Origin of the sequence: Glaciibacter superstes DSM 21135, assembly GCF_000421145.1 — a bacterium.
Taxonomy (GTDB): domain Bacteria; phylum Actinomycetota; class Actinomycetes; order Actinomycetales; family Microbacteriaceae; genus Cryobacterium; species Cryobacterium superstes.
In genome coordinates this window covers 344452-402122 of sequence record NZ_ATWH01000001.1, presented here as the reverse complement: position 1 = coordinate 402122, position 57671 = coordinate 344452, and the positions used below count along the sequence as shown (strand labels likewise).

Sequence of the window (57671 nt, the reverse complement as noted above, 5' to 3'; positions counted from 1 at the left end):
GAGTGACGTTGCAGAGCGCTGATCTGCTGCGAGACCGATGACGGTGTGACGTGCATTGCCGCCGCGACGGCGGCAATGCTGCCCCGGTCGCCTAACTCTCTCAACGCGCGAAGCTGACCTAGTTCCATAAGTTCAAACTAATCCATTCATCACAAAACTCCTGTCTTGTCTTACGCGAAGTTGAACCGGACGATGGAGGAGTGACTGTTCTTCTGACCCGGTTCCGTGTCGACCTGCTCCTGCTTCTGGTTGCCGCCTCGTGGGGATCGACGTACCTCGTGGCCAAAGAACTGGTCTCTCCGAGTTCCGTGGTGGCGCTCCTGGCGCTACGCATGCTGCTCGCCGCGGCCATCATGGCGACAATCGTGGCCGCTCGGCGGAACCGTGTGACCGCTGCGGAGCTGCGCGTGGGGGTGATCCTCGGGATATTGCTGGCCGCCGTGTTTGCCTTCGAAACCTTCGGGATAGCCCACACCTCGGCCACGAACGCCGGACTCATCATCAGCCTGACGATCGTGTTCACCCCAATTCTCGATTCCGCGGTGTCAGGTCGGCGGCTGCCCGGCAGGTTCTTCCTCGCCGCCATGATTGCCGTCACCGGGGTCGCACTTCTCGCCGGCAACGGCGCACTCCGTCCACCGACTCTCGGCGACCTGCTCATCCTCGTTGCGGCAATCGTTCGCGCCGTCCACGTCACCTCGATGCACAAGCTCACTACCGACAGACCGATGGACTCGCTTCACCTCACGACGGTGCAACTGGCCACCTGCGCGACACTCTTCTCGGCGACGTCCCTGTTCTACGGCGACTCGATGCCGCACTTCCTTGCGCAGCTCGACCCCGCACGTGGAATGCTCTTCCTCTACCTCGTACTCGCCTGCACAGTCTTCGCCTTCTTTGTACAAACCTGGGCGGTCCGGCGCACATCGCCATCCAGAGTCAGCCTCCTCCTCGGAACCGAGCCCATCTGGGCCGCAATCATCGGAATCGCGATCGCCCACGACAGCGTGGCCCTTGCCGGATACTGCGGTATCGCCCTCATCCTCGCCGGAACAGCGTGGGGCCGCTCCGTCGAGCAAAACCACCGCCTCGCCGCCCACCCACAGCTCAAAGTGATTCCCATAGAACAGAAGTAGCTCGAGAAAGGAACGACCGCGGGCTCGTACATGTTGCGTCACATGGGAACGGCTACCGAGATTGGCTATCGCTCAGGTCAAAACCCATTTGAACTCGGCGGCCGTACTTGAGTCCCCGCTGCTGCTCGGCGTTCAACAGATCTCGGAGGAAGTCGGTGTCGGGAGCACACTCGACAAAACCACAACTTGCATAAAAGGGAGCGTTCCACGGAACGTCCGCGTAGGTTCGGAGCGTGATGCGGTTGCATCCTCGTCGCCCCGACTCGCCCTTGACCGCTTCCACGAGTCCACGTCCATGTCCACGGCGCGTCATTGACGGACTCACAGACAGCTGCTCTAAATGATCGCCACCAGGGATTCCGAGGACGTGGGCGAACCCGACGGGCTCCGAACCTGGCTTGTCACTCGCTACGAGGATGAAGCCAGGCTGTTGCGATCGCTCGATACCAGGAGGCGCCGGCCTCCATCCGGATATCGAAAAGATGGAGGCGAAGAGCTCGTCCGCTTCATCCTCGATCTCCTGGAGCAGGACCAGATCCTCGTCCGTCGCGCGACGGACGGATGTTTTCACCATGACTCCGAGGATAGTTTGCCTCAGCGCCCCGTTAACCGGACCTCAACCGGGCAGATGATTGACGAGGATGGGGCCGTTCTTCCGGCTAGATCTCATGGTCGGCTTCCCGGTCGGCGACGCGGGAATCGGTCAGCTTGAGCGCGACCCGCCAGTTCCGAGCTCCTTGGGCGAGCGGCCGCGCGTGTGCCCGCATGCCAAGAAGCGCACGCTACTGATTTAGTAGTGATATGACCTCACGACTTGGCTCCGTAATCTGGCCTGTGGTGCACGACGAACGTCGGGCGCTGATTCAGGACCTGGAGTTGTTGCAACCGCAGCAGTGGCTGACGCGCTCACTTTGTCCCGATTGGGACGTTCACGAGGTCCTGGCCCACCTTGTCGATACCGCGAAGTCGACACGGCTGGGTTTCGTCCGCAGCATGGTCGCTGCGGGCTTCGACTTCGACCGGGACAACGCCGCAGGGGTCGCACGGGAGCGCGCGGAAGATCCCCATCACACTCTGGCTGAGTTTCGCGCCGTGCTCACGCGGACGACCAGCCCGCCGGCGCCTCTCGCTACTCGGCTGGTGGAAGCGTTCGTCCATGGAGAGGATATTCGCCGTCCTGTCGGGATAAGCCGCGACTACCCGGCCGGTCACATAGCCACAGCACTGCGGTACCAGCTGAAGACGACTGTCAAGATGGGTGGTGGTAAGGAACGCGCTGAGGGGTGGAGACTGGTTGCCTCCGACCTGGCCTTCGAGCACGGTACGGGCCAAGAGGTCTGCGGCTCCGCCATCGTCCTGCTACTCGCCGTGTCAGGACGGCCCGTGGCTGCGCACGAACTCACTGGCTCGGGGGCCGCTGCCTTCGCGCAGCATTCTCACTTGTGACAGGAGAACCAACCCAGACCGAATAGGACCGACACGAGGAAGTGGTCCCCCGAAACCAGCGCCGCCCGCTAGGCGGAGTTGCGGATGACGAGCGACGTGGGCAGCCGGGTGACCCGCTCCGTCGGCTTTCCGGCGATGAGGCCCACTAGCAGTTCCGCCATCTTGCTGCCCATCTCCACGACCGGGTGGTGCACAGTCGTGAGAGCGGGCGCGACGGTTGCGCCGAAGTAGTCGTCGTCGAACCCGACGACGGCCACATCGTGGGGTATCCGCAGCCCATGCTCGTTCAGCACGGAATATGCCCCGGCGGCCATCTGGTCGTTCGCCGCGAACAGACCGTCTATCGGCACTCCCCGCTCCAGCAGGCGTCGCATGGCCGCGCCACCGGATGCCGGTGTGAAGTCCCCGATCTCAACGAGTGAATCGCCCTGGCCGGCTCGCCGCAGCGCGCGGCGCCAGCCGGTCAGTCGGTCGATCCCCGGCGGCATATCCTGCGGGCCCGCGATGGTGGCGATATTTCGACGACCACCGGCGATCAGCCGCTCTGTGGCGCCTTCCGCACCGGCTTCGTTGTCGACGTCGACGTAGTAGCTGTCGCCGCCGGTCAACGGGCGCCCGGCGAAGACGATCGGCAGCGATTCGCTCAATCGGCTCCACGAGTGGTCACTGCTGTGGTGCGAGACCACCAGAGCGCCGTCGACATTGCCGCCGAGCAGGTAGCGCCTCGTCTTCTCCGGCTTCGACTCCGACGAGATGATCATGTTCAGGGTGTAGTCGGTGTCGGCGAGATACATGGCGATGCCCTGAACCACGGATGCGAAGAACGGGTCGGCGAAGACCTTCGAGGTCGATTCGGGCACCACCAGTGCTACCGACTGCGTTCGGCGGCTGGCCAGCGACCTGGCCGCGCGATTCGGCACGTAGTTGAGGGTGGTGATCGCCTCATTCACGGCCTTGGCGACATCCGGCTTCACCTTCGGCGAATCGTTGACCACTCGCGAGACCGTCGCCCTCGACACACCGGCCAGCGCGGCCACCATCTCGAGGGTCGGCACCGAGCGTGCCTGGACTGCGTCTGTCTTCACGATTCTCCGGTGCTGAGTGGGGTGATTCGCCCCGATGCGTTCAGTGTAAGCGCGTTCACACCGCTGACGGAACAGCCTCCCGCGCTGCAGCAGCGGCGATCAACTCGGCGTAGGCGAGCCCGCTGTCCTTCACCGTCCGCTCGAGGGTGTCATAGTCCACTCGCACGATCCCGAACCGCTTGCCGTACCCCCACGACCACTCGAAGTTGTCGAGCAGCGACCAGACGAAGTACCCGCGAACGTCTGCGCCCTCGTCGATGGCACGGCCGACGGCCGCGATGTGATTCTGGATGTACGCGGCGCGTTCGGCATCGTGCACGTGCCCGTCTGCGCTGACCGTGTCGACGTATGCGGCACCGTTCTCGGTGACATAGAGCGGCGGCAGCGTCGGGTATTCCCTGCCGAGACGAACGAGCAGCTTTCGGAGGCCGTCGGGGTTGACCTCCCAGTTCATCGCGGTACGCGGCAGTCCGCGGCTCGGGAAGGTGAGGTCTTCAGAGCCGACCCACGGCGAGACGGTCGGCCGTTCAGCACCACCGGAGTGCCCGTCGCTGCTCTCCGGTGCCGGATGCCCGCTGATGAGGTCGTCGTGGTAATGGTTCACCCCGAGGAAGTCGATCGGCGTGCTGATCACCTCGAGGTCACCCGGTTGGATCACGTCGGCGAGCCCGAACGGCTCGAGATCGCGAAGCGAATCCTCCGGGTAGGCGCCGAGAACGATCGGCTCGAGGAAGATGCGGTTCTGCAACGAATCGAAACGGCGGGCGGCTTCGAGATCGACCGGGTCGTTCGCATCGCGGGGAATGGAGTTGCTGAGGTTCAGCGTGATGCCGAGATTCTGGGCTCCCCGGCTTCGCAACTCGCCCACGGCGAGACCGTGCGCGAGGTGCTGGTGGTGAACGGCCGCGATCGCCGCGCGGGGTTCCTGCCTGCCCGGCGCGTGTGCGCCGGAAGCGTAGCCGAGCAGGGAGGAACAGAAGGGCTCATTGAAGGTCGTCCAGTGCTGCACCCGGTCGCCCAGCGCGTCATAGACATCCGTCGCGTATTCGACAAAGCGATACGCGGTGTCGCGGTTGGCCCAGCCGCCCTTCTCTTCGAGCGCTTGCGGCAGGTCCCAGTGATACAGGGTCAGCCAGGGCAGGATACCGGCGCCAAGCAGTTCGTCGACCAGGCGGGAGTAGAAGTCGAGGCCGACCGGGTTCGCGGCGCGGTCGCCGGGGCGAACCCTGGCCCAGCTCGTGGAGAACCGGTAGGAGCCGAGGCCGAGCTCCTTCATCAGGCGCACGTCCGCCGGCATCCGGTGGTAGTGGTCGACGGCGACCTCGAGGTCATCGCCGTTGTTGATCGCGCCCGGCACCCGTGCGAATGCATCCCAGACGGAGTCTTCCTTGCCGCCCTCGTGCCCTGCGCCCTCGACCTGTGCGGCGGCGGTCGCCGAGCCCCAGATGAAGCCGGCCGGCCAGGCGGCCTGTGCACCGTTCGCGATGCCGCTGTTGTTCTCTGGCATTAGCCCTTCACTGCTCCTTGCATGATTCCTGAGATGAGTTGTTTGCCCGCGACCACGAAGAGTATGAGCAGGGGGATCGTTGAGAGGATCGCGCCCGTGAGCACCACTGAGTAATCAACGTACCGCGCAGACTGAAGTTGTGACAGAGCGGTCTGCAGCGTCGGGTTCGACGAGTTCAGCACAAGGAGTGGCCAGAGGAAGTCCGTCCACGCCATCATGAATGTGAAGAGTCCCAAAATGGCCATTGCGGGCCTGGCGGCCGGCAGGGCGACATGGAAGAAGGTCCTGATCATGCTGGCCCCGTCCATCCGGGCAGCCTCGATGAGCTCATCGGGGATGACATCGACCAGGTACTGGCGCATGAAGAACACGCCGAACGCCGTGACCAGGGTCGGCACGATGACGGCCCCGATTTCGCCCGTCCAGCCCCACTGGCGCATGAGCATGAACAGCGGGATGATGCCGAGCTGGGTCGGAATCGCCATGGTGCCGATCACGAAGACCATGAGGATGTTGTTCCCCTTGAAGCGCAGCTTCGCGAAGGCGTAGCCGGCGAGGGTGGAGAAGAAGACGACGGATACCGTGATCACCGACGAGATCACAACGCTGTTTCCGAGGGCGAGCCAGAACGGGATGCTGTCCAGGACTTCACCGACGTTGATCCAGAATCGCCCGCCGGGCAACAGGGGTGGCCAGGTTTCGCCGCGCGCGGAGTTCTCGCTCGACCCCATCACGACCGACCACCAGAGCGGGTAAGCGGAGGAGAGGAGGAGGGCGATCAGCAGGCCATAGACCAGGAATCCCGGCCGCCCATCGATGCCCATCGGCTTGCGGCGTCGCAGCTTCAGGCGCGGGTCCAGAGCAGGGGAGCCGGCGGAGGCCGAGCCTGGGTTCGGGCGGGTTGCAGTCGTTGCGGTCATCGTCCCGTCTCCTCGTCTGTGATGGAACGCGAGTTTGTCGGGGCGGAATCGCCGGGAAGTGAGCTGGCATCGATAGAGCTGGCGTTGATTGCACCGACAGCGAGCGAATCAATCTCGAGCGAGCCCGGTGCCGCAGCATCCGTTTGCTGGCCGTTGAAGGCGTGCAGCCGGCGAAGTTGACGCGTGGTGCGCCGGGCACTGACGCGGGCTTCGGCGGAGGCGATCCGATTCGAGATGAAGAAGTTCACGATGGCGATAGCGACGATGATCAGGAACAGCAACCAGGCGATCGCAGACGCTTCGCCGAAGTCCTGCCGGAAGAATGCCATCTCCCACAGGTAGAGGACGGTGGTCTGGAACTGACGGGCCGAACCGCCGGCGGTGACCGGGTCGAACAGGCGCGGTTCGGTGAAGATCTGCAGCCCGCCGATGGTAGCGGTGATGATGACGAAGATCATGGTCGGGCGGATGCTCGGAATGGTCATCGTGAAGAAGCGGCGTATGGCGCCGGCTCCATCGAGGGCCGCGGACTCGTGGATGTCACGGGGGACCGCCTGCATTGCGGCGAGGAGGATGAGGGCGTTGTATCCGGTCCAGCGCCAGTTGACCATGGTGGCGATGGCGATGTGACTGGGCAGGGTCTCTGTCTTCCACATCACGGGGTCGAGCCCGATTGCCCCGAGGATGTTGTTGATCAGGCCGTACTGCTCGTTGAACATGTTCGTGAAGATCAAGGAGACGGCGACGGGCGTGACGATATAGGGGAGCAGGATGCTCATGCGCCAGAATGTCTTGCCGCGAATGTTCTGGTCGAGGATCGCCGCGATGGCGACCGCGGCCACCAGCTGCGGAACGCTCGAGAGAATGAAGATCGAGAAGGTGTTGAACAGCGAGTTCCAGAAGAAGCGGTCGCCGAGCACCGCGATGAAGTTGCCCGGGCCGACGAAGTCGCCCTGACCCTTCAGCAGGTGCCAGTCGAACAAGGAAACGATGAACGTGTAGATCAGCGGGAAGAGCCCGATCAGCGCGAACAGCACGAAGAACGGCGCGATGTAGAGGTACGGCGACGCCTTCACGTCGAGACGGCTGAGCCGTTGACGGAACATCGACCGTTGGCGCCTGGCCGGCGGCTGCATCGGCCGCGTCGCAGGTGGATCGCTCAGCTCAGGCGGGCTGGTGAGGACTGACATGGGAATTCCTTCTTGTGCGATGTCTTCCGGGTGCGCTGGGGGGTCCGGGCCGAAAGGTCCGGACCCCGCGTTACGCGGTCGCCGATCGATGGCGGCTCTTAGCCGAGGAGCTCGCCGATCAGCTTCTGCGCTTCGTCCCAGCCTGTCTGGGCGTTCAGCTCGCCGGCTTCGATGCGGTCGAGAACGGCCTGGAAGACGTTCTCCTGGATCACCGAGTCATCCGGTCCCTTGAACTGGGCGACGACACCTTCCGCGCGGGAGGCGAGGATGGCACCGGTCGGTGCGCCGTTGAAGAGTTCATTCGGAGTGGCTTCCGCTGCCAGTGTTTCCTGGGCCTCGATGGTGCTCGGGAAGTTGCCCGCTGCCGCCGACTGCTTCACCTGCTGCTCAGGAGCGGTCAGCCAGGTGGCCAGTGCTGCGGCCTCTTCAGGGTGCTTCGAGGTGGTCGGAACGGAGAGGAACGCGCCGCCCCAGTTCGATGCGCCGCCGGGGAAGACGTCAGCGAAGTCCCAGCCGGTGCTGGCGTCGCCGCCGCCCGATTCGAGCGAACCCTTGATCGTGCCGAGCATCCAGCCAGGGCAGACGAAGGTGGCGAAGCTGCCGTCGACGAATGCCTTGCCGCCGCCCCAGTCCCACCTGGCCTGCTTGGCCGAGAGACCGTCGGAGATTCCCTGGTTGATCAGGGCCCAGCGCTCTTCGAGCTCGGGGTTTCCTTCGACATTGAGTTCACCGTCAGCGGTGTAGTAGCCCTCGTCGAGCTGGTTGACCATGGAGTTCCAGACGAAGCTGGACTGGTCGAACCAGGCCTTGCCCGTCGCGTCCTTGTACTGGTTGCCGAGCTCGAAGTAGGTCTCCCAAGTGGCGTCGTCTCCGCCGAAGAGTTCGGCGACGGCGTCGCGGTCACTGGGCAGGCCGGCGGCCTCGAATAGCTTTCCGTTGTAGCAGAGGCCCTGCGGGCCGATGTCGGTGCCGTAGCCGATGACGCGGCCCTCGGCATCCGTTCCCTGCTCGTACTTCCACGGAACCCAGTTGTCTTTGACGTCTGCCGCGCCGTATTCGTTCAGGTCGACGAACTGGTCTGAGACCTCCATGATCGCGCCGAGCCAGCCTTCCTCTATGGCGACGACGTCGCTCAGGCCGTCTCCTGCGGCGAGCTTGGTGAAGACATCGGTACGGGCGTTTCCACCCGTGTCGATGTTGGTGGCCTTGATCGTGATGCCGGGGTTGGCTTCCTCGTACTCGGCGTACAAGTCGTCGTAGCCGAAGGTGCCGAACGTGGTCACGGTCAGTTCGGTCGGGTTGTCTGCGCTGGCCGCTTCACCGCTGGTTGCGGAACAGCCGGAGACGATCGTGGCGAACGCTGCGGCGCCGGCGATGGTCGTAACGGTAACGGTGCGTCGTGAGAGTTTCACTGTCACTCCTTTGTGTGCGTGCTGATGGGATGGTGTGGGTGGCGGTACTGCGTCCGTGAGAGCGCTCTCTACTTCGGGTGAGAGCGCTCTCAACAGTGCCAGGCCTCAGGCTAGGTGACGATCCCGCTGCTGTCAAGAGAGCGCTCTCAAGAAAGCGTTTGCAGGCGGGTGATCGCCGATATGCGGGGCTCTCGCTGGGCAATCAGGCGATGACGGATGCGCGCGGCTAAGCTCGAAACCGTGCCAGCTGCATCTTCGCGTGCCCCGATATCCCGCGCCGTTCGGCGACGTCGCACGCTGGTGATCGCGGGTGCCGTTGCCGCGCTCGCCGTGGTCTCGCTCGTCGCCGGCGTCGTTTCCGCCCAGCCCTCGGCATCCGTTGGCCAAGCGACAACGACACAAACGGCGACACTGGCACCGGAACCGACCGCCACGCCGCGGCCCTCCCCGAGTGCCTCGCCTGAGCCGGTCGTGGTGCCGACGTTCGACATGGCAGCGCGCTCCATCGACGACCCGGCGAGCATCTGGGTGGTCTCGAACAAGCAGCGTCCGCTGAACCCGGTCGATTACGAGCCGGCCGACCTGGTGGAGGTGCCGGTCGCGCACACCTGGTCTCCGCTGCTGCGCCAGGAGGCGTCGGACGCGGTGGTCGCGATGTTCGACGCCGCGGCGACCGAGGCCGGGTTGAATCTCGCATCGAATAGCGCTTACCGCAGCTACAGTACCCAGGTCGAGGTGTACGACCAGGACGTGGCGGCCAATGGCCAGGCGTTCGCCGACACCAGCACCGCCCGGCCGGGACACAGCGAACACCAGACCGGGCTCGCCATCGACATCGGCGCTGAGTCGGGTTCGTGCTCGCTCGGTGCCTGCTTCGGTGAGACGGCGGAGGGGCAGTGGCTTGTAGCGAATGCGTGGCGGTTCGGTTATCTACTGCGCTACCCGGCCGACAAGACTGAGATCACAGGGTTCTCCTATGAGCCGTGGCACTTCCGGTACATCGGCGTTGATCTCGCGACCGAGATGCACAACACCGGCGTGACAACGCTTGAGGAGTTCTTCGGCCTGCCCGCCGCGCCCGACTACTCCTGATTGCTTACCCGCGTGCGGACTGTTGTATTCGCGGCACGCGCGGGGTCGAAAGCGCTCGCGTGCGCGACTATCGGCACTAGCGACGCGAGTGCGCGCTCACTTACGATTGGCACATCCTCACCAACAACAACTCCCTCCCCGAGCCCGAGCCCGCACCCGGCCGCGCTACCACGCGCACGCGTCTCACCCGGCGCACCGGCTGGGTGCCGCTCGTACTGCTGATCGTGAACCAGCTGCTCGCCGGCGTTGGCGTGGCATCCGGTGTCGCCGTCGGCGGGCTCCTCGCTGAGCGACTCACCGGCACGGTCGCCATGGCCGGCTTCGCGCAGACCTCGGCTGTACTCGGTGCCGGGTTGGTCGCCATTCCGCTCGCACGCCTGGCAACCCGGGTCGGGCGCCACTGGGCCCTGGCGGCCGGCTACGCGCTGGCGCTGGCTGGAACACTGCTCATCTTCGTCGCGTCTGCGACCGGTATCATCGCCATCCTGTTCATCGGGCTGGGGGCGTTCGGAGCCGCCAGTGCAGCAGGTCTGCAGTCTCGATTCGCTGCCACCGAAGTCGCCTCGAAGGGCTACGAAGCCCGTTCCATGTCTGTGGTGCTGTGGGCGACGACGCTCGGCTCGGTCGCGGGCCCGAACCTGTCGCAGGTGGGCAGTGACCTGGGGGAAAGCCTCGGGATCGAGCCACTCGCGGGCCCGTTCATCTTCTCCGGTGTTGCCTTCGCGCTCGCTTCACTGCTGGCAGCGGCTTTGCTGCGCACCCCACCGGCCGGCCAGCTCGCCGGCGATACCGAACCCGTCGCATCCGTCGGCCTCGGCCAGGCCCTGCGGATCGCGCTCGGACAGCCGCGTGCGGTTTTCGCAATGGTGGCCATCATCTGCTCGCAGACGGTGATGGTGGGGGTGATGGTGATGACGCCTGTGCACATGTTCCACCACGGGCTCTCGCTCACCCTGGTCGGCCTCGTGATCAGTGTGCACATCCTCGGCATGTACGGAGCGAGCCCGGTGATGGGCTGGCTCGCCGACCGCATCGGCGCCGGGCGCGTCATCGCCGTCGGCGTCGGCATCCTCGGGCTGGCCGTCGCCATCGGTGCAATGCTGGCGCCGGACGACATGATCGGCATCCCGCTGGCCCTCGGCCTGCTCGGCCTCGGCTGGTCGGCCGGCATGATCGGTGGTTCGACACTGCTCACGCGCACGGTCGAACAGCGCGTGCGGGTGCCGTTGCAGGGGGCGACTGATGCCGCGATGAACCTCGGTGCCGCCGCCTCCGCTGCGGCGTCTGGCCTGGTGCTCGGCTGGGGCGGGTTCGCCGCGGTGAACGGCGTTGCTGCTCTGGTTCTCGTGCCGGTGGTGGTGCTCGGGCTGCGCGCCTGGACGGTCTCCCGCAGGGCGCGCCGCGTGAGTGACACCGCCGACACCTCCGTCTGACACCGAACCGTGAGCCGAACACCTTCCCTCGCGATTAGAGGTGCTTAAGTCACGGCTCGGCGGGGAGGATGGAGCCGTTCGGTCAGGCTCGAGACTGGCGGCTCGTCGTCCCCCGCTCTGCCGATGGACGCTCGCCGCCACGCGCCATTAACGCGCCAAAGCGCCATGCGCGCGTGGTGCATTCGCGCGTAAGTGGCGCGCGTTGGGATGAACGCTCGCACAGCGCCTGAACACGCACCGGAATCATGCGCATGCATGAGTTTCGGATGCTCTGCACAGTGCATACCCATAGTGGCGTGTTTCCCTATACGGTCCCTTCCCCCGAACCGAGAAACGATTTTGTGCGCCCTGAGATAACCCGAGACACCCGTACCCAGCTACCCAGCACCCAACCATCACGCGGCACCCCCAACCGCTCGAGTAACCGAAGTAAAGCGCGACACCGCGCCGAAAAGCCCGGTCTGCCCCGCTACCTTGCGATCGGCGGCACCACCCTGCTCACCTGCGGCATCATCGCAGCGTCGCTCGGATTCGCGAACGGCGGCGCGGGTGCCGGAGCCGCCGCGCCGTCGCCGACGTCTACCCCACTCGCAGCCCTGGTCGCGCCTCCGCAGCCCGAACCCGTCGTGCGCGGCAGCATCATCGCCACTGACGGCGTGACCGCCGGTGCCCCAGAAGGCCTCGTCGCCGGAGGAACCGTCGTCACGGTGCACGGCGACCACCTTGGCTCGGTCGCCAGCGCGAACTTCGGTGGGAACGCCGGCCAGGTCGTCGCGGTAACGGATGACGCCGTCACCATCTCGACACCGCCAGCGACCAACCTGTCAGAAGGCACGGTTCCCGTGGAGCTGTTCGACGTGGCGGGCGTTCCCGTTCCCGTGACCGCAGCCGATGCCGCGGTTGCGGCGCCCGCACCTGCCGACACTGCTCCCACGACGCCTGCTCCCGCCACGCCTGCCCCCGCGGAGACCGCGGCGCCCGCGGCCGGAGAGACCACCGAGATCGTGCCGAAAGACGCCAAGGCGACCGAGAAGAGCACCGACACCAAGGCTGCTGACAAGAAAGCCACCGACGTCAAAGCTGCCGAAAAGAAGGCTGCCGACATGAAGGCCGCCGTCAAGAAAGCTGCCGACGCCGCGGCATCCGTCACGGCTTCTGCTCTCCCGCTGAGCTTCAGCTACGTGCCTGACCCGCATGTCTCCGCGCAGATCGACTACGCGATGAAGTACTGGAACGATTACAACACCGGCACCTACGGGGTCATCGCCGGCAACGACTGCGTCAACTTCACCAGCCAGTCGCTCATCGAGCGTGGCTGGGCCATGGATTCCGAATGGTCGTTCGACCCGGCGACCAAGGTGACCAGCTCCGCCTGGAACAGCTCCACCGCCTTCGCTGCGTACATGGACGCCCACCCGGAGCGTGGCACGGCGCTCACCGACGACCAGCGCGCCGAGGTGAAGGTGGGAGACGTTGTGCAGTTCGACTGGGACAACTCCGGCGACCGCGATCACACCGCCATTGTGAGCAAGGTCGTCAAATCCGAGGAGGGCGGCGTTGAGATCTATTACGCCGGCCACACCAATGACACGGACTACAAGTCGGTCGACGAGTCGGTCTCCAACACGGGTGGCAGTGTCTCCTACTGGAGCATCGCCTAGTGACTGGTCGCCGTCGCATTCAGCGACGGTTCCCAGCCGACTCCGAGGGGTCTTGACGGAACACCTGATGGTCTGAACACCCGAGCGAAACACCCGAGCGAAACACCCGAGTGAAACGAGGAGTAGTGGCATTTACCCGTGGGCAGCGGATCGGCACGCTCGTGGTGGCGGCCGGGGTCGTCGTCGCCGGTGCCATAGCGCTCAGCGTGGTGTTGCTCGGTGACGGCGCAGTACTCGGTGAGAAGGATGCCGGAGCCGACCGGTCAGCTTCATCGCCCACGACGACGGCCGAGAAGGAGCCAGCGACTGAGCCGCAGATCGACATCGCCCAAAAGCGGTCGGATGATCCCGCGGCCCTGGCCCAGCTCGACTATGTGCTCGCCCACTGGAGCGACTACAACCTCGGAGCGTATGGCGTCATCGACGACAACGACTGCGTCAATTTCGCAAGCCAGTCACTTATCCAGCGCGGCTGGGCGATGGATGAAGACTGGTGGAGCGAGGGCGCCGGCGACGAGTTTGATTTCACGGATGCCTGGGTCAGCTCGACCGCGTTCCGCGACTACCTGGAAGAGTCGGGCAGGGCCACCGCCCTCGCCGACACGCAGCGCGCCGAGGTGAAACTCGGCGACATCGTGCAGTTCGACTGGGACAACTCCGGCGACCGCGACCACACCGCCGTCGTCACCGGCATCAGCGGCTCTGGCGACGACATCCAGATCTTCTACGGCGGTCACACGGACGACACCGACTACCGGTCGGTGGACTGGGCGATCACCGAGAACCACCGTGGGGCATCCGTCTTCTACTGGAGTGTTCCGTAGGAACTCGACTCATGTCCCTCGATTCGGTTAACCGAGCCAGATCGGCTGAATTCGGCCCACAAAGACCCAATCGGAGCGAATAACCGAATCAGGGGACAGAAGGCAGGGGACAGAGGGTCCGGTGGCAGAAGCTCAGGCGATCGCGGCGTCGACGATGGCCTTGGCCTCTGCCTGCACCAGGGCGAGGTGCTCTTCGCCCTTGAACGACTCCGCGTAGATCTTGTAGACGTCTTCGGTGCCGCTCGGTCGCGCGGCGAACCAGGCGTTGTCGGTGACGACCTTCACCCCGCCGATGGGCGCATCGTTGCCGGGCGCACGGCTGAGTTTCGCCGTGATCTTCTCGCCGGCCAGTTCGGTCGCGCTGATCGCGTCGCCGTCGAGCTTGCCGAGCGCCGCCTTCTGTTCCGGCGTGGCAGGCGCGTCGATGCGCGCGTACGATGGCGCACCGAAGTGCTCGGCGAGCTCTGTGTACCGCTGGCTTGGCGTCTTGCCGGTCACGGCGAGTATTTCGGCGGCCAGCAGCGCCAGCAGGATGCCGTCTTTGTCTGTCGTCCACACTGTGCCGTCGAAGCGCACGAAGCTCGCCCCGGCGCTCTCCTCGCCCCCGAACGCGACCGAACCGTCGATGAGGCCGGGCACGAACCACTTGAATCCGACCGGCACCTCCCACAGCTCCCGGCCGAGAAAACCGGCGACCCGGTCGATCATCGTCGACGAGACGAGCGTCTTGCCGACCGCGGCATCCGTTCGCCAGCCTTCGCGGTGACTGTAGAGATAGTCGATCGCCACGGCGAGAAAGTGGTTGGGGTTCATCAGCCCGGCGTCTGGGGTGACGATGCCGTGCCGGTCGGCGTCGGCGTCGTTGCCGGTGAGAATGTCGAAGTCGTCTTTGTGGGCGAGAACGGATGCCATGGCAGACGGGCTGGACGGGTCCATTCTGATCTTCCCGTCCCAGTCGAGCGTCATGAAGCGCCACGTCGGGTCGACGTCGGGGTTCACCACGGTCAGGTCGAGCTCGTAGCGGTCGCGGATCGCGCCCCAGTAGCCGACGCTCGCTCCGCCGAGCGGGTCTGCCCCGATGCGGATGCCGCTGGACTTGATCGCCTTCAGGTCGATGATGTTCTCGAGGTCGTCGACGTACTGTCCGCGGAAGTCATAGGTCTCGACGGCGCTCGGCTCGCTCATTTTCACGTCGTGCATCTCGCCAGCGATGATCTCATTGGCGCGCGCGGCGATCCACGACGTGGCGTCGCTGTCGGCCGGGCCACCGTGCGGCGGGTTGTACTTGAAGCCGCCGTCTGACGGCGGGTTGTGGCTCGGCGTCACGACGATGCCGTCGGCCTGGTCGTCGTACCCGGCCCGGTTGTAGGCCAGGATCGCGTGCGAGAGGGCGGGGGTCGGCACGAAGTCTTCGAACTCGTCGACCAGCACGCGCACGCTGTTGCCGACCAGCACGGCAAGGGCGGTGGTGAACGCCGGGGCGCTGAGCGCGTGGGTGTCTGCTCCGATGAACAGCGGCCCGGTGATTCCCTGTGCCGCGCGGTACTCGACGATTGCCTGCGTTGTCGCCGCGATGTGGTGCTCGTTGAAGGCGGTGTTCAGGGAGCTTCCTCGGTGTCCAGACGTACCGAAGGCCACGCGCTGGGCGGGCACCGCGGCATCCGGTTTCAACTCGTAATACGCGGCGATGAGGGCGTGCACATCGATGAGATCTGATTCCTGGGCTGGGGTTCCCGCGCGCTCGTTCATGACCCCAGTCTGGCACCGACAGCTGACGCTGAGATAGACCTCTCGCACTAGGCTGGCAGCCATGCCAGAAACGTCGCCGCACTCCGCTGGAATCAACGATGGAACCGACACCTACAGCTACCTCGGGCCCGCCGGTACGTTCACCGAGGCGGCCCTCGCGCAGGTGCCGGAGGCGCAGGGCAGAGCGTGGCGGGCGGTCAACAATGTCGGCGAGGCGCTGGCGGATGTCGCCGATGGTCGTAGTGTCGCCGCCATGATCGCGATCGAGAACTCGGTCGATGGCGGTGTCTCCGCCACCCAGGACGCGCTCGCCAGCGTGCCTGGCCTCCGCATCATCGGTGAATATCTGGTTCCCGTGAATTTTGTGCTGGTCGCGAGGCGCGGCACGACGCTCGACGACGTGCGCACCATCAATGCCCACCCTGTGGCCTACGCCCAGTGCCACCTGTGGCTGGAAAGCGCGCTGCCCGATCACGGCCACATTCCAGCGACCAGTAACGTGACTGCAGCATCGACCCTGCTCGAGAACGCGGCGGCGGACGCTGCGATCGCCCCGCCGGGCATCGAGAGTCGACTCGACCTCGTCGTGCTCGCGGAAGATATCGGTGACAACCCCAACGCCGTCACGCGTTTTGTGCTGGTCGCGCGCACCACATCGATTCCAGCCCCGACCGGTGCCGACAAGACGAGCCTCGTCGTCGAGCTGCCGGAGGACCGCGCCGGTGCGCTGCTCGACATGCTTGAGCAGTTCGCCACCCGTGGGGTGAATCTGAGCCTGATCCAGTCGCGGCCGATCGGCGATGCACTCGGCCGCTACCGGTTCGTGATCGACGCCGACGGGCACGTGTTAGACGAGCGCATGGCCGACGCGCTCCTCGGGCTTCGCCGGTTCAGTCCGAAGGTGCAGTTCCTCGGCTCGTATCCGCGGGCAGACAAGCAGCCGATCGAGTTCACCTCGCGCTACGACGACGAGATCTTCATCGAGGCGCGCGACTGGCTGCGCGGAATCCTCGGCGGGGAACCGGAAGCATGACCTGCCCTGGAGGTGCTGACCGATGACGGATGCCGGTGGCACCGATCCGAAGGCAGGCACAGATGGTGATGAGCCGACCTTCGACCCGCGTCACAACCCGGTCTTCCAGCGCGGCTACGACCCGGCGTCATCCGCTGGTCCGGCCCGTCGTGCCCGCCGTGCCCGCCGTGCCGAGCGTTCTCACCCCGCAGACCCGGTCAGCCCACCATCATCAAGATCATCGTCGAACCGTGAAGTAAGCACGCTCCCAAGCGATGGGAACGTGCTCAGCTCACGGCTCGGCCACGAATCCGGGCGGGATCCGGGGCAGGGTGAAGCGCAGGCGACGGATGCTGCGGGGCACGCCCCGCAGACCCCCCGCGTCGACGACGCATCGGCGACTGAGACGCGGCGCAACCCGTTCATCGTCGGCCTCTGGATTTTCGCTGTGGTGTCCTTGGTCGGCGGAGTCATCCTGCAGTGGCAGGCGAGCGTCAGCAGCTACAACCGCAGCTTCAACGCCGACGAAATCCCGATCGAGGTGATTATCCAGCAACTGGTCTGGACGATCACGCCGACGATGATCTCGGTCGGTGCGATGACGCTGGTCGGCCTGGTGTTCTGGCACGCGGTGACCTGGCGCGCTGCCCGCCCGGTGGCCGCCGATCCCAGGACGGAAAACTGGCCGGAGCCGAACCAGAATGAGTGATCGGCGAAACGTCGCTCTGATCGCGCTCTGGATTCTCGCCACCGTCGGCCTGGGTATCGGGGTCGCGGGTCAGATAGTCGTCACCCTGATGCGACTGTCGCCGAGCGGCATGTACAGCGTGTTCGGAGGCGCCGCCCTCGACTACCAGCTTCTCGACCAGGTCATCGGAATCGCGGGATACGTCCTGCCTGCGCTGGTGCGGGCCGGCCTGCTCTCCGTCGTCGCCCTGTTGTTCTTCTCGGCGCTCCAGTGGCGCCGCCGCACGGCCCAACGCGCAATCGCCGAGCCGTGAGCGTGGCCAACTCAGGAGATTTCGCAAATCGTGCGCGCGCAACCGCGGACCAGTGCGATGGTCAACGGATCCGACGCACTATCTCCTGAGTTGCCCACACCCGTCACTCGCGGTCAGCGGTCAGACGGCACCGGATGCGGCGGCGAGCGCAGGACCGGCGGCCGGCCCGACCCCCGGCCCACCCGTCGGCACCCTCACGATCAGCGACTGAGGGTCTGCCCGCAGGAACAACGAACGCACCACTCCGAATTCGTCGCCGTCGAGTTCGAACGCCTGAGGCATGTCGAGGGCGATCCGGATATCGGCGGCGCGCAGCGTCGTCATCGTGCGTTCGTTCATGTCTTCGTTGAGCCGGATGATCCGCCGCCCGACCGACGAGCGCCGCAGCACCCCGTTCTCCCAGGTCACCCGCCGCCAGATCTTCAGCCAGCCGAGCACGCCCTTCGGCTGCAGCACGGCGATGTCGAGGATCCCGTCGTCGATCTCCGCATCCGGCAGGAACTGCATATTGCCCGGCAACAGCCCGCAGTTGGCGATCAGGATGGTGCTGACGTGAGCGTGCCGTTCAGCCCGCGCCGCCAGGCTGTAACGGATGCGGAATGGCTCAGACTTCGGAATCACCCGCACTCCGGCGTCGACATAGGCCAGCCAGCCCACCTGTCGTTTCAGGTCGGAGCGGGTGGCGGCGAGCATCTGGGCGTCGAGCCCGAGTCCCGCCATCACCAGGAAGACGTAATCGCTGGTGGCGCCATCGAGCCCGGTGACTGAGGCTACCCCCACGTCGATGGCCCGTTCGTCGCCGCTGAAGGCGATCCTCGCCGATTCTTCGAGGCTGCCGAGCGGCAACTGCATGTTGCGGGCGAGCAGGTTGCCTGTGCCGAGCGGCACGATCGCCAGCGGCACCTCAGAGTCGCGCAGGGCTTCGGCGACGGCCCGCACTGTTCCGTCACCACCGGCAGCGAGCACAACGGATGCGCCCTGCCGCAGAGCCCGCCTGGTCGCGTTCTGACCGGCATCCGTTTCACTGGTCGCAAACCAGAGCGTCTCTGCCCAACCGGCGCGCGAGGCCGCGGCGTTGACACTTTTGCGGAGCTTCTTCAGCGGGGTCTTGATGGGGTTGTAGACGACGGCGGCGTACCGGTCGGCGAAGGAAGTCGGCTCGGTTGGCACGAGGCCAACGTTAGCAAGTCGCCGTTCGCAAGTCGCCCAGCGTGGCGCTTGTAGACTGGCGTGCGTGATTGATCCGGTGCTGCTGCGAGAGAACCCTGACCTCCTTAAGCGTTCGCAGGAGGCGCGCGGTGCCTCCGCAGAGGTTGTCGATTCCGCGCTCGCGGCAGACACCGAACGGCGCACCACGATCTCCGCCTTCGAGGCACTGCGGGCCGAGCAGAACCAGTTCAGCAAGAAGGTCGCGTCGGCTCCCACAGAGGAGAAGAAGCAGCTTGTCGCCGAGGCGCAGGCTCTCGCCGCGAGGGTGAAGGCGGCCAGCGCACTCGCCACAGAGGCGGAAGAACGCTTCACCACGGTCGTGCGCACGATCGCCAACCCGATCCTCGACGGAGTGCCGGCTGGCGGCGAAGACAAGTTCGTCACGCTGCGCACACACGGCGAAACCCCGACGTTCGACTTCGAGGCGCGCGACCACCTCGAGCTCGGCGAGCTGCTGGGCGCGATCGACATGGCTCGCGGTGCCAAGGTCTCCGGCACCCGCTTCTACTTTCTGAAAGGCATCGGGGCGCGCCTCGAGATCGCCCTGATGAACATGGCGCTCGACCGGGCGATCGCGGCGGGATTCACTCCGATGATCACGCCGACCCTGGTGCGCCCGGAGATCATGGATGGCACCGGCTTCCTCGGCGAGCACGCAGACGAGATCTACTACCTTCCCGCAGACGACCTCTACCTCACCGGCACCAGCGAGGTGGCACTCGCCGGGTATCACTCCGACGAGATCCTCGACCTCTCGGCCGAGCCGCTGCGTTACGCCGGCTGGTCGACCTGCTATCGCCGCGAGGCCGGGTCTGGCGGCAAAGACACCCGCGGCATCATCAGGGTGCACCAGTTCAACAAGCTCGAGATGTTCACCTACGTGCTGCCGACGGATGCCGAGGCAGAGCACGACAGGCTGGTCGCGATGCAGGAAGACATGCTGCAGTCGCTCGGCCTCAGTTACCGGGTGATCGACGTTGCAGCGGGGGACCTCGGGTCGAGTGCGGCGCGCAAGTTCGACATCGAGGCGTGGGTTCCCACTCAGGATGCTTACCGTGAGCTCACCAGCACGAGCAATTGCACGACGTACCAGGCCAGGCGCCTCGGCATCCGTTACCGCACCGAATCGGGTAAGACCGCGCCGGTCGCCACCCTGAACGGCACGCTCGCGACCACGCGCTGGATCGCCGCGCTGCTGGAGACACACCAGAATGCCGATGGTTCTGTCACCGTGCCGGAGGCGCTGCGGCCCTATCTCGGCGGCCTCGAACTTCTCGAGCCGATTCAGTGAGCGACACAGCCGCTGCCTCGTCGGTCATGACTGTCGACCCCTGGCTGATCGCTCTCGACATCGACGGCACCACCATGCACGAAGACGGGTCGATCAGCGACGCTGTAAAGGCAGAGGTGCATCGCCTCGTTGCCGAAGGACACGAGGTCATGCTCGCCACCGGTCGTTCGGCCGCGGCGACGCTGCCGGTGATCGAACGCCTGGAAATTGAGCCGCGCTTCATCGTTTGTTCGAATGGGGCCATCACCCTGCATCGTGATCCGGAAGCACCGACCGGTTACCGCCGTGAGTGGGTGGAGTCCTTCGATCCGACCGAGGTGCTGACGTCGATCCGTTCGCACCTTGCCAACGCGCGTTATGCGGTCGAAGACGAGACCGGTTTCTACCGCTATACAGAGCCGTTCCCCGACGCGACGATCGGCCTGGACAGCGAGCACGTTCCGTTCGATGAATTGATGCGGCATCCGGCGACCAGGGTCGTGGTGATCTCTCCGGACCATGACATGGAGGACTTCCTGAAGGTCGTCGACCGGATGGGCCTGCATCGTGTCAGCTACGCGATCGGCTGGACGGCGTGGCTCGACATCGCGCCGGACGGCGTGAACAAGGCAACCGCCCTGGAGCGGGTGCGCAGCGAACTCGGCACGCCGCGGGAGCGGGTGATGGCGGTCGGTGACGGGCGTAACGACGTCGACATGCTCGCCTGGGCCGCAGAGCACGGTCGCGGGGTGGCGATGGGGTATTCACCGGATGACGTGGTCGCCGTCGCCAATGAGACCACCGGTTCGGTGCAGGAAGACGGGCTGGCGCGGGTACTCGGCACCCTCTAAGGGGGGCACTGTATGTTCGCGGGATGGGACGTGCAGATGACAGACGGCGAGCAGGTGGAACAGGAGACGGGAATACCCCGTCCGATGGGCTGCTGAACCCTGCCCCGGCCGATCATGCCGCACGAAGCGGGGTGCCCCCGGTCGCTGCCCCGCTGGCCCGCCACGGCCGGCTCGCGCAGTCGCGCGCGGCGAAGACCGTTCTGAAGTGGCTCGGAATCGCGGTGAGTGTGCTCCTCGTGAGCACGGCCACCGTTGCCGGTGTTGCCATCTGGGACGTTGCGTCCAGCCTGAAGCCCGGCGTTGCCCTCCCGAATGATTCGGCCGGCCCGGTGCCGGAGATCGGCGCGATCGAGGGAGGCGTGAACCTGCTCCTGGTTGGAAGCGACAGTGGTGAGGGAGACCCGCAGTACGGAGAGCGTGGCGAGCGTCTGAACGACGTGACGATCCTGCTGCACATCGCGCAGGACCACAGTTCGGCGACGGCCGTGAGCTTCCCCAGGGACATGTTCGTCGACATCCCGGCCTGCCCGGCATCCGAAGACGGAACAACGCCGGGAACCGAAGGCGGGTTCACCGACAAGATGAACACCAGCCTGTCGTACGGTGGCCTCGGCTGTTCGGTGGCCACCGTGCAGCAGCTGACCGGCCTCGACATCCCGTTCGCCGCCGAGATCGAGTTCAACGGTGTCATCGAGATGTCGAATGCCGTCGGTGGCGTGCCGGTGTGCATCGCAGAGCCGATCCAGGACGAGCAGACCAACACCTTCCTCGCAGCGGGAGAGCAAACACTCCAAGGCCTCGAAGCCCTGCAGTTCCTCCGCACGCGTTACGGCTTGCAAGAGGGAAGTGACCTCGCTCGCATCGGCAACCAGCAGATGTTCCTGTCCTCGTTGATGCGCACCATTAAGAGTGACGGCACCCTGACCGACCCCCTCAAGCTCTACAGCCTGGCCAAGGCGGCGGCCAAGAACATGGTGCTTTCGAGCGAGTTGCAGAGCCCGGATCGCATGGTGTCGATCGCCAAGGCCCTCGCCGACATCGACCTGGACAAGGTGGCCTTCCTGCAGTATCCGGTGGCCACCACCGAAGACGGCCTGGAGCCGTTGACCGACGATGCCACCGCCCTCTTCGATGCCCTCGCCGTTGACGCCCCGGTGACGCTGAGCGGCGAACTCGGTAAGGCCAGCCAGACTGATCCAAATGCGCCGCCTGCCGAGACACCGCCTGCCGAGGAGCCGCCCGCCGAGACACCGCCGACGGATGCCGCACCACCGGCCGATCCGGCGCCTGGCGGAGTGACGCTTCCGCCGTCGATCTCCGGCCAGACAGCCGCCGACCACACCTGCACCGTCGGGCGGAGTCTCGACGAGCAGGAGTGAATCGTAACGGCCCGTCCCCTGTATTGGGGGCATCCGTTTTTACCGACCACCGCGGCGTTCCAGCACCTTTTCAGATTGTCCTGTCAGGCTGACGGGCGTGTCATCGGTTAGAATCGGGCGTTGTTCGTTCGCGAACTGGGAGGGCTGTCCGAGCGGCCGATGGAGCCAGTCTTGAAAACTGGTGGGCAGAAATGTCTCGTGGGTTCGAATCCCACGCCCTCCGCACTGATGTGCTTCGGGAAGACGGAATACTTCAGGAAAGCTGAGTACTTCAGAAAGCACAAATACACGAAGGGAGCCGGGTGAGCGACCAGCTACGTTCCCGCTCGAACAGAAAACGGGCTGCAGGTCCCGTTGCCAGGCACGGCCGGCTGAAGAAGTCGAACCCGTTTAAGACCATCGGCAAGTTCGTCGCGGCGGCACTGGCCGTCGTCCTGGTGAGCGGGGTATCCGTCGCGGCCGTGGCCACTTACGATGTTGCGGCCAGCGTGCAGCCCAGCGTGCATCTCGAGAATGAGAAGACCCAGGGTCCGATTCCGCAGATCGGTGCGATCGCCGGCGGCGTGAACCTGCTGGTCGTCGGCAGCGACAGCCGAGCCGGGCAGGATGAAGTGTTCGGCGGCGAAGATGAAACCGGTGACCTCAACGATGTGACGATGCTGTTGCACATCTCGCAGGACCACAGCAATGCCTCCGTGATCAGCTTTCCCCGGGACATGTATGTGCCGATTCCCGAGTGCCCAGACCCCGAGGGTGGCACGTTCGGGGCGATGAGTAACCAGAAGATCAACACGACCCTCACCTATGGGGGACTGGCCTGCACAGTGAAGACGGTTGAGGCACTGACCGGCCTCTCGATTCCATTTGCGGCAGAGGTGCAGTTCAGCGGTGTGATGGCGATGTCGACCGCTGTGGGCGGTGTGCCGGTCTGTGTGGCCGAGCCGATTGAAGACGAGTACACGAACACGTTCCTCGGTGTCGGCGAGCACACGCTGGAAGGCTACGACGCCCTCCAGTTCCTGCGTACGAGGCATGGTATCGGTGATGGCAGTGACCTGACCCGGATCAGCAACCAGCAGGTGTTCCTGTCGTCGCTGGTGCGGACGGTGAAGAGCGCGGAGACGCTGGCGGACCCGATAAAGCTGTATTCGCTGGCGAAAGCGGCCACCGGCAACATGACGCTGTCTGACAGCCTCAACAACGTCGACCGTATGGTGTCGATCGCCCTGGCGCTGAAAGACATCCCGTTGAACGAAGTCGTCTTCCTGCAAGTGCCGACCGGAAGCACCGAAGGCGGCGTTGACCCGCTGCAGCCGGCATTCGATGAGATGTTCGCTGCGATCGCGGCCGACCAGCCGGTGCAGCTCGGTGGCACGGTGGGCAACGGGGCGACGATCGACCCGAATGCGCCCGTCACGGCCGACCCTGCTCCGGCTACCGATCCTTCTGCCGACCCGAGTGCGCCCGCAACCCCGGATGCTCCGGTCACGGTGCTTCCGGACTCGGTAACGGGTCAGACCGCCGGCGAGTACACCTGCTCGAAGGGCCGCACGCTCGACGATCAGTAGTGGTTCAGCGTGGTCGAACCCACGCCCCAGAGCAGTTATGATTGCTGTCGTGTGTTTGCTTCGGTGAGCGCCCAGGAGACGTCGCATAGTCCGGCCTAGTGCACCACCCTGCTAAGGTGGAGTACCCTAACGGGTACCGAGGGTTCAAATCCCTCCGTCTCCGCACTAAAATACCTGATGAGACACAAGTTTCTGTGACAAGGTGACTTCGCGGATCGGCTAGATTTCAAGGCTGGAACCGCGCTGGGTGTGCCCCAGTTGTCCCGCGTCCGCCCCAGTGCCATCACCGCCCCAGGGCCCTGCCGGACCCAACGGCCTTGCCCCCCGTCATCGCCTCGCGGCCGGACCGATGCCCGTTGTAGAACGACACGGCGTCGGCTCCGCCGCGACCGCGAGCCCGTCGGGTCGTCATGGCGTCGACCACGGCATCCACTCGATCCCGGCGCGATGCCAAGACGAGGTCCGTGCCCTTCCCGGCATCCTCGATGATGGTGCGACGGTTCTCCCTGATGCGCCCCGCCGCGCCGACCCCGAAACCGCGGACGAAGCTGCTGCGCGCGCGGCGCTTGTCGCTTTCCGAGTGCCAGCGGTAGACCTCGCGTTCGGCCGCCCACCACGACCGCATGGCGACCATCGCCTGCACCTGCAGGCTTGCGGTGAGCACCCGAGCCTGCTGCACGTCGGACGTGTAGCCGACGAGGTAGAGGATCGATCCGCCGTCAGGATGCTTAGCGTGCAGTGGCCTCAGTGTGCCAAGCGCGAGCGCGATCCCGCCGCCGAGTTCGCGCATGTCGCGCGCGTAGGCCCCGGTGAACAGCATCCGTTCCTTGACGATCTCCTCTTGCGTCTGCCCGAGGCGGGCGCGTCGCTCATCGATCCGGGCTTGCTCGATGCCGTATTTCACCATCAGCCGTTCGGCGTGCTCGGTCAGGGCCTTCGCCTCCTCCGGCGTGGTCTGTTCGGCCTTCGCCAGCAGTTTCGCGATCAGATCCAACTTGGCTTCGCTCACGGTGTTCTCCTTCGTTCGTGATGCCTCGTATCCTCCGCGAGGCTACCCGCACGGACGCCCTTGTCGACGCCGCTCGGTCCGCATGGTGGAGAATCGCCGGACATCGATCACTGTGGAGGACGACCCGCGCTCCGGGGCGCGCTTGCCGGCTAGGAGAGGCTCGACCAGCGAAAGAGGGACTCGACCATTCGGCAAGCACGGAACCGAGGCAGGAGTTCACTTGACTTGTCTGATATCTGACAGTAGCGTTCCTAGGAGTCAGATATCTGATAACTCGTACCAGTCCTGTTTCTCAACGCGGAGGTAATGATGGCACGCAGCAGTTCCACACCACGATCGCGCATTCTCACGAGGGCGCTCGGCATCTCGACAGTTTTCGCGCTGGGGGTCACCCTGACGGCCTGCAGCGCTGGAGGCTCCGACGGCTCGGGCTCCGACGACTCTGGTTCTGGCACAGAGATCACCCTCTGGCAGTACTACGGCGACCCTGATACTCCCACCGGCGGCCCGCTCTACGACTTCATCGACCGCTTCGAAGCGTCGCAAGACGACATCACGGTAGACGTGCGCTTCATCCCGTTCGGTGACTTCAACCGCACGCTCCTCCAGTCTGCGGCCGCCGGCGACCTTCCAGACGTCGCTCTCATCAACGCCTTCGACACCGCAGCGATGGCAGACGCCGGCGTGATTGAAGACCTCAGCGAGCGGGTCGATGAATGGGGCGAGCAGGATGCCTACTTCCCGACCAGCTGGGAGACCACCCAGGTCGACGGCGCAACCTACGGCATCCCGCACCTGGCTGACGCCTACGCGGTCTACTACAACAAGGCCATGCTGGGCGCAGCAGGGCTGACGCCTCCCACCACCTGGACAGAGATGGAAGAGACGGCAGCAGCGCTCGCCGTCGATGGAAAGAGCGGCCTGGCCGTCAGCGGCATCGAAGGTGCAGAGGGGGCAACAGGCCTCGTCATCCGCACCCTCGCCGAAGGCGGCGACCTCGCCGAGTTCGACAGCCCGGCGGGGGAAACGGCCCTGAACTCCTTTAAGACCATGTCGGATTCCGGAGCGATGTCCCCCGGCGTTCTCACCTGGAACGAAGACGACGTGAAGAACCAGTTCGCCACCGGACAGGCCGCAATGATGATCAACTCGGCAACCTACGTCAGCGTACTGCGGGAAGAGAACCCGGAGCTCGAATGGGATGTCGCGCTTCTGCCCAAGGGGTCAGAGGATCAGCTGACCTTCCTCTCTGCCGAGAATCTCACCATCGGTGAAGGCAGTGAGAACGCCGACGCAGCCTGGGATCTCATCACCTTCATGCAGCAGCCAGAAGAGCTCGCCACCTATCTCCCGGAGCGCAACAAGCTTCCTGCTCGCGACGATGTCCCAGACGAATCGGAGGATCCGGTGCGCGCGACGTTCGCCGAGCAGCTGCAGAGCGCCTGGGCCCCAGAGGGCGACCTCGCCGCCGTCTCGAACGACGTCTTCACCCACGTGCAGCGCGCGTTGCAGGCGAGCCTGAGCGGTTCGTCGTCGACGGCCGATGCTCTTAAGACGGCACAGACCGGCATCGACGAGGCACTCGCGAAGTGACCACCCTGCGTCAACCACGCCGCGCGGGGCCTGCTGGGCGACCAGCGGGCCCCGTCGGGCGCGCCGGTTCCGCGGGCAGGATACGGCCACGCCTGTCGAGGGACATGTGGTTCCTCGTGCCCGCCATCGTCTTCGTCATCGTCACGGTCCTCTATCCGCTCATCTACAACATCGGCCAGAGCTTCTTCGACGTCGGCATCCGCGAGATCGTCTCAGGGGGCGCAGAGTGGATCGGCCTCGACAACTACATCGACCAATTCGGTCGCGCCGAGTTCTGGAGCTCGCTCGGCATCTCCCTGCTCTATACCGTGGCAACGGTCGCCCTGTCGTTGGTTGTCGGCATGGCGCTGGCCGTTCTCTTCACAGCCGACTTCCCCGGCCGCAACTACATGCGCGCCCTGGTGCTCGCCGCCTGGATTCTGCCCACCGTCGTCAGCGCCAACGTCTGGCGATGGATGCTGGACGGCAGCTATGGACTGTTCAACACGATCCTGAGAGGCCTCGGCCTGATCCACGAAGACGTCTTCTGGCTCGGCAACCCCGGCACGGCACTGCCTGCTGTCGTCATCGCCAGTGCGTGGAGCTTCGCCCCGTTCGCGATGATCCTGCTGCTCGCCGGCCTGCAGTCGGTGTCGGTCACCCTCTACGAAGCGGCACGGATCGACGGCGCAAACCGGTGGCAGCAGTTCCGCAGCATCACCCTGCCGATCTTGCGGCCGGTGACGGTGACCACGGCGCTGCTCTGCTTCATCTATACGTTCAAGACGTTCGACACGGTCTTCCTGATGACCGGTGGCGGGCCGGGCGGGGCCACCAGCATCCTGCCGATCTACGCCTATGACCAGGCATTCAACTTCTTCGAGTTCGGCAAGTCCGCCGTGGCGACAACAGTGCTGCTGATCGTTCCGATCTTCCTCTCGATCTTCTATTTCCGCTCGATCAGACGGGAGGAGCGCTCATGAGCACCTCGATGGAAACCAGGCGCAAGCGTCGGGCGATCCCCGCGGTCATCGTCACCGTGCTGTACCTGCTTCCCGTCTACTGGATGATCAACACCTCGCTGAAGCGCGCCGGCGACATCTTTGTGAAACCGCCGAGTTTTCTGCCTCTCCCGTTGTCGTTCGATTCCTATGCCACGGTGCTCGGCGATTCAGACCTGATCAGGGGGCTGCTCAACACGACGATCATCGCGACCGGTACCACCGCCGTCACGCTCGCCGTCGCGGTTCCGGCCGCCTACGGCCTGGCCAGGCTGCGGGTCAGGTTCGTGCCCGTGATCCTCCTCCTGTTCCTGGTCGTGCAGATGGTGCCTGCGGTGAACCTGGCGCTGCCGATGTTCGCATTGTTCAGCAACACCGAGCTGGTCAACACCTACCAGGGCCTGATCATCGCCAACTGTTCGCTCGCCATCCCGCTGGCCATCACGATCATGCGCCCCTACTTCCTCTCGGTGCCGAATGAGGTCATCGAAGCGGCGAAGACGGATGGCTGCACCACCCTGTCTGCGTTCATCCGTATCGCCGTCCCCATGAGCCTCCCCGGCATCATCACCGTCGCGGCGATCACCTTCCTCGGTGCGTGGGGCGAGTTCGTCTTCGGGCTTGCGCTGGCGACGGATGCCGAGATGCAGCCGGTCACGGTCGTCCTGGCCGGACTGTCCAACGCGTTCGGCACCAAGTGGAATGACGTCATGGCCGCGTCGATGGTGATCGCGATCCCGGTCATCCTGGCCTTCGTGTTCCTGCAGCGTTATGTCGTCGCCGGCCTGACAGAGGGCGCATCGAAGAGCTGACGCGGAAGAGTTGACGACCCGTAGCATCCGGGTCGCACAGAGAGCTCGTTCGCTCGAGCAATGGAAGGTAAGGAACATGAGTTCACGGCTGGAAATCTGGGCAGCGACACCGACGCCCTTCACCCCGCAGGGGGAGTTGGACCTCGATGTCGTCAGCGCGCAGGCCGAGCACCTCACGACCACCGGCGTGTATGGGGCGTTTGTCGGTGGCACGACGGGGGAGTTTCCGTCGCTCTCCAGCGACGAGCGCATCGCGCTGGTTGAGAAGTGGCGGGATGTGCGTCCGTCTGCCCTCGGCTTCGGCGTGCAGGTCGGTCACACTGAGCTGGCGAAGGCGCAGGCACTTGCCGCGCACGCCGAGAAGAGCGGAGCGCAGCTGATCGCCGCCGTCGCCCCCTATTACGGCCAGACGCCGAGCATCGACCGCATCACGTCGTGGCTCGCCGACGTGGCGGCCGCCGCGCCGTCGACGCCGTTCTGCTATTACCACATCCCGAGCATGACCGGTTCGACGCATCGCCCCAGCGACGTCGTCGCGAGCGCCGTCGGCAAGATCCCCACACTCGCCGGAGTGAAGTTCACCGACGAAGACCTGATGGAGTACGACCTGACGCGCGCCGTCGACGCATCCGTTCGCGTCTATTTCGGACGCGACGAACTGCTGCCCGCCGCGCTCGCGTTCGGCGCTGACGCGGTTATCGGCAGTCTGTTCAACGGTCTCGCACCAGTGGCTCACCGGGTGGTGAATGCATTCGATGCCGGCAACCCGGCAGAGGCATTCGCCCTGCACAAGCCGTTCCGCGACATCGCATACTCGGCGGATCGCCACGGCGGCCTCGGGTTCGTCAAGGAACTGATGAACGAGCTGGGCCCAGATGCCGGGCGGCCGCGACTACCATGGGGGCCACTGGAGGGCGCAGACCGGGCAGAAGTGCTCGCGCTCGCCGACCGGCTGCGTCCGATCATCGCGGAGGCCACCGAGGTGGTCGCCGGCTAGCAGGCCGGATCACCTCACCGACTGGCGGGAAGGGGAACGGATGTCGAAGATCGTCGGCGTTCGACCCGTTCTCCTGAGCGCGCCGTACGGCGACCCGGCGAACAGCATGGAGAACCGGCTGCACCTGCCGAGCGGCCTCCGCACCAGCGGCTTTGTCGAGGTGACGCTCGCGAACGGGGTGGTCGGGCTCGGTGAGGGCTACCTGGCGGTGTTCGCGCCGCACGTCTTCACGAGCATCGCCCGGTTGCTGGCACCTGTGCTCCTGGGGCGAGACGTGCGGTCGATCGGCGAGATCGTTCGCGATGTTCACACAGCGACCGGCTACTGGAGCGGCCAGGGCGCTGCGCGGCACGTGGTCGGCGCGCTCGAGACGGCGCTGCAAGACTGTGCAGCGCGGCTGCACGGGGTGCCGGTGTGGCGGATGCTGGGCGACGCGGTCACAACCGCGGCAACGGTCCAGCCGCGCCTTGCTCTTTACGCGAGCGGCGGGGACTCCGCCGGCCCCGCAGCGATGGCCGGGGAGTTGGCCGCGGTCGGCCTTCTCGGTATCCCACTGTTCAAGATCCGGGCCCGCGCCCACCAGACCGACAAAGTCGTCTGGACACAACGGGCAGCGACAGAGGCCGGCATGAAGGTGGCCGTCGACATGACCCAGAACCTCACGATTCCGTCGCAGCGTCCGGAAGACGTCATCACGTTCATCCGCGCCGTCGTTGCCGGCTCCGGGCGTGCGCCCGAGTTTCTCGAGGAGATTCTCGGCCCCGACCGCATCGCCGAGTCGCCACGACTCCGGCAGCTGACGGATGTCCCGCTCGCCGGCGGCGAGATCGTCACCACGCCGGCGGAACTGATCGACCGGATCAGGGGCGGCTATTACGACATCGTGCAGCCAGATGCCACGGTGATCGGTGGACTCGGCGCCGTGCTCGAGGTGATGGATGCCGCGAACGATGCGGGCGTCGCAACGTATGTGCACTGCTGGGGCGCCGGAGTCGGCGTCGCCGCGAACTATCACGCTGCGGTGGCGGGCGCAGGTTCGATCGTCGAGTGGCCGTTGCCGGCGTATCCGCTGCGAGAGGAACTGTTGAGAAACGTCGTGACAGTTACAGCTGGCGAGGTGCAACTGACGGATGCGCCTGGCCTCGGTATCGAACTCGACCCGGCCATCGAGCAGGAGTTCCCCTTTCGGGAAGAAGCGGTCTACCGCAGCCTCGTCGATCCGGACGCGCTGCCGCACGAGCCGGGAGTCTGGGACGAGTAGTCGCGTACGCTTCGGGTCAGTTCTCAGCGGGCTGGAGGAACTCGGGGAGCATGTGGAAGGCCAGTTCGCGCACGCGAGCGATCTCCTCCGTTGTCGCGGTCGGATGCGGCCAGCGCACCCGGCTCACATCACCCAGGTGCCCGCCGGCCGCGGCGAGCGTCTTGTCGAGGGTCACGTTCGGGTAGCCGCGCGCGATCAGGGGCGCGATCGCCGCATCCAGGAAGCGGGCGATCTGGCGCTCAACCCCGAGACCCCACTCAGGGTCAGTGATGCTCCGCTTACCCCAGTACACGGCTCCGGCCGGGTGCAGGCAGGCCACGTTCGAATAGGCGCCGCGTGCTCCGTGCTGCAGTCCGGTCGCCAGGTGGTGGCCGGGAACGAAAACCGACACCCGCTCGAAGACCGCCTGCATCGATGCATACCAGGCGGCATCCCCGTCGGCCATCTTCACGCCCACGATGGCCGGGAACTCGGAGCACAGCTCGTCGAGCTGCGCGGCACCGAGCAGGTTCTTCGCGTGCGGGGGGTTGTAGAGCACCAGGCCGACGCCGTCTGCCGCGTGCGCGAAACCCTCGATCGTTCTGCGGATCTCGTCGCGGCTGAGCGGGAGCCAGTCTGGAAGGGTCACCTGGATGGCCGATGGTTCAAGCGCTCGCGCTCGCCGCACCCGGCCGAGAGCCGTGATCGGACTGGAGTGGCTGGCACCGAGCTGGAACGGCAGCGATGCCGCAGCGCTACGCTCGGCCACCATGGCGACCACCGCATCCCACTCGTCATCCGTCTGGTTGAAGAATTCGCCCGCGGTTCCGTGGGTGTACATCCCGGCCGGGCGCGCTGCCACGATGGCGTCCAACTCATCGCTCAAGGTGCCGAGGTCGAGCGAATCGTTCTCCGTGAACGGCGTCAGCACGGTCGCCCAGGTTCCTTCGATCTCCGCCGCCGCCAATGCGCGCATGCCTTCTCCCGACCTGGCTTGCGCCAACTTGTCTGATATCTAATCTAAGCTAGTCGATGTCACCGTATTGGAGAAAGCACCGTTCAGACGGATGCCGGTGAGTCAGGAGGTCGTCGTGGCATCGTCGCTCTTCGTCAAGGCGCAGGCCGAACTCAGGAGCTACATCCAGGAGCACGGGCTCGGTCCGGGCGATCGGCTCCCGTCTGAGGGCGAGCTCGCCACCCGTTTCGGCGTCAGCAGGGGCGCGATCAGGGAGGCCACCAGAAGCCTGCAGACCCTTGGTGTGATCGAGGCGCGCCACGGCAACGGCCTCTATGTCTCCGCTTTCTCCTTCCGACCTATCGTCGAGCAGCTGCCGTACGGGCTCTCGTATGGAGGTACGCAGTTCTCTGAGATCCTCCAGGCGCGAGAAGCCCTGGAGACAGGGTTGATGCACGCGGTCGCGTCACTCATCACGGCAGACGATCTTGCAGACTGTACGCGGCTCGCTCACGAGATGGACCGGCTGGAATCCATCGGCGAACCCACCATCGATGTCGACCGTGATTTCCACCTGTCGCTCTACAAGGTGCTCGATAACTCCCTCGTCGACAGTCTCATCGAAACCTTCTGGGATCTCTACCGTGGGTTGGATGGCACCCTGCCGACGCCGGAGAACCCGATCAGGCACGCGCCGTTTCACCTGGCGATTGTCGAAGCACTGCTCGCCAATGACGCCGCGGAGGCGATGCTGTGCATGCGCCGGCACTTCGACGACGTTCGGCACCGGCTCGAGGCGCTGGGATAGCCACGTGCACCGCGCTTCCGCGCCGCGCGTGCGCCCCAAGTGTCGCCTCACCTCACGCAGAGGCGGCACAAAGGGCGCACGCACGGCCGACGTGTCCTATCCCAGCGGCAGAAACGCCTCCCACGCGAGTCGGCGCTCGCGGTGGGGATCGGACTCGACCCGATCGAATTCGTCGATGATCAGGGTCTGCCGACTGGAGGGCGAGTAGTCGGGCCAACTGGCGTCGAGCCCGCCGATGAGGGCGAAGCGCAGCCAGTGGCGCCGCATCCGTTCGCCGGCTTTTGAGAACTGCGCTCGGCCACCGAGCGCGGTCATCGTGCGGGCGAAGGGCGTTCGCACGTTGTCGAACAGGGCAAAGAGTTCAATGCCGTGGGTGGCATCGAACCCGAGCAGATGCAAGAGACGCGGAGCGAGGTCGAACCGATAGGCGTGCACGGATGCGACCTGGGAGTGTCCGCAGGCGACCGAGAGGCTCGGAAACCAGAACGCGAAGTCCCCGGCGAAATCGGCGGCGATCCGCGCCTCTGGCAGGCCGGGATAGGCGAGCCCCATCGCCTCCGTCGACGTCGGTGGCGCGTGCTCGAAGAGTGATCGAATGCGGTTCGGAGACTTCGGCAGAATGTCAAAACGGCCGCGAAACACCGAACCCTCCCTGGCATTGGTGCCGATGATCAGTGGAATCGGGTGCGAGCGTCCGCCTGTGAACGCGTCGAGTGGCCGCTCCGGCAAGAAATCGCCGTCGACAACAGGGGCGAGGCAGAACGTGCCGGGCTGGGAGTCCGGCGTGCGCACCTGCATGATGAGGGCTGCCCGATTGAGACTAGCGACGGGAGCCGATTCCAGCAGTTCGTTGGCGGGCACCGGGTTCGCGAGGTCATCGCCCGGCTTGGCAGTATCTGTGCGCAGCAGTGCGATGAACTCCGCGGCCCAGCCATCCGAGTGTTCCTTTGTATAGACGGCGTTCGGTGGGGGGCTCTGCGCGATAGCACGGGCGAACAAGCCACGAGCGGATGGCGTCGTCAGAAGCGTGGTCACCGCATTGCCGCCGGCGGATTCGCCAAACAACGTCATGTTGTTCGGGTCGCCCCCGAAGCCCCGGATGTTCGCCCGCACCCAATCGAGAGCGGCCACCTGGTCGCGCAGCCCGAGATTGCTCTCGATGGGGCGCTCAGAGGTCGAGTACCGGGAGAAATTGAGGTAGCCGAGTGCACCGAGCCGGTAGTTGAAACTCACGTAGACCACCTGGCCAGACCGCACGAACGTCTCACCCTGGCCGGGGAAGTCCTGGGAGGAGCCGGCGCTGTAGCCTCCACCGTGGATGAACACCATCACCGGCATGCCGAGCCGCTTGCGCCGTGTGACCGTGGCGGCGAGCACATTCACGGTAAGGCAGTCCTCGCCGGCCGGAACGTTTGCCGCTGCTCCCCGGAACTGACCACGGTAGGGCTGCGGAGACACGTTGCCGAACTGCGACGCGTCGCGGATGCCGGTCCACGGCAGCACGGGCCGTGGCGCCCGGAATCTCAGCGAGCCGACGGGCGGTGCGGCGTAGGGGATGCCGCGCCAGGCGAGAATCCTGCCGTCGCGCACCCCGCGCACAACGCCTCCTGTGACGCGGACATCCAGGCGGTTTCGAGGTGACACGTCGGGAACGTGCATAGGGGTCATCGTATGCCAGTGCAGCGATGGGCTCGCAGAGGCTCCGCGGGTGTGAAAACATCAGGAATCGGCCGGCCGTCGTCGAGAACATCAGCAAGTGCGCAACTTTCGGGTGATCCTGCTGTATTCGCGACGGGCCGGAGACCGCGTGGCCGATCGAGCTCTGTTCTATCGGCCGGTAGTGGAGTTAACTGATTGCCGTGCCCAAGTCCACATCCACCACGAGCCCGATGACGCCGCGGCAACGCCGGGTGCTGATCGTCGCGATCCTGTCGTCGTTCGTCGCTTTCCTTGACGGCTCGATCATCAACGTCGCGCTGCCCGCCATTTCAGACGAACTCGGCGGCGGCCTTCCCCTGCAGCAGTGGGTGGTCGACGGCTATCTGCTCAGTCTCGGCGCCTTGATCCTGGTGGCCGGCTCCCTCTCAGACACCTTCGGCCGGGTGCGCGTGCTGCGGGCTGGCCTGATCTGGTTCGCGATCACATCCGTTGCCTGTGCCCTCGCGCCGGTCGGGCCGGTGCTGATCGCCGCCCGAATCCTGCAGGGCGTTGCGGCGGCCCTGCTGGTGCCGAGCTCGCTCGCGCTCATCACGTCGACGTTCAGCGGCGTCGCCCAGGGTAAGGCGATAGGGATCTGGACCGGATTCACCGGGTTCGCGGGCATCGCGGGGCCTCTGCTCGGCGGCATCCTGGTCGACACGCTTAGCTGGCGGTATATCTTTGCGATCAACGTGATCCCGATCGCGGTGACGCTCTTCTTCCTCATGAAGATCGATGAGCCGGCCCGTACCACCCCGGCGTCGCGTGTCGACGTGCTTGGCGCGTGCCTTGCGGCTGTCGGGCTCGGTGGCCCGGTGTATGCGCTGATCGAGCAGGGCCGGCTCGGGTGGGGCAGCCCGGCGGTGTATCTGCCGATGGTGATCGGCGCACTGGCGTTCGCCGCGTTCATCTGGTGGGAGGCGCGTGCGCCGCATCCGATGATGCCGTTGTCGCTGTTCCGGGTGCGCAACTTCTGGGCCGGCAATGTGGCGACGGTCGGCATTTATGCCGCGCTGAGCCTCGGCTTCTTCGTGTTTGCGCTGTACCTGCAGGAGGTCGGCGGATTCTCGGCGACGGCGGCCGGGCTGGCCGGCATCCCCGCGACGATTGTGATGCTGTTGCTGGCGACGCTGTTCGGAACCCTGGCAGGGCGTTACGGGCCGCGGCTGTTCATGACGGTCGGGCCCTTCATCGCTGGGGTCGGGTTTCTGCTGTTGACGACGGCTGTGCCGCCGATCAACTTCTGGCTGCAGGCGCTGCCAGGGGTGGTTCTGCTGGGTCTCGGCCTGTCGGTGACGGTTGCGCCGTTGACTTCGGCGGTGCTGGGCTCGATTCATCCGGAGCAGGCGGGAATCGGTTCGGCGATCAACAATGCCGTGTCGCGGGTGGCTGGCCTCGTCGCGATCGCCATGACGGGAGCGATCGTGGGAGGCACGCTCAGTGTGGGCGGGTACCAGCGGGCGATGGTGTTCGTGGCGATTCTGATGTTCGCCGGCGGGATCGTGTCGTTTATCGGCATCCGTCGCCTGCCCCAGATGGCGGATGCTGTGCCGACGGATGCTGTGCCGACCGATGCTGCGGCTGCAGCGGGGCCCGCATCGACGCCTCCGGGGGTGACGGGGCCGGTCACCCGGCCCGCGGCTGATGGGGCGGTCTGACCGTGGAGCATCCGGAACTGTTCGAGCCTGGCGATCCGCTTCTGCAGCGGTTGCGGAGTGTGTGCATGGTGTTTCCGGAAGCCGCGGAGGTTTTGGCGTGGGGGAGGCCGACGTTTCGAGCGGGGAAGAAGATCTTCGCGACGGCGGGTTCGAGCATGGAGCGGCCGTATTCGGTGGTGTTCAAACCAGACCCCGAGGAGCGGTTGGCGCTTATTGAGGACCCGCGGTTCTTCATCCCGCCGTACTTCGGGCCGGCAGGCTGGCTGGCGATTGATTTGGACAGACCAGAAACTGATTGGACCGAGTTGGCAGAGCTGATGGAGACGTCGTACCGGCAGGTGGCGCTGAAGCGGCAGCTGGCCGCTTTGGACAGGGACAGGCACGGTTAGCTGGTATAGTTTTCAAGTTGTCTCCGAGCGATAAGCTCGACGCGACACCAACGCGCCCGTAGCTCAACGGATAGAGCATCTGACTACGGATCAGAAGGTTGGGGGTTCGAATCCCTCCGGGCGCACACTGTTATGAGTCGCGACATAGGTCACATCTGAGTCGCGACTTATGTCTTTAGAGCCCGGCCATCGGCCGGGCTCTAAAAGGTTGCGCCAGCAGTGAAGCGCGCCCGACTACTACTTGGCGTACGTGACCTTGTCGACGCGCATGACGTCGCCAGAGACCTTTACGAGCTTTAGTGTGTGCTTTGCTTTTTTGAGCACCCCGCTCGTGAACAACTCACTCTGGGTCGACCGGGTGTCGCCGCGGGTGTCCACCGTGTCGACGAGCGTGTCGTCGATGTACACCCCAACCTCGCCCTGGTCGGGCGCGAGCGGACTGGACCACGTGACGCTCGTACCCTCGAAGGCGAACGAGACGGAGTCGCCGTTGGTCGCCGTCGAGTGCACGTCGTCTCGGAAGTCGCCGGAGAAGTGGAAGTCGAGCGTGTTCACGCCTTCGGCGAGAGTACTCAGGAACGCCTCGGACAAAGTGATGACGTCACCGTCAATCGAGAAGTCCGTGCCCTCCACGAGCGCAGTACCGCCCGCTGAGATACCGGCGAGCTCGCTGCCGTCACGCAACGACACCTCGATGTCACCGGGAGCCGCCGGGTCGAAGGTCGCACCCTCCGTCGAGATGAGACTCATCTGGATGACGTCGAGCTTGTCGACGAGCATGTACTGACCCGACTTCTTAACGGCGCGGAGCGTATGCGCTCCGTCCGCCAAGTCGCGCACGCTGTAGACGGCCTGCTGTACCCCGCGACCCTCAGATGCATCGATGTGAGTGTTCACCGTCTCGACCAGCACGCCGTCGAGATAGATCTCCACCTCGCCCTGCGACTCGTGCGTCTCGGTTACGTAGTCGATTCCCGTGCCGACGAAGGAGTACTCGAACGCGCTGCCGTTCGCCTCGGCATACTCAACGTCGTCCTGGAAGTCGCCCAGGCCACGCCCAGAGCTTCGACTCCACGTTCCGTTGTAGGTGATCGACGGGTCGTCGTTGTTGACCGTTAGGGTCCGCGTGTTCGACGCCGGGGGAGCCGGGTTCTCGGCCGCGCCACCGACCGTGACTGCGAACGGCTGCGTGGTCGAGGCGACCTCCTTGCCGCCGTTGCGGTCGAAATCTCCCTCGTAGCCCAGGAGGATGTCGTCGTCGTTGAGCGTGATCGCCGACTTCTTGCCGGGCGTGAAGGTGAGCAGTCGCGTGCCGTGGATAGGCACATCCGTTGCTGTGAATTCACTGTCGACCGAGCCGAGGTCTTTCTTCGCCCATAGGTCGCGCACTTTCGCCGAGCCATCGAGGCCCAGGTCCGTCAGGTTGACCGTCATATCGGCCGCGGTCCGGCTGAGGTTGAAGAGACCGACCGTGACGGAGCCGTCAGGGTTCATGAAGTACCAGGTCTGCCGGTTGGTCTCCGTGCTCACGGGACGAGCAGGTCGTCCGGACTGGTTGACGGCGATAACCTCGTCATTCGTCAGCAGTTCGATGCCGTAGTCGTCGAGGGTCGTCATGTCGTTGCCGATGTACATAGGGACGGCGGACACAGCCCAGAATGTCGTCGCGAGGCGGCGTTCGTCGTTCGTGAGACCGTCCACCTTGGCATTGCCCACATTGAGCGAGTCGAAGTCGTTCCAGCCGCCGGGTCCGGCGTGCCGCCACCACTCGGCCGCGCGCGGAAAGAGGCGCGCGATGTTGTCCCACACTGTGAGGGACTCGCCCTCGCAATAACACTCGACGTCCCAGTCGACGCGCCAACCCTCCGCGTGCTCCTTCCAGTAGTCCACATAACGGATGTCGAGCGCCCACGAGAGCTCGAGCCAGATGTCATGCTCCTCAAGCGCGGCATCCCACGCGGCAACGTCGTCCCGTGCGTCGAGTGACAAGTCGCCGATGCCTGAGCCCGGCGTCACGCTGTCGAACTTCAGGAAGTCGACACCCCACCCGGCGATGAGGTCGGCGATCGAGTCAATGTACTTCTGCGAGCACGGGTTCGAGAAGTCGATAGCGTAGCCGAGATCCCAGTAGTCGGCCTGCTGCAGCGGCTGCTTCGCGATGTCTCCAGTGGAGCACTCTGGGGCGCCGAAGATCGGAAGATCGTCCGCGTATACCTGCGGGGAGAGTCCGGGGATGAGGTAGAGGCCGAACTTCTGTCCGTTGTCGTGCACATGGTCGATCACTGACTGCAGACCGCTTGGGTAGAGCTCGTCGCTCGGGATGGGGCGACCGTATTCGTCGGTGCCGCCGTTCCAGCCTGCGTCAACGTTGATGTACTCGAAGCCCACCGACTGAAGCTTGTCGTGCATCGCGTCGGACTGCGCGAGGAGCTGCCCTTCGTCGATCCACTTCCCGTCGCCGGAGAAAACCTGCATGCTGAAGCTACTCCAGCCCAGGTATGGCTTCGCTCCGAGTTCCTCGTCCGGAGTTTGCTGCTGCGCAATCGGGAAGATGGCCGGAGCGATCGCCGCGTCGGCCTCGACGGCCTGGCTCGGTGCGATCGAGGCGGATCCCAATCCGAGCGCGAGGGTTCCTGCGGCCACGGCCGCCATTGTTCGTGTTCGCCACGTCGGGCGGTTCCTATGAGACATCGATGTCCTTTCTTTGGTGGGCAGGGGAAGGGTTCAGGATCGGGACGAGGCCGCTCAGGCGAGCCGGGTCAGATCGAAGAGCAGTGCATGCTGAGGTGCGAGGTTAGGCATGGGGACCCCGGCAGTGGCGAGCACGGCGCCAGGCAGGGTGATCCCACCGTCGATGGCTGTGGAGATCCACGCCGGGTCGTCTCCATGCCGCACGGCCGCACCGAGCTCGTCGCGGAGGACGACGCGATAGCGGGCGTCGACATCGAGGCCCGGCCATCTCACACGACCCGACTGGCCACCGCCCGACGTCGCGAGCCGCGCCCAAGTGAAGAGGGCGCGCGACCCGTCCTGCGCGACGATGCCTGTCAGCGTCGTGGCCTCGTCTGCGAGGTCCGCATTGGCGGTCCGACCGGAGTGGATGAGTGGCCGCAGTTCTCGGTACATCGCCGTCCACGTGCGAATGGTCTCGAACTCCGTCGGCGACGCCGTGCTGAGGTCGAGCTCGATTCCGGCGTGAGCAGTGAGTGAGGCAACGAGTCTGAACGACAGGTCCGAAACACGCGAGGTCGTGTGGGATCGAGTGGCGCCGACGTGAGAGCCAATGAGTTCAGGAGGTACAAGCAGGCGCGTCCATCGCTCGATCTGCGCGCGCTCGACGGGGTCGTTGCAGTCGGAGGCCCACAGGCGATCGGTCCGCTCCAGGATGCCCAGGTCGACGCGGCCGCCGCCGCCCGAGCATGTCTCGATCTCGAGACTAGGGTGCCGCCGGCGTAGCTCGTCGAGCATCGCGTAGAGCGCGAGCGTTTGCGCGCGCACCATCGGCCGGTCGGAAGCTCCGCGTCGGCCGACGGGTTCGACGAGGTCGCGGTTGTGGTCCCACTTGAGACAGTCGAGGCTGTATTCCGACACGAGTGTGCTGATTCGTTCCAACACAAGCGCAGCCGCAGCCGGATGGGCGATGTCGAGGACATGTTGACGGCGGGCCGTGGAGCCGAGGCCCTCTCGCGGGCCGAGGATCCACTCGGGATGCGCGCGGGCGAGGTCAGAATCCGGATTGATCATCTCCGGTTCGACCCACAACCCAAACTGCATCCCTCGGGCGTGGATGAGATCGACGAGGGGACCGAGGCCGTCTGGCCAGATGTCGCCGTCGACGACCCAGTCGCCGAGCCCGGCGCTTTCGTCGCGGCGGCCACGGAACCAGCCGTCGTCGAGCACGATGCGTTCGACGCCCACCTCGGCCGCACGCTCCACGAGGGGCGCGAGGCGCTCCATGTCGTGGTCGAAGTACACGGCCTCCCAGGTGTTCAGAACGAGAGGTCGTGGGCTTGTCGGATGACCGGTGCGGGAGCGTAGGCGGCGGTGCAGCCGATCGGCCACACCGTCGAGGCCAGCGTCTGACCAGGTGAAGATGGCAGTCGGGGCTTCGTAGCGGTCGCCGTCGTTGAGGATGACCTCCCCGGAGCGCAGGTTCTCGCCGGCGCCGAGAACGGCAGTGAAGGCCCCGGCGCCCTCTGGGAGCCGTTCCGCGAGGTACTCGGCGTCGCCGCTCCACGCCAGGTGCACTGTCCATAGCTCCCCGTGCCCGAAATTGAAACCTGGTGTGCCGGCTGCCAGGAGATAGGGCGAGTCGTGACCTGGCTTGCCGCGGCGGGCGCGGCGGGAGTGGGTTCCGAAGCCGAGGGGCGTGCGCTGGGGTGCACGCTCGCGCACCCATTTGCCGGAGAAGTCGAGGAGCTCCGTGGCTCGCTCCGGAATCGGGAGCAGGGCGCGCAGGCCGTCGAGCGCGTAGGGGAGCGAACCGGTGCGGGGGGCGACGGACGCGTCGCGCTCCACCGACAGGTCGACGGAGAGGACACCGTACGGATCGAGCGCGTAGGTGAGCTCACCGCGAATCGCCGTAATCGTGTCATCGAAGCGCAGGCTGATCACTCCGCCTCCCCTCGGGTCCAGCCGGAGGGTGTGACCGGTAAGCACCGGGCGCGGCGTGGTCGCGCCACCGGCGGCGTGACCCGCTTGCGCCGGGGTTCCCGCCCAGCCGTCGTTCTCGGTCGGCCACACGGTGAAAGCGCGGGGGACGTCCGGTGCGTTGTTGAGCACGGCCGGTGCCGAGGTTGTCCGGAGTGCCTCGATTCCGTCGGACATCGGCTCGCCGAGGTCGGCACCCCAGTGGAGGACGCTCGGAAATCTACCTGCCACGTCGATGGCGAGGCACGTTCCGTCTGCTCGCAGAACGTAGACGATTTCATCGCCGGAGGGCATTGATGCTCCTTACATTGGGTTTCTTGACAACGTCAATAAACCATGTTTACTCTTGCACTGCAAGCACCAAGTGAAGATGACCGCCGCGGCGGCACCGACTATGTGACGCGTCCCGACGGAGTCGTTCAGGGACGGAACAGGAAACCAATGACGCTCTTGAAAGTTGAAGCCGACGTCTCCTCGCCGGCGAACAACCTGAATGCGAGGCGACCTCGCAAGGATCGGCGTGCGGCCCGACGGGCGGTGAACGCCGGCGCACCCTCCCACCGCGGAGACGGGCGGCTGGCATGGATTCTGATCGCTCCGGCGCTGCTCGGATTCGTCGTCTTCGCTCTGTATCCAACGCTGCGCGGTGTGTATCTGAGCTTCACCGAGTTTCGGGTGCTTACTCCGCCGACGTGGGTCGGCCTCGACAACTTCGTCAAGCTCGCGGGCGACGAGGTGTTCTGGCAGTCTCTCGGAGTCACCATCTATTTCGTCGTGATCGCCGTAGGACTCACGATGACTTTCTCCGTGCTCACCGCAGCGGTCCTGCACCGGCTCACGACGTCAACCGTCGTTCGCGGGCTCATCATCCTGCCCTTCCTGATCTCCTCCGTCGTCGCCGCGACCGTGTGGTCGTGGATGCTTGACACGCAGCTCGGAGTCGTGAACCTCGTGATCGAGTTCCTCGGTGGCGACGGCCAGCAGTTCCTCAGCTCCCGCGCATGGGCGATCCCCACGATCGCTCTCATCCACGTGTGGAAGAACCTCGGTTACACATCGATCATCATCTTCGCGGGACTCCAGACCATTCCGCCGACGATCTACGAGGCCGGCCGCATCGACGGTGCCAATGAACGACAGATGTTCCTTCGGCTGACGATGCCGCTGCTGCGCCCGATCATCGCGCTCGTCCTCGTGCTCAACGTCATCGGCGCCTTCCAGGTGTTCGACATCATCGCGGTGACGACCAAGGGCGGTCCTGCCAACGCGTCCAACGTGCTGCAGATGTACATCTACAACAAGGCTTTCGGACAGTTCGACTTCGGCTACGCCTCCGCCATGTCGATGGCCCTTTTCGTCATTCTCATCGCGATCACCTTCATACAGATGCGCATGCTGCGCGCAAACGAATCGGACAACAGCTGATGACTTATACGCCGACAACGACGTCCGCGACCTTGATCGGCTCCGACCGGATGACTCCCGCTCGCGTCCGAGGCCACTCCCGCAAGTTCTCGTTCGGGCGCTCGCTCGCCTGGCTTTACCTAATCGGCGTGCTCTTCGTGACGATCTTCCCCTTCTACTGGATCCTCCGCACCGCGCTCTCGGACAACTACGCGCTCCTGTCCAACCCGTCGTCGATCCTTCCCGTGGATTTCACGTGGGGACCCTTTCGGCGGGTACTCGGTCTCGCGGCCCCCGCGGAGGCCGTGGCGGAGGGCGGGTCTGGCGCGTCGATCCAGCTCAGCTCCTTTCTCCTTAACTCGATCGTCTATGCGACCGTGTCGACGGCGCTCATCGTCTTCTTCTCGACCCTCGCCGCTTACGCGTTCGCACGCTTGCAGTGGCGTGGACGCGAGGTGATGTTCTCAATGTTTCTCGCTGCGCTCATGGTGCCGGGCATCCTCACGCTTCTGCCGAACTTCGTGCTCATCAAGGAGCTGGGGTTGCTCAACACCTTCGCCGGCATGATCCTGCCGGGTGCGCTCTTCTCCGCGTTCAACATCTTCTTCCTCCGGCAGTTCATGCTGGGGCTGTCGACCGAGACCGAAGAGGCGGCACTGCTCGACGGCGCGGGCCGCGTGCGCATGCTCTTCGGCATCACCCTGCCGATGGCGAGTGGGCCGATCATCACCCTCTTCATCCTTGGCTTCATCGGAATGTGGAATGACTACTTCTGGCCGCTGCTCGTAACGACCGACTCGAGCGTGCAACCGCTCACCCTCGCCCTCGCAGTCTTCAAACAGTCGTCACCGCAGGCACAGCCGGACTGGGCAGGTCTCATGGCGGCGACGCTCGTAGCGGCACTTCCGATGCTGCTCCTATTTATGGTGTTCGGTCGTCGCATCGTCAACTCAATCGGATTCACGGGGCTCAAATGACACAGGAGACGCTAAGGCTGGCGTGGGACAAACCTGCGGTGGCTTGGGAGGATGCCGTACCGATCGGCAACGGTCGCATCGGGGCGATGGTGTTCGGCGGGGCAACTGGCCGGCTTCAGGTGAACGACGCGACCGTGTGGTCGGGAACGCCGGACGGGCCGGGACGCGAGTTGCGACGGGTGATTGCCGCCGGGGCCGGTTCCGAGCGGCTCGCCGAAATCCGCACGGCGCTCGATGCGGGGGACGTTGCCCGCGCCGAAGATCTGCTCATGAGTTTTGAGGGGCCGTACTCGCAGGAGTTCCTGCCCTTCGTTGACCTCGCGATCGAGTTGGAGGGCGCCGAGCCCGTCGACGGCGGGCCGGCGCGAGTGCTCGACCTCGACACCGCCGTTCACGAGGAGCGTATGGTCGTCGGCGGAACCTCGGTCGAGCGGCGGACATGGGTGTCCGCTCCAGCGCGGAGCCTCGTTGTGCACCTCGCCGCTACCGCGCCTGTGTCGATGACCATCGCGCTCACCACACCCCTTCGTGAACTCGACCGTCGCGCGGATGGCGACGGACTCGTCCTGGACGTCGAGGTCCCAGTGGACGGGGCGCCCCTGCACGAGCCGGATGTTCACCCGGCCCTCCGCTACGCCGACGACGACGGCGGCGACGACCCGTTCGACGCCTTCGCGTCGGCTGCTGTCGCCCTTACTACCGACGGCACCGTGCGCTCCGATGCGGGCGGGCTCGTCGTTGAGGGGGCCACTCACGTGCTCGTCGCTCTCGCGACTTCCACGAGGGCCGAGGACTGGTGGGTCGACCCAGCGGGCGAGGAGTGGAGATCACTGTCGCGCGCTGCGATCCGCGATCGCTCCGTCGCGAAAGCTCGCGCCACCATCGCACGCCCCGTTGCCGACCTCCTCCTCGAGCACGTCCTCGACCGGGAGTCGGCGTCTGGGGACGCACGCTTTGCGATCGGTGGCCGGCGCGCAGGTACGTGGAACGTGCGAAGAGACGTTCTCGAGGGCAAGGATGACGCGCTTGCCGCGACGATTGCGGCGGAGTATGGCCGGTATTTGCTTGTCTCGGCGTCGCGAGCTGGGGGGCCGGCCGCGAACTTGCAGGGCATCTGGAACGGCGAGCTTCGCCCGGCCTGGTCCTCCAACTACACGATCAATATCAATACCGAGATGAATTACTGGTCGGCTCCAGTACTCGGCCTCGATGGCCCATTCGAACCGCTTATCGCCCTCGTCGAGAAGATTGCAATGACGGGCGCCGACGTCGCGCGGGATCTTTACGGTGCGCGCGGCTGGGTCGCGCACCACAACAGCGATTTCTGGGGCTGGAGTCTTCCAGTCGGCCGCGGGAACGGCGCACCGAGCTGGGCGATCTGGATGATGGGCGGGGCGTGGCTATGCCACAACCTGTGGGACGCGTACGCGTTCTCCGGCGACCGCGAACTATTGCGCAAGCGTGTCTGGCCGCTGTTGCGTGGTGCTGCCGAGTTCTGCCTCGACTGGCTCGTGCCCGGACCGGACGGAGCGCTGCGCACGTCGCCCTCGACCTCGCCGGAGAATGCCTTCTTGGGTCCGGATGGAAACCCCCGATCTCTCGGACTCACCGCGACGTCAGACGTCGTGCTGATTCGCGCGCTCTTCGAGCGTTCGCTGACCGCGCTCCGAGATCTCGGAGCGTCGGATCCTCTCGAGACCGAGCTTCGCGACGCGCTTCGACTCCTGCCTCCCCTAACGATCGGGAAAGATGGGCGGTTGCAGGAGTGGGCGGAGGACGTTTTTGACCATGAGCCGGCCCACCGCCATCTGTCGGCCCTAGTGGCGCTGTATCCGCTCGACCTGATTTCCGAGGCGACCCCAGCACTGACGGCCGGTGCCGAACGGTTCCTCGACGTGCGCGGCTCCGGAGCCATGGGCTGGTCGTGGGCATGGAAGATCGCTCTGCGAGCGCGCCTTAGCGACGGAGAGACGGCGCACGCCCTCCTCGGCGAGGCGCTTACCGCCTTCACCGGCGAGACGCGGCGGCACGGACCGGTCGACGGCTCCGAATGGGGTGGGCTCCTGCCGAACCTCTTCAGCACGCACCCGCCCTTTCAGATCGACGGCAACCTGGGTTTCCCCGCCGCGATCGCCGAGATGATCCTCCAGAGTCACTGCGGTACCGTCGACCTACTCCCTGCGCTACCCCATGCGTGGGGTAGCGGCCTGGTGACGGGACTTCGCGCGCGCCCCGGACTTGTCATCGACGTCGAGTGGGCGGCCGGCAAGCTGGCCCGCGTCGAGGTGCGGCCCGTGAGCCCATCGATCACGTCGACGCGTCTGAGGTATCACGGGCGAACTCTCGACCTCCCTCTCACCTTTGGTGCACCCGTTGTCGTGACCGGTGCGCACTTCGGAGCGCCTGGGATGGGCACCATCGCGCCGACAGCGGAAGAGGTGCGACATGCACGGTGAGATGGTCGAGATCGACGAACCCACGACCCAGACGGAGCCCGACGACTTCGACTCGTTCTGGGCGGCGACCCTCGCCGACACGGCGACGTTCCCGCTAGACGTGCGCGTTGAGGAGAGTTCCACCCGGCTCAGCACGGTCGCCGTGTACGACGTTTCCTTCCGTGGCTTCGGCGGCGATCGCGTCAACGCCTGGCTGCGTGTTCCGCGAGGCGCGACGACGCCACTCCCGGGGATCGTCCAGTTCACCGGCTACGGCCACGGTCGCGGCCACGCTCTCCGAGACCTCCTCTGGGCATCAGCCGGCTACGCGCACCTCGTGGTCGACGCCCGGGGGCAGGGGCACGGTGCAACAGACGACGAGTACTCAGGGGGCCCCTCCGCCGGGAGCTTTCTCACCCGCGGGTTGCGCTCGCGGTATGAGTACTACTACCGACGAGTCTTCGCGGACGGCGTCCGCGCCGCGGCGGCTTTGCGCTCGATCGAGGACGTCGACGCAGCATCCGTCGGCGTCGTCGGTGCGAGCCAGGGCGGAGGCATCGCCCTGGCGATCGCGGGTCTCGTTTCCGATCTCGCGTTCGTGGTCGTGCAGGCGCCGTTCCTCTGCGAGCTCAACCGCGCGTCGGACCTAAGCCTCGAGCACCCTTACGCGCTACTGCGGGAGTACGCCGCGACGCGGCGGCTCGACGCGGTCGCCGCGTTCGACACTTTGCGCTACTTCGATGGCGTAAATCACGCCAAGCGCGCGTCGGCGCCCGCCCTCCTCAGTACCGGGCTTGTCGACGGCATCACGCCACCCGCAACGGTCCTCCCTGCCTTTTCCGCCTATGCCGGGCGTAAGCAAATCGTGCTGTGGTCGCACAACGGCCATGAAGCCGGAGGCGAACTCGACGACGAGAACGCTCTCGCCTTCGCCGCGAGCGTGCTCGCGGTTCGCGAAACACGAGCGGCCCATAATGCCGCCGCCCGGACGCAAGAACCCACCACCACGCGCGCCGCTCACCGATGACGGCGCGTCCAACACCACAGAGTGAGGAACGAAATGAAACAACGCAAAATCATTACCGTACTGGCGGTGGCCGCGATCGCGGTCTCCGGACTGACTTCGTGTGCCAGCGGCGGTGACAGCGCCGAAGCGGGCGACGTCACCGTCAACTGGTGGACATGGAGTGACACGCAGGCCGCGTCCTACCGCAAATGCATCCCCGCGTTCGAGGCGGCGAACCCCGGCATCAAGGTCGAGATCTCGCAGTACGCGGTCGACGACTACTTCACCAAGCTCACCGCCGGCTTTGTAGCTGGAACGGCGCCGGACGCGTTCCAGAACAGCGTCCCGCTCCTTGGCGAGTACGCGGGGCAGGGCCAGATCATGGCGCTCGACGAACTTATCGAGGAGAGCGACTACGACCTCTCGATCTTCGACATTGGCGTCGACTCCTGGAAGTTCACCGACGGCAAGCAGTACGGCATCCCGCTCGACTGGGCAGGCGCCGCCATCTATTTCAACGAGGATCTTGTCACCGATGCGGGGCTCACCGCTGAGGACATCAAGACGATGACGTGGAACCCGGATGACGGCGGCACGTTCGATGACGTCATCTCGCGCCTTACGATCGATGAGAACGGCATCCGCGGCGACGAGTCCGGTTTCGATCCGGAGAACGTTAAGACGTACGGCATCGGCACCCTCGCCTCCTCCGATTTCAACGGGCAAACTTCGTGGAACTCGTTCGTCTCGACGTTCGGGTGGCGACTTGGTGGGGACGAGGCGGAGTGGCCGACGAGCCTACCCTTCGATGATCCCGAGTTCGTGAAGTCGATGAACTACTTCCGCGACCTCGCCGCACGCGGCCTCATGCCTGGTTTCGGTGAGTTCAGCGTCTCCGGGCTCGAGCAGCTGGGCTCCGGCTCGGTCGCCATGATCGAAGGCGGCACGTGGGATGCGACACCCGCTTCGAAGATCCGCGACACGAAGGTAGGTATCGCGCCGACAGTCGAGGGTCCCGAGGGCCGAATGATGATCAGCAACTCGAACGCCAACAACATCTACGCGGGCACGAAGCACATCGACGAGACGTGGAGTTGGGTCACATACATGGGCACAGAGGAGTGCCAGACCATTGCGGGCGAGGACGGCACATTCCTCCCGTCCATCGCCGGTGCTCTCCAGGCAGCCGTTGACGCGCAGGCAGAGCAGGGAGTCGACATGTCGACGTTCATTGAAGCTCTCGAGAATGGGCAGCTCTACCCGGCGCCGCCGACGACGAACGGCCAGGAGCTGACGGATTCGATCCAGCCGATGTTCGAGGCGTACTTCACCGGTGAGAGGGATGACGACGTCTTCGCAGACATGACCGCGAAGACGGAGGAAATTCTCGTGGAGTGACGACAACCGGCGGGCGGGTCGGGGGGATTCCCCGGCCAGCCCGCCGTTCGCTACGGTAGGCAACAACGAAGAGGAAATATGAACGACGAAACCGCGATGAGAGCCGCCCTCCTGCGATCGTCGTCGGATGCGGCGACCCGCGTGTTTACGACGATCCTCACGCGCAGCCCGATCAGCCGCATAGACATTGCGCGGGAGACGGGCCTTTCGCAGGCCGCAGTTACGAAAGCCGTCTCGCCTCTCGTGGCTGTAGGTCTCGTCGATGCGAAGCTTTCCCTCAGCCCCGATGGCCGCCCCGGCCGTCCAGCTCATCCCGTTGCGGTGATCCCAGAGGCGATGGCGATGTTGGGTGTCAAGGTCACCATCGACGAACTCGTTGGCGTCGCGACAGACCTGACCACCAGGGTGCTGGCGAGCGACCGGATGCCGTTAGAGGCCCACGACCCCGCGACGGTGGCCGACGGGATCGAGGCGCTGTGCCGTCGGTTGGAGGACCGGATCGGCGAGATGGCTGGAAGGATCGTCGGCGTGGGCGTCGCTGTGTCGGGCGACGTCGACACGGTGGCAGGGGTGGTGCGCGAGGCCGCGCTGATGGGTTGGAGTGGCGAGGAGTTCGGGAGGCAGCTGAGTGCGCGTTTGCCGTGGCAGGTGACGCTCGAGAACGACGTGCGTGCGCTCACCATCGGGGAGCACTGGTTCGGCGTCGGTGTGGGCACGGGGTCGTTCGCGATTGTCACGATCGGACGTGGCATCGGCAGCGGTCTGTACGTCAACGGTGAGGTCGTCGGGGGAGCGAACGGGGTCGCTGGCGAGATCGGCCATCTACCACTCGCCCCGCGCGACCGGATCTGCTCTTGTGGTCGGCGGGGCTGTGTCGAGGCGGTCGCGGCGACGGCCGCCATTGAAGAGACGGTGTCGCGAGCCCACGGGCGGGCGGTCACCGTTGACGAGGCAGTGCAGCTCGCGCACGAAGGTGACCCGGCGGCGACCGCGGCGTTCCAAGAGGCCGCGACGCTCATCGGCACGGCGATTGCGAGTCTTGTGAACCTGGTGGGCCCGGAACTTGTCATCATCGGCGGCGAGGCCGTGTCTAATTTTGACCTCTTCGAGCAGAGCCTGCGCGACGCGTTCCAAGCTCACGCCTTCGGTGCGGCGGCGAAGTGCCGCATCGTGACCCGCCCCCACACCTTCGAGGACTGGGCGCGAGGCGCCGCCGCCGCCGCGATCTGCTCCCTCGTCGACTCAGGGAAAGCGACGCCGGGTTGGGCGGGGAGCGCGCCGCCACTGTCTTAGCTGCACCCAGCCATGATGCTCGTGGCTTCGGCTCCGAGGCCGGCTAACAGCTGATGCAGGGTCGATCATCGGAGCGCAGATCGGCAGCCATCTGCTCAGCCGAAAACCACGATCTACGGATCAGAAGGTTGGCGTTCGAGTCCCTCCGGGCGCACATCCTGTTTCCAGTCCTTCAACGGCATCTTCGGTTTGCCGATCGGTTTACCGGCGGCGAGTCTGTCGAGGTTGTAACCGAGACGGTTCTTCAGCCCGGGACTACCGCCGGCGATCTCAGGGGTCGCGTCGAGGGCGTTCCCGAACGCCTCGAGCGTTTCTGCGACAACCGCGAGTGCTCGTCGTTCGCTGACCGCACCCCATGACTTCACCTCGGCAATGAAGTGCTGCGTTGTGACCGAGTGGTGGTTGAACTCTCCACCGATGGCCAGTGACAAGCCGTCGCTGATCCGCTTCGATCCAACACGGGACGGGTCATCGTTGATGTGCAGGATCGGCACAGCGTCATGCAGCGGGGCGAATAGTCGAATATTCATCCTTGATGCAGGCGAAGAATATCCTCCTCTCCCTATTGGCAACTGGCGGTCCTCTTGCTGGCGGCCCATGCCCGTGAGGTGCTCGGCATGACACCAGAACCAACGGCGCGCACACTATTCCCGCACGTCGATGATCTGTTCGCGCACTCGCTCGAACGCGCCTGGATCGACAGAGACTGCCCCGGCATAAGGGTGGTCCATGTCGGCAGTGACGAAGATGACGAGTCCGATGAACACCGCGAGCAGGCTTGCCATGAGCAAGTGCAGGCGAATGTTCTTCACGTCGATGAATGCGATCAACACCGCGTTGACCGCGGCGCCGACCCAGATGATGAGCCAGAGGAGCGGGGGCAGTGCGAGTGCCGTGGCATCGATGCGCGCTCGCCTCGCCTCGATGACGGCATCGAATGCGGCGAGCACCTGTTGCTACTCCGCCTGCTCTTCACCAGGTTCAACATCGACGGTGTGCAAAAGCTTCTCGATCTCGTCTATCTCGGTGTCGCTGGCGTCGGGCAGGATCCCCAACTGCTGTTGGGGAAAGTCGGAGTTGATCACCGCATGCATGTATGCGTCGAGTAGGTCCCGCATCGGGTCCCCCGTCTCATTGGGCAGCGCGGTGGTGGCACGGTAGAGGGCACCGACCTGTCCCGCCTCCACGATGGTGACATTGCGTGTGTCGGAGAAATTCTCGTACACCGACACCGCAACGAGAGCCAGCAGAATGCCGAAGAACACGCCGAACGTGCCGATGACATGGGCGAGCGCGCGGTCCCACTCATTTGTGTCGGTGACGAGCCGACGCACGGCCGGACGGAGCGCGACGACGATCAGGCACGAGACGAGTACAAACCCGCCCACGAACAGGGGCAGCGTGATCCACAGGCTTGTCTCGTAGAACCAATTCAACATGGCTACTCCGCCCGCGCGTCGGTGGATTCAGCCTACGGATGCCGTCCGTCCGGCACCATCCCCCGGCTGGGGTTCGATGTGGTACTCGCCGATCGAGATTGAGCCACGGCGCTAATGCGTGGCCAGCCGGCTCACTCGACGGGAGGAGGCCAGCAGGACAACGCCGAGCAGCAGCGCGACTGCCGCTGCGAGCACGAGAGGGAATGGCGACGGCGAACCGGTCTCGGCCAACTCCTCACCGTGGTCTTCCTGCTTCGGCGCGGGCTCGGGCGCGGGCGCGGGATCCGGTACCGGTGGAATCGTGGTCGCGGCAATTTCACCCGAAAAGTCTTGTTCGATCGCTCCGGCGAGATTTCTCGCCGTCAGCGCGAAGGCGTAGGGGCCGGCCGCGGTGGCCACACCACTCACCTCACCGGTCGTGGCGTCGAGAGCGACGCCCACTGGCAGGCTGCCCGCCGCGATCGCATAGCTCACGCCGCCGCCGCTCGCCGTGACAGCATCGGCGTAATCCTCGTCGAGAACGGGAGTGCCCAATTCGTCGTCGATCCATTGTGGTGTCACCAGGAGCACAAGCGTCGAACCCTCCTGCACGTTGTAGTCGGCGAGCGTCCGGCCGTCTTCGAGTACCTTGCTTTCGAAGAGCAAGACCTGATCGCTCACCGGAAATCCGGCCACTTCAGAAATCTTGTGTTTGACCTGTTGAACCGAGTCGGAACCCTGAACATCCAACGTCAGGGTGTCAGCCCCAGAGATCTCGACGTACATGACCATCGCGAACGCGGCGGACGTGCTTCCCAGCGCAAGAAGAGTGCCGAGGGCGAGCGCGATAACAGCGGCGGAGAGCTTCCTCATTCGATCACTGTAGCGGAGCGCCCGGACCGGTTGTCCGTTCCATCGGCCAGAGGTGACGCTCGGGCGCTCCGGGTAAACTGCCCGTTTGCGACGAAGAGGGGTAATGGGCATGCGGCTGTTGTTGATCAGGCACGGGCAGACGCCGTCGAACGTGCTTGGAGCACTCGACACTCTCGTTCCTGGACCTGGCCTGACGACGCTCGGGCACGAGCAGGCCGCAGCCATCCCCGCCGCGCTCGCGGCTGAGAATATCGGCGCGATCTACGCATCCGTTCAACAGCGCGCCCAGCTCACCGCCGCACCACTCGCCGATTCCCTGGGTCTCGCCGTCACCATACGGGACGGCCTTCGCGAGATCGCTGCAGGCGACCTGGAGATGAACCGCGACCGCGCATCAGTTGACCTGTATCACGAGACGTCGTTCGGCTGGTCGTCGGGGGACCTGGGGCGACGGATGCCAGGGGCCGAGTCAGGTGAGGAAGTCTTCGCCCGTTTCGACGCGGTCATCAACGAGGTCGATGCCCTCGGGGAGGGCACGGTTGCCTGCGTTGCGCACGGTCAGATCATCCGTTCTTGGGTGGCCGCCCGCACGCCAAACGTGAGCCCGGACTTCGCCCTGCAGCACGAACTTCACAACACCGGTGTCATCGTGGTTGAGGGCTCCGTGTCCGGGGGATGGACGACAGTGGACTGGGCGGGTATCGCGATTGGCGGGGTGCTCCTTGACGACGGAGCAGCGACCGGGCCGGGCGGTTCCTCCCTCTAGCAGCACTCCTCAATTCGGCGGGTCTCGAGACGTGTGCGCCGCGCGCTCGGAGACACGCCATGGGGAGTCCTGCCCCTCGCAGCCCGCCCGCAACGGACGATATGCTGACTGCGGGGGAAAAATGTACGGAACACCACGTGTACCGCGGGGGTTCGTCGCCAGACAGCGCCTACACGCTGCACTGGACGCGGATGTCGCACTTGTCGTCGTGCGGGGCGCTGCCGGCTCCGGCAAGACATTCGCCGTCGCGGATTGGGTGACGAACGGTGGCGGAGCAGCGCGACAGGGCGCCTGGCACACCATCGAAGCCGGCTCAGCCACCCGCTTCGCCTTCTGGCCCGCGGTCATCGGCCTCCTCACCCGTGCGCGGCTACTGCCGGACGACAGCATCCTGACGCACTCGATGGCCGCGCTGGGTTCCGTCGGCGAACTGCGGCGTCACCTGCGCCGGAGCTTTGCCCGGTTGACGGATGCCGTGACTATCGTTCTCGACGATTTTCACCTGGTCGCCGAAATCGGAATTCACGACGACCTCGTCGACGTCGTGCGGAGCAGTCCGCAGGTGCGGTTGATCGTCGTCACCCGCAGTCGTGGTCCTCTCGAATCAGACGACCGACTCCTGTCGGAGACGGTGCTGGTTGCGCCAGAGGGCAGCAGCTTGACGCTCGACGATGACGTGCTGGCCGGGCGCAAAGACGATCCCGCAGTTTTCACCGCCACCCTGATGACGCCCGGGCTTACAAAACGTGAGGGCGTGGTTCTTCACCAGTTGGTGTCGACGGGAAATGTCGCCGCAATCGCGGCCGCGCTGTATGTCTCCACCAACACCGTGAAGTCCCAATTGCGCAGCCTCTATCGCAAGCTCGGCGTTGATTGCCGGCAGGATGCGCTCATCGCCGCGAGTGAACGACGGCTTATCGAGCCGTGAGGCACTGGTTGCTGCGCTAGCGTTGGGGCATGACTGAGATCACCGACGATCTGCCCGCCCGCCTGCTGAACGAAGAACATGCCGGCTGGGAAGCGATTCTCGACGGACGTGGAGGTGAGCACTACCAGCGGGCCATGACCAGGGATGCCTTGATGATCGTCGAAGGAGCAGTCATCGGCCGGGATCAGATCGCGGCTTCGTTCGCATCCGCCGCTCCCTGGGACAGCTATGAGCTGCGTGACACCGCCATCATCCGTATCGGCGAGCGCGCCGGGATCGTCGCGTATCGGGCGATCGCGCGTCGTGGCGAGAACACTGTCGAACTGAACATGTCGACGACCTACGTCTTCGAGCACGGTGGCTGGTGCGTCGCGCTGCACCAGCAGACACCGGCCTGACCCCCGGCGGCGCTCGCACAGCCGGCCTCACCCGCGTTAACTCTCCCCACCGAACCGTGAGTTGAGCACGTTCCAAGGGCCTGGGAAGGTGTGGGCCTGGGAAGGTGCTCAGCTCACGGCTCGGTGCCTATTTCACGGCTCGGCGCGTGCCTCGCGGGCGTAGGCGGCCGGCGGCGTGCCGACAACATGGGCGAACACGCGGGTCAGGTGGGCCTGGTCGCTGAAGCCGAGATGGGCGGCAAGGCCCGCCCAGTCGACATCCGTGCCGGTGTGAGCCGCCTGTGCCGCGTCGAGCAGACGAAAACGCTGGATCACCCACTTCGGCCCGATGCCCACGTATTCGGTGAACAGGCGCTGCAGGGTGCGGAGGCCGAGACCCGCATGATGAGCGAGTTCATCGGCGCGCGTCAGCTCTGGCGTGTGCTCTGCGAAGGCGACGAGAGCGGTCAGGTCAGTCGCGGTGTGGTCTGACCGGGGTCGACGAAGCTCGAGGTAGTTCTCGAGCAGGCCCACGATCTTGCCGCTGTCATCTCGATCCCCGAGTATTGCTTCGGCGACCGGGGCGTCATCGATGTCGAACAGGTCGCCCGCCGGCACCACCTGGCCGCTCACGCTGCCGACGCTGGATCGGAGAAACGGACGGAAGCCGGCGGCATGGAAGGCCGCTCCGAGCGCGTGTCCGTCGCCGTGCAGTGAGCGGAAGAACGGTTGACGGCTGACCCCGTGCACGAGAAGTCGGCCGTGCTCAGCGGCCAGCTGGATGCGCGGCTGAGGGACCACTTGCTGCCGGAATGGTTCCGGTGTGCTCCAACGCACCAGCCAGTAGTAGTCGACGAACTCCGCTAGCGATTCGCGCGGCGCGATTCGTTCGATTTCGAAGGCCTGACTCGCTGCCTTCGGTCGCAGGACGGCGGCCGGCTGGCCGCGCGGGATGTGTGGCATGAACCCGAGCGTACGCGCCGCTCGTCGCGTTTGTTCAAGACGGTGGCGGTGACGTTCTCGTACGGTCGACGTATGACCCAGTCACAGGAGACCCAGTCAAAAGAAACCCAGTCACGCGATGATCGGTCGCCGCAGGCGTATTCGCAGAGAGCGGTGTGCCGATTCACCGTCGGATCCTGGTCGGAATCCGTTTTCGCCGACATCGACGGTGAGGGCACCACGATGGGTGAGACGTATTATCCGAAGCGCGGCCTGACCCGCGCGGATGTCACCTACATCTACACCGGCGACATCGAGGGAACCGGCTCGGTCGCTTATCTGATCTCCTACATGCCGGCGCCGGCACCTGTCGTCGGTTTCGAACGGTTCGAGGGGTCGATCGGCGGGCACGATGGAAGCTGCGTCTTGCGGCATATCGGTGACCAGGATGCCGGATCGGTGACCGCGCGGCTGGAAGTGGTGCCCGGCCTCGGCACCGGTGGGCTCACCGCGTTGCGGGGAGAGGCCGAACTGCGCATCAGCGGCCACGCAGAGAACGGCTACGAGCTGGTTCTCGACTACGACCTGGACTGAGGGCGATCGGTCGCCGAGCCGTGAGTCCACTTTTCCCCGCGAACCGTGAGCTGAGCACCTAAAAAGCGCGTGGGAAGGTACTCAGCTCACGGCTCGGCGGAGGGGTGGTGGGAGGGGTGGTGGCGCTTTTTGGGAGGAGGCGGGCCCTTTTTGGGATTCTGGGTCTCCGGCGCGCTCAGGGCGTAGCGCACTTCTTGTCGCGGGAGCGGAGTCGGTGAAGCTGAGCGTCGGCGCGGAGTTCCACCGCTGATCGGTGCGGTGCGAGCGGCCTCAGTAGCACTCCGTCGAGTTTCTCCGGCCGAAAACCGCGGCCGACGATCCTCGCCAGCACCTTCCGCGCGACCGGGAGAACGGTGTCGGCCACCCGCTTCTGCCACGGCAGCATCGGGTCGGGCAGAAACCCGCCACCTCCCGGCTTGGCGATCACCGCGTGCAGACGCAACTGGATCGGCTGCATCAGACGCACCGGAGGCAGTCGTCTCGCCTGCACCCTTTCGACATCACGCGACGAGATCGTGCGAGTGCGAAGCGGTTCTGCGAGTATCCGTGCCGCGGCGACGGCATCCTGAATCGCGTAATTCACCCCGACACCGAACGCCGGCGACATGGCGTGCGCCGCATCGCCGATGCACAGCATCCCTGGCAGCCACCACTGGCTGAGGCGGTTCACCTGCACGGTGAGCAGTTTGATCTGGTCCCACGTCTCCAGCGAGGCGACCACCGGGGCCAGGAACGGCGCGGCCCGCACGATGCGAGCGCGGAACTCTTCGATTCCGCCCTCCTGGATCTCGCCGTATGTTCCTTTTTTGATCAGCATTCCGGCCTGGTAGTAGTCGGTGCGCGGAATCGTGATCACCATCGACTCGCTGTTCAGATAGGCGAGGGTGTCCGGAGGCGGCGTGCCGGTCTTCGGCAGCCGGAACCAAAGCACGTCTACCGGAACCCCGTACTCACGAGGCACGAGTCCGGATGCCGCGCGGACGGTCGAGTCGCGCCCGTCGGCTGCCACAGTAAGCAGGGCCCTGATCTCCACCGGCCCGTCTTTCGTGACAGCGGCCACGCCCGCGACGCGGGAACGATTGTGAACGAGACCGGTCACTTCGGTACCGAGCAACAGACGGAAGTTCGGGTAGCGCGCCGCCTCCTCTGCCAACAGGGAAAGGAAGTCCCACTGCGGCATGAGCGCGATGCTCTGGTTTCGGCCGCGCAGGTTCGAGAAGTCGACCGGCGTCATCCGATTGCGGTTGATGACGACATCGAGCGTGTGGATGGCGCTCTGCCCGATGGCGTCGAACCGCTCACGAAGACCGAGCTGGTCGAGCAGGTCGATCGTCGACGGATGAATGGTGTCGCCGCGAAAATCGCGGAAGAAGTCGTCGTGCTTCTCGGCCACGATCACGTCGACGCCGGCCCTCGCCAGCAGCAGGCCGAGCATCATGCCACCCGGCCCGCCGCCCGCGATCACGCAGCTGGTCTGCAGAACCCGTTCGGACATTCGTTGCCCCTTCCGGTGTGGCGGCTCGTGACGGTGTATCCGCCATCTTTCTCCTTGCGCAAGGTGGCGTCTACCCTCCGCTTGAACAGGCGCTTCGGAATCGGTCGCGATAGGATTCAGTGTGACCGGCGATAACCTGCTCGACCAGCCAGAGACCCTGCTTCCCGACGAACCAGAGGTTCGTGCTGCGCTCGATCGAGCCGGTAGACACCGAGTGACGGATGTTGTCACCACGCACCCGACCTCATCGCTCGCCTGGGCGGAGTTGGCCGATGTCGCGAATTCAGAGGCCCGCACCATCGAGTCGTATGCCTACGCGCGCGTCGGTTACCACCGCGGCCTCGACGCCCTGCGAAAGGCCGGCTGGCGTGGCCACGGTTCGATCCCGTGGAGCCACGAACCCAACCGCGGCGTGCTGCGGGCGTTCTACGCACTCCGCCGTGCCGCCGGGCAGATCGGTGAGACCGACGAGGTGGAGCGCTTGGGTAGCCTGCTCGCCGATTCAGACCCGAGCGCGGTTGCCCGTATCGAGTCTGAACACACCACCACCCAGTTGATCCAGGTGATTCGGCCAGACGTGACCGGTGGCGCGGCGAGGAATGCCGCAGACGCCGCGCCGTCGACAGAAGCTTTCGTAATTCGAGGAGAGGACTGACAGATGCCAGCGATCGTATTGATCGGAGCCCAATGGGGCGACGAGGGCAAGGGTAAGGCGACCGACCTTCTCGGCAGTCGGGTCGACTACGTCGTCAAGTTCAACGGCGGGAACAACGCCGGCCACACCGTTGTCGTCGGGGACGAGAAATATGCGCTGCACCTGCTGCCGTCCGGCATCCTGACCCCGGGTGTCATCCCGGTGATCGCGAACGGCGTTGTCGTCGACATCGAGGTGCTGTTCGAAGAGCTCGACGCGCTCTCTGAGCGCGGTGTCGATGTGTCCAGGCTGCGGGTCAGCGCGAACGCGCACGTCATCACCGCCTACCACCGCACACTTGACAAGGTCACGGAGCGCTTCCTCGGCAAGCGTCAGATCGGAACGACAGGGCGGGGAATCGGACCGTCGTATGCCGACAAGATCAACCGGGTCGGCATCCGGATTCAGGACCTGTTCGACGAGAACATCCTGAGGCAGAAGGTCGAGGGTGCGCTCGAGCAGAAGAATCATATGCTCGTGAAGGTATACAACCGCAGGGCCATCGAGGTAGAAGAGGTTGTCGGCGATCTGCTCAGC

The 57671-nt window shown here is 65.2% G+C and carries 51 protein-coding genes, 3 tRNA genes and 1 pseudogene (2 of these 55 only partly in view); 36 read left to right on the top strand and 19 right to left on the bottom strand.

Features of this window, described 5'->3' with window-relative positions; translation table 11 throughout:
• Positions 1-128: the 5' portion of a LysR family transcriptional regulator gene (locus tag K323_RS0101970; RefSeq protein WP_022883611.1), read on the bottom strand. 781 nt of this gene lie to the left of the window's left edge; 128 of the gene's 909 nt are visible here — the first part of the coding sequence; its start codon is at positions 126-128; its stop codon lies off the left edge, out of view.
• Positions 129-200: 72 nt separating this feature from the next.
• Between K323_RS0101970 and K323_RS23770 the strand changes: the two genes are divergently transcribed.
• The gene (locus K323_RS23770; protein WP_022883610.1) at positions 201-1136 is read left to right on the top strand and encodes a DMT family transporter; all 936 of its coding nucleotides are present in this window, start codon (positions 201-203) and stop codon (positions 1134-1136) included.
• Positions 1137-1188: 52 nt separating this feature from the next.
• Here K323_RS23770 and K323_RS0101960 read toward each other — a convergent pair whose 3' ends face one another.
• Positions 1189-1710 (bottom strand): GNAT family N-acetyltransferase, encoded by a 522-nt coding sequence (locus K323_RS0101960; protein ID WP_022883609.1) that lies wholly within the window; start codon positions 1708-1710, stop codon positions 1189-1191.
• 227 nt (positions 1711-1937) lie between these two features.
• On the opposite strand from K323_RS0101960, the gene K323_RS0101950 reads away from it, so the two are divergent.
• On the top strand, positions 1938-2582 hold the full coding sequence (locus tag K323_RS0101950; protein WP_022883607.1) for a maleylpyruvate isomerase family mycothiol-dependent enzyme: 645 nt from the start codon (positions 1938-1940) through the stop codon (positions 2580-2582).
• A 68-nt stretch (positions 2583-2650) separates the two neighbouring features.
• Here K323_RS0101950 and K323_RS0101945 read toward each other — a convergent pair whose 3' ends face one another.
• The 5 genes from K323_RS0101945 to K323_RS0101925 all read right to left on the bottom strand — a co-directional run bounded on the left by K323_RS0101945 (position 2651) and on the right by K323_RS0101925 (position 8702).
• Entirely contained in the window at positions 2651-3622 is a 972-nt protein-coding gene (locus tag K323_RS0101945) for a LacI family DNA-binding transcriptional regulator (protein WP_051147164.1), read from the bottom strand.
• Between the two features lie 100 nt (positions 3623-3722).
• A complete protein-coding gene (locus tag K323_RS0101940; protein WP_022883605.1) occupies positions 3723-5174 on the bottom strand; it encodes a GH1 family beta-glucosidase in 1452 nt (483 codons plus the stop codon).
• Positions 5174-6094, bottom strand: a complete 921-nt coding sequence (locus K323_RS0101935) for a carbohydrate ABC transporter permease (protein ID WP_022883604.1) — start codon at positions 6092-6094, stop codon at positions 5174-5176. The genes K323_RS0101940 and K323_RS0101935 overlap by 1 nt, the downstream gene beginning before the upstream one ends.
• Entirely contained in the window at positions 6091-7230 is a 1140-nt protein-coding gene (locus K323_RS23765; protein WP_245570900.1) for a carbohydrate ABC transporter permease, read from the bottom strand. The genes K323_RS0101935 and K323_RS23765 overlap by 4 nt, the downstream gene beginning before the upstream one ends.
• Positions 7231-7382: 152 nt before the next feature.
• Entirely contained in the window at positions 7383-8702 is a 1320-nt protein-coding gene (locus K323_RS0101925; RefSeq protein ID WP_425402255.1) for an ABC transporter substrate-binding protein, read from the bottom strand.
• A gap of 234 nt (positions 8703-8936) precedes the next feature.
• On the opposite strand from K323_RS0101925, the gene K323_RS0101920 reads away from it, so the two are divergent.
• From K323_RS0101920 to K323_RS23760, 4 genes are all read left to right on the top strand, one after another.
• On the top strand, positions 8937-9788 hold the full coding sequence (locus K323_RS0101920; RefSeq protein ID WP_245570890.1) for a M15 family metallopeptidase: 852 nt from the start codon (positions 8937-8939) through the stop codon (positions 9786-9788).
• Positions 9789-9991: 203 nt separating this feature from the next.
• Positions 9992-11221 carry an MFS transporter gene (locus tag K323_RS0101915; RefSeq protein ID WP_022883600.1) on the top strand — a complete coding sequence of 410 codons (1230 nt, stop codon included), beginning with the start codon at positions 9992-9994 and terminating at the stop codon, positions 11219-11221.
• 341 nt (positions 11222-11562) lie between these two features.
• Entirely contained in the window at positions 11563-12882 is a 1320-nt protein-coding gene (locus K323_RS0101910) for an amidase domain-containing protein (protein ID WP_022883599.1), read from the top strand.
• A gap of 125 nt (positions 12883-13007) precedes the next feature.
• Positions 13008-13706, top strand: a complete 699-nt coding sequence (locus K323_RS23760) for an amidase domain-containing protein (protein ID WP_022883598.1) — start codon at positions 13008-13010, stop codon at positions 13704-13706.
• A 132-nt stretch (positions 13707-13838) separates the two neighbouring features.
• Here the strand turns inward: K323_RS23760 and pgm are convergent, their stop codons facing one another.
• The gene (gene pgm, locus K323_RS0101900; protein ID WP_022883597.1) at positions 13839-15455 is read right to left on the bottom strand and encodes a phosphoglucomutase (alpha-D-glucose-1,6-bisphosphate-dependent); all 1617 of its coding nucleotides are present in this window, start codon (positions 15453-15455) and stop codon (positions 13839-13841) included.
• A 61-nt stretch (positions 15456-15516) separates the two neighbouring features.
• On the opposite strand from pgm, the gene pheA reads away from it, so the two are divergent.
• From pheA to K323_RS0101885, 3 genes are read left to right on the top strand one after another with little or no spacing between them, the layout of a single operon-like run.
• Positions 15517-16488, top strand: a complete 972-nt coding sequence (pheA, locus tag K323_RS0101895) for a prephenate dehydratase (RefSeq protein WP_022883596.1) — start codon at positions 15517-15519, stop codon at positions 16486-16488.
• Positions 16489-16510: 22 nt separating this feature from the next.
• Entirely contained in the window at positions 16511-17176 is a 666-nt protein-coding gene (locus tag K323_RS0101890) for a hypothetical protein (RefSeq protein WP_022883595.1), read from the top strand.
• A complete protein-coding gene (locus tag K323_RS0101885) occupies positions 17169-17468 on the top strand; it encodes a hypothetical protein (protein WP_022883594.1) in 300 nt (99 codons plus the stop codon). Before K323_RS0101890 ends, K323_RS0101885 begins: the two co-directional genes overlap by 8 nt.
• Before the next feature lie 120 nt (positions 17469-17588).
• Here the strand turns inward: K323_RS0101885 and K323_RS23755 are convergent, their stop codons facing one another.
• The gene (locus K323_RS23755) at positions 17589-18638 is read right to left on the bottom strand and encodes a diacylglycerol/lipid kinase family protein (protein WP_022883593.1); all 1050 of its coding nucleotides are present in this window, start codon (positions 18636-18638) and stop codon (positions 17589-17591) included.
• 64 nt (positions 18639-18702) lie between these two features.
• On the opposite strand from K323_RS23755, the gene serS reads away from it, so the two are divergent.
• From serS to K323_RS0101850, 6 genes are all read left to right on the top strand, one after another.
• On the top strand, positions 18703-19968 hold the full coding sequence (gene serS, locus K323_RS0101875) for a serine--tRNA ligase (protein ID WP_022883592.1): 1266 nt from the start codon (positions 18703-18705) through the stop codon (positions 19966-19968).
• A gap of 26 nt (positions 19969-19994) precedes the next feature.
• On the top strand, positions 19995-20798 hold the full coding sequence (locus K323_RS0101870; protein WP_026851105.1) for an HAD family hydrolase: 804 nt from the start codon (positions 19995-19997) through the stop codon (positions 20796-20798).
• 23 nt (positions 20799-20821) lie between these two features.
• Positions 20822-22177: an LCP family protein gene (locus tag K323_RS23750; RefSeq protein ID WP_084696971.1), complete on the top strand. Its 1356-nt coding sequence runs from the start codon at positions 20822-20824 to the stop codon at positions 22175-22177.
• 138 nt (positions 22178-22315) lie between these two features.
• A tRNA-Ser gene (locus tag K323_RS0101860) sits at positions 22316-22400 on the top strand.
• Between the two features lie 79 nt (positions 22401-22479).
• A complete protein-coding gene (locus K323_RS0101855; RefSeq protein WP_022883589.1) occupies positions 22480-23745 on the top strand; it encodes an LCP family protein in 1266 nt (421 codons plus the stop codon).
• 74 nt (positions 23746-23819) lie between these two features.
• A tRNA-Ser gene (locus tag K323_RS0101850) sits at positions 23820-23908 on the top strand.
• 120 nt (positions 23909-24028) lie between these two features.
• Here the strand turns inward: K323_RS0101850 and K323_RS0101845 are convergent.
• On the bottom strand, positions 24029-24754 hold the full coding sequence (locus tag K323_RS0101845) for a DUF2786 domain-containing protein (RefSeq protein ID WP_022883588.1): 726 nt from the start codon (positions 24752-24754) through the stop codon (positions 24029-24031).
• A 309-nt stretch (positions 24755-25063) separates the two neighbouring features.
• Here K323_RS0101845 and K323_RS0101840 point away from each other — a divergent pair, with 309 nt between their 5' ends.
• The 5 genes from K323_RS0101840 to K323_RS0101820 all read left to right on the top strand — a co-directional run bounded on the left by K323_RS0101840 (position 25064) and on the right by K323_RS0101820 (position 30397).
• A complete protein-coding gene (locus K323_RS0101840) occupies positions 25064-26347 on the top strand; it encodes an ABC transporter substrate-binding protein (RefSeq protein ID WP_022883587.1) in 1284 nt (427 codons plus the stop codon).
• Positions 26348-26463: 116 nt separating this feature from the next.
• On the top strand, positions 26464-27309 hold the full coding sequence (locus K323_RS23745) for a carbohydrate ABC transporter permease (protein ID WP_169515596.1): 846 nt from the start codon (positions 26464-26466) through the stop codon (positions 27307-27309).
• Entirely contained in the window at positions 27306-28139 is an 834-nt protein-coding gene (locus K323_RS0101830) for a carbohydrate ABC transporter permease (protein ID WP_022883585.1), read from the top strand. The genes K323_RS23745 and K323_RS0101830 overlap by 4 nt, the downstream gene beginning before the upstream one ends.
• Positions 28140-28215: 76 nt before the next feature.
• Positions 28216-29136 (top strand): dihydrodipicolinate synthase family protein, encoded by a 921-nt coding sequence (locus tag K323_RS23740; protein ID WP_022883584.1) that lies wholly within the window; start codon positions 28216-28218, stop codon positions 29134-29136.
• A 40-nt stretch (positions 29137-29176) separates the two neighbouring features.
• Positions 29177-30397, top strand: a complete 1221-nt coding sequence (locus tag K323_RS0101820; protein ID WP_022883583.1) for a mandelate racemase/muconate lactonizing enzyme family protein — start codon at positions 29177-29179, stop codon at positions 30395-30397.
• Between the two features lie 16 nt (positions 30398-30413).
• Here K323_RS0101820 and K323_RS0101815 read toward each other — a convergent pair whose 3' ends face one another.
• Entirely contained in the window at positions 30414-31352 is a 939-nt protein-coding gene (locus tag K323_RS0101815) for a dihydrodipicolinate synthase family protein (RefSeq protein ID WP_022883582.1), read from the bottom strand.
• Positions 31353-31443: 91 nt separating this feature from the next.
• Between K323_RS0101815 and K323_RS0101810 the strand changes: the two genes are divergently transcribed.
• Positions 31444-32139: a FadR/GntR family transcriptional regulator gene (locus K323_RS0101810; protein WP_051147147.1), complete on the top strand. Its 696-nt coding sequence runs from the start codon at positions 31444-31446 to the stop codon at positions 32137-32139.
• Between the two features lie 96 nt (positions 32140-32235).
• Here K323_RS0101810 and K323_RS0101805 read toward each other — a convergent pair whose 3' ends face one another.
• A complete protein-coding gene (locus tag K323_RS0101805) occupies positions 32236-33798 on the bottom strand; it encodes a carboxylesterase/lipase family protein (RefSeq protein WP_022883581.1) in 1563 nt (520 codons plus the stop codon).
• Positions 33799-34028: 230 nt separating this feature from the next.
• Here K323_RS0101805 and K323_RS23735 point away from each other — a divergent pair, with 230 nt between their 5' ends.
• The 3 genes from K323_RS23735 to K323_RS0101790 all read left to right on the top strand — a co-directional run bounded on the left by K323_RS23735 (position 34029) and on the right by K323_RS0101790 (position 36009).
• Positions 34029-35495: an MFS transporter gene (locus K323_RS23735; protein WP_022883580.1), complete on the top strand. Its 1467-nt coding sequence runs from the start codon at positions 34029-34031 to the stop codon at positions 35493-35495.
• Between the two features lie 65 nt (positions 35496-35560).
• A complete protein-coding gene (locus K323_RS0101795) occupies positions 35561-35884 on the top strand; it encodes an MmcQ/YjbR family DNA-binding protein (protein WP_245570889.1) in 324 nt (107 codons plus the stop codon).
• A 52-nt stretch (positions 35885-35936) separates the two neighbouring features.
• Positions 35937-36009 (top strand) — tRNA-Arg (locus tag K323_RS0101790).
• A 112-nt stretch (positions 36010-36121) separates the two neighbouring features.
• Here the strand turns inward: K323_RS0101790 and K323_RS0101785 are convergent.
• On the bottom strand, positions 36122-38536 hold the full coding sequence (locus K323_RS0101785; RefSeq protein WP_022883578.1) for a X2-like carbohydrate binding domain-containing protein: 2415 nt from the start codon (positions 38534-38536) through the stop codon (positions 36122-36124).
• 93 nt (positions 38537-38629) lie between these two features.
• Complete coding sequence (locus tag K323_RS0101780) at positions 38630-40828, bottom strand: alpha-galactosidase (RefSeq protein WP_022883577.1); 2199 nt, start codon at positions 40826-40828, stop codon at positions 38630-38632.
• A 147-nt stretch (positions 40829-40975) separates the two neighbouring features.
• Between K323_RS0101780 and K323_RS0101775 the strand changes: the two genes are divergently transcribed.
• From K323_RS0101775 to K323_RS23720, 6 genes are all read left to right on the top strand, one after another.
• On the top strand, positions 40976-41959 hold the full coding sequence (locus K323_RS0101775; protein ID WP_022883576.1) for a carbohydrate ABC transporter permease: 984 nt from the start codon (positions 40976-40978) through the stop codon (positions 41957-41959).
• Positions 41960-42009: 50 nt separating this feature from the next.
• On the top strand, positions 42010-42915 hold the full coding sequence (locus tag K323_RS0101770) for a carbohydrate ABC transporter permease (RefSeq protein WP_026851098.1): 906 nt from the start codon (positions 42010-42012) through the stop codon (positions 42913-42915).
• A complete protein-coding gene (locus tag K323_RS23730; RefSeq protein ID WP_022883574.1) occupies positions 42912-45371 on the top strand; it encodes a glycoside hydrolase family 95 protein in 2460 nt (819 codons plus the stop codon). The genes K323_RS0101770 and K323_RS23730 overlap by 4 nt, the downstream gene beginning before the upstream one ends.
• Entirely contained in the window at positions 45361-46377 is a 1017-nt protein-coding gene (locus K323_RS23725; protein ID WP_022883573.1) for an acetylxylan esterase, read from the top strand. The genes K323_RS23730 and K323_RS23725 overlap by 11 nt, the downstream gene beginning before the upstream one ends.
• Positions 46378-46410: 33 nt before the next feature.
• The gene (locus K323_RS0101755; protein WP_022883572.1) at positions 46411-47754 is read left to right on the top strand and encodes an ABC transporter substrate-binding protein; all 1344 of its coding nucleotides are present in this window, start codon (positions 46411-46413) and stop codon (positions 47752-47754) included.
• A 78-nt stretch (positions 47755-47832) separates the two neighbouring features.
• A complete protein-coding gene (locus K323_RS23720) occupies positions 47833-49047 on the top strand; it encodes an ROK family transcriptional regulator (protein ID WP_022883571.1) in 1215 nt (404 codons plus the stop codon).
• Between the two features lie 113 nt (positions 49048-49160).
• Here the strand turns inward: K323_RS23720 and K323_RS0101745 are convergent, their stop codons facing one another.
• From K323_RS0101745 to K323_RS28685, 3 genes and pseudogenes are all read right to left on the bottom strand, one after another.
• On the bottom strand, positions 49161-49577 hold the full coding sequence (locus tag K323_RS0101745; protein ID WP_022883570.1) for a hypothetical protein: 417 nt from the start codon (positions 49575-49577) through the stop codon (positions 49161-49163).
• A gap of 114 nt (positions 49578-49691) precedes the next feature.
• A pseudogene (locus tag K323_RS30960) lies at positions 49692-50486 on the bottom strand (bestrophin-like domain).
• A gap of 111 nt (positions 50487-50597) precedes the next feature.
• A complete protein-coding gene (locus tag K323_RS28685) occupies positions 50598-51338 on the bottom strand; it encodes a ubiquitin-like protein (protein ID WP_022883567.1) in 741 nt (246 codons plus the stop codon).
• Positions 51339-51447: 109 nt separating this feature from the next.
• Between K323_RS28685 and K323_RS0101725 the strand changes: the two genes are divergently transcribed.
• The 3 genes from K323_RS0101725 to K323_RS0101715 all read left to right on the top strand — a co-directional run bounded on the left by K323_RS0101725 (position 51448) and on the right by K323_RS0101715 (position 53430).
• Positions 51448-52104: a histidine phosphatase family protein gene (locus K323_RS0101725; RefSeq protein WP_026851096.1), complete on the top strand. Its 657-nt coding sequence runs from the start codon at positions 51448-51450 to the stop codon at positions 52102-52104.
• 121 nt (positions 52105-52225) lie between these two features.
• Positions 52226-53032 carry a LuxR C-terminal-related transcriptional regulator gene (locus K323_RS29270; RefSeq protein ID WP_022883565.1) on the top strand — a complete coding sequence of 269 codons (807 nt, stop codon included), beginning with the start codon at positions 52226-52228 and terminating at the stop codon, positions 53030-53032.
• 29 nt (positions 53033-53061) lie between these two features.
• On the top strand, positions 53062-53430 hold the full coding sequence (locus tag K323_RS0101715) for a DUF4440 domain-containing protein (RefSeq protein ID WP_022883564.1): 369 nt from the start codon (positions 53062-53064) through the stop codon (positions 53428-53430).
• A 132-nt stretch (positions 53431-53562) separates the two neighbouring features.
• Here the strand turns inward: K323_RS0101715 and K323_RS0101710 are convergent, their stop codons facing one another.
• Positions 53563-54372: a helix-turn-helix domain-containing protein gene (locus K323_RS0101710; RefSeq protein ID WP_022883563.1), complete on the bottom strand. Its 810-nt coding sequence runs from the start codon at positions 54370-54372 to the stop codon at positions 53563-53565.
• Between the two features lie 72 nt (positions 54373-54444).
• Between K323_RS0101710 and K323_RS0101705 the strand changes: the two genes are divergently transcribed.
• Positions 54445-54945 carry a DUF3224 domain-containing protein gene (locus K323_RS0101705; protein ID WP_022883562.1) on the top strand — a complete coding sequence of 167 codons (501 nt, stop codon included), beginning with the start codon at positions 54445-54447 and terminating at the stop codon, positions 54943-54945.
• Between the two features lie 175 nt (positions 54946-55120).
• On the opposite strand, the gene K323_RS23705 is transcribed toward K323_RS0101705, so the two are convergent.
• Positions 55121-56440, bottom strand: a complete 1320-nt coding sequence (locus K323_RS23705; RefSeq protein WP_022883561.1) for an FAD-dependent oxidoreductase — start codon at positions 56438-56440, stop codon at positions 55121-55123.
• Positions 56441-56561: 121 nt separating this feature from the next.
• Here K323_RS23705 and K323_RS23700 point away from each other — a divergent pair, with 121 nt between their 5' ends.
• Positions 56562-57095 (top strand): DUF3151 family protein, encoded by a 534-nt coding sequence (locus tag K323_RS23700; RefSeq protein ID WP_022883560.1) that lies wholly within the window; start codon positions 56562-56564, stop codon positions 57093-57095.
• Positions 57096-57098: 3 nt separating this feature from the next.
• Positions 57099-57671, top strand: the 5' end (the start) of a protein-coding gene (locus K323_RS0101690; RefSeq protein ID WP_022883559.1) for an adenylosuccinate synthase. The gene runs 714 nt beyond the window's last position; only the first 573 of its 1287 coding nucleotides appear in the window; it begins with the start codon at positions 57099-57101; its stop codon lies beyond the right edge, outside the window.

Coding starts and splice junctions, on each gene's coding strand:
- K323_RS0101960 (WP_022883609.1), bottom strand. CDS start 1,710: ATGGTGAAAACATCCGTCCGTCGCGCGACGGACGAGGATCTGGTCCTG.
- K323_RS0101950 (WP_022883607.1), top strand. CDS start 1,938: ATGACCTCACGACTTGGCTCCGTAATCTGGCCTGTGGTGCACGACGAA.
- K323_RS0101945 (WP_051147164.1), bottom strand. CDS start 3,622: ATGGTGGCCGCGCTGGCCGGTGTGTCGAGGGCGACGGTCTCGCGAGTG.
- K323_RS0101940 (WP_022883605.1), bottom strand. CDS start 5,174: ATGCCAGAGAACAACAGCGGCATCGCGAACGGTGCACAGGCCGCCTGG.
- K323_RS0101935 (WP_022883604.1), bottom strand. CDS start 6,094: ATGACCGCAACGACTGCAACCCGCCCGAACCCAGGCTCGGCCTCCGCC.
- K323_RS23765 (WP_245570900.1), bottom strand. CDS start 7,230: ATGCAGCCGCCGGCCAGGCGCCAACGGTCGATGTTCCGTCAACGGCTC.
- pgm (WP_022883597.1), bottom strand. CDS start 15,455: ATGAACGAGCGCGCGGGAACCCCAGCCCAGGAATCAGATCTCATCGAT.
- pheA (WP_022883596.1), top strand. CDS start 15,517: ATGCCAGAAACGTCGCCGCACTCCGCTGGAATCAACGATGGAACCGAC.
- K323_RS0101890 (WP_022883595.1), top strand. CDS start 16,511: ATGACGGATGCCGGTGGCACCGATCCGAAGGCAGGCACAGATGGTGAT.
- K323_RS0101885 (WP_022883594.1), top strand. CDS start 17,169: ATGAGTGATCGGCGAAACGTCGCTCTGATCGCGCTCTGGATTCTCGCC.
- K323_RS0101870 (WP_026851105.1), top strand. CDS start 19,995: ATGACTGTCGACCCCTGGCTGATCGCTCTCGACATCGACGGCACCACC.
- K323_RS23750 (WP_084696971.1), top strand. CDS start 20,822: ATGGGACGTGCAGATGACAGACGGCGAGCAGGTGGAACAGGAGACGGG.
- K323_RS0101840 (WP_022883587.1), top strand. CDS start 25,064: ATGGCACGCAGCAGTTCCACACCACGATCGCGCATTCTCACGAGGGCG.
- K323_RS0101830 (WP_022883585.1), top strand. CDS start 27,306: ATGAGCACCTCGATGGAAACCAGGCGCAAGCGTCGGGCGATCCCCGCG.
- K323_RS23740 (WP_022883584.1), top strand. CDS start 28,216: ATGAGTTCACGGCTGGAAATCTGGGCAGCGACACCGACGCCCTTCACC.
- K323_RS0101820 (WP_022883583.1), top strand. CDS start 29,177: ATGTCGAAGATCGTCGGCGTTCGACCCGTTCTCCTGAGCGCGCCGTAC.
- K323_RS0101815 (WP_022883582.1), bottom strand. CDS start 31,352: ATGCGCGCATTGGCGGCGGCGGAGATCGAAGGAACCTGGGCGACCGTG.
- K323_RS0101810 (WP_051147147.1), top strand. CDS start 31,444: ATGCCGGTGAGTCAGGAGGTCGTCGTGGCATCGTCGCTCTTCGTCAAG.
- K323_RS0101805 (WP_022883581.1), bottom strand. CDS start 33,798: ATGCACGTTCCCGACGTGTCACCTCGAAACCGCCTGGATGTCCGCGTC.
- K323_RS23735 (WP_022883580.1), top strand. CDS start 34,029: ATGACGCCGCGGCAACGCCGGGTGCTGATCGTCGCGATCCTGTCGTCG.
- K323_RS0101795 (WP_245570889.1), top strand. CDS start 35,561: ATGGTGTTTCCGGAAGCCGCGGAGGTTTTGGCGTGGGGGAGGCCGACG.
- K323_RS0101785 (WP_022883578.1), bottom strand. CDS start 38,536: ATGGCGGCCGTGGCCGCAGGAACCCTCGCGCTCGGATTGGGATCCGCC.
- K323_RS0101780 (WP_022883577.1), bottom strand. CDS start 40,828: ATGCCCTCCGGCGATGAAATCGTCTACGTTCTGCGAGCAGACGGAACG.
- K323_RS0101775 (WP_022883576.1), top strand. CDS start 40,976: ATGACGCTCTTGAAAGTTGAAGCCGACGTCTCCTCGCCGGCGAACAAC.
- K323_RS0101770 (WP_026851098.1), top strand. CDS start 42,010: ATGACTCCCGCTCGCGTCCGAGGCCACTCCCGCAAGTTCTCGTTCGGG.
- K323_RS23730 (WP_022883574.1), top strand. CDS start 42,912: ATGACACAGGAGACGCTAAGGCTGGCGTGGGACAAACCTGCGGTGGCT.
- K323_RS23725 (WP_022883573.1), top strand. CDS start 45,361: ATGCACGGTGAGATGGTCGAGATCGACGAACCCACGACCCAGACGGAG.
- K323_RS0101755 (WP_022883572.1), top strand. CDS start 46,411: ATGAAACAACGCAAAATCATTACCGTACTGGCGGTGGCCGCGATCGCG.
- K323_RS23720 (WP_022883571.1), top strand. CDS start 47,833: ATGAACGACGAAACCGCGATGAGAGCCGCCCTCCTGCGATCGTCGTCG.
- K323_RS0101745 (WP_022883570.1), bottom strand. CDS start 49,577: ATGAATATTCGACTATTCGCCCCGCTGCATGACGCTGTGCCGATCCTG.
- K323_RS28685 (WP_022883567.1), bottom strand. CDS start 51,338: ATGAGGAAGCTCTCCGCCGCTGTTATCGCGCTCGCCCTCGGCACTCTT.
- K323_RS0101725 (WP_026851096.1), top strand. CDS start 51,448: ATGCGGCTGTTGTTGATCAGGCACGGGCAGACGCCGTCGAACGTGCTT.
- K323_RS29270 (WP_022883565.1), top strand. CDS start 52,226: ATGTACGGAACACCACGTGTACCGCGGGGGTTCGTCGCCAGACAGCGC.
- K323_RS0101715 (WP_022883564.1), top strand. CDS start 53,062: ATGACTGAGATCACCGACGATCTGCCCGCCCGCCTGCTGAACGAAGAA.
- K323_RS0101710 (WP_022883563.1), bottom strand. CDS start 54,372: ATGCCACACATCCCGCGCGGCCAGCCGGCCGCCGTCCTGCGACCGAAG.
- K323_RS0101705 (WP_022883562.1), top strand. CDS start 54,445: ATGACCCAGTCACAGGAGACCCAGTCAAAAGAAACCCAGTCACGCGAT.
- K323_RS23705 (WP_022883561.1), bottom strand. CDS start 56,440: ATGTCCGAACGGGTTCTGCAGACCAGCTGCGTGATCGCGGGCGGCGGG.